This is a genomic window from Lutibaculum baratangense AMV1 (genome assembly GCF_000496075.1).
GTDB classification, from domain to species: Bacteria; Pseudomonadota; Alphaproteobacteria; order Rhizobiales; family Tepidamorphaceae; genus Lutibaculum; species Lutibaculum baratangense.
The window spans coordinates 1-55,905 of the sequence record NZ_AWXZ01000038.1 but is presented as its reverse complement, the minus strand read 5'-3'; the positions used below and the strand labels follow the sequence as shown (position 1 = coordinate 55,905).

General features: G+C 67.1%; 56 protein-coding genes, 1 tRNA gene and 1 other RNA gene (1 of these 58 only partly in view). 33 read left to right on the top strand and 25 right to left on the bottom strand.

Going from position 1 to position 55,905, the window contains the following annotated elements:
• From N177_RS14170 to N177_RS14160, 3 genes are all read left to right on the top strand, one after another.
• Positions 1-1,278: the 3' portion of a PAS domain-containing sensor histidine kinase gene (locus N177_RS14170; RefSeq protein WP_023433052.1), read on the top strand. Its footprint begins 1,770 nt before the window's first position; the window shows 1,278 of its 3,048 coding nt (coding positions 1,771-3,048); its start codon lies beyond the left edge, outside the window; the stop codon is at positions 1,276-1,278.
• Positions 1,279-1,487: 209 nt separating this feature from the next.
• Positions 1,488-2,549, top strand: a complete 1,062-nt coding sequence (locus N177_RS14165; protein WP_023433051.1) for a Fe(3+) ABC transporter substrate-binding protein — start codon at positions 1,488-1,490, stop codon at positions 2,547-2,549.
• A gap of 65 nt (positions 2,550-2,614) precedes the next feature.
• On the top strand, positions 2,615-4,294 hold the full coding sequence (locus N177_RS14160; RefSeq protein ID WP_023433050.1) for an ABC transporter permease: 1,680 nt from the start codon (positions 2,615-2,617) through the stop codon (positions 4,292-4,294).
• A 3-nt stretch (positions 4,295-4,297) separates the two neighbouring features.
• Here the strand turns inward: N177_RS14160 and N177_RS14155 are convergent, their stop codons facing one another.
• The gene (locus N177_RS14155; RefSeq protein ID WP_023433049.1) at positions 4,298-6,256 is read right to left on the bottom strand and encodes an acetoacetate--CoA ligase; all 1,959 of its coding nucleotides are present in this window, start codon (positions 6,254-6,256) and stop codon (positions 4,298-4,300) included.
• A 302-nt stretch (positions 6,257-6,558) separates the two neighbouring features.
• Between N177_RS14155 and N177_RS14150 the strand changes: the two genes are divergently transcribed.
• Positions 6,559-8,490, top strand: coding sequence for an AsmA family protein (locus tag N177_RS14150; RefSeq protein WP_023433047.1), 1,932 nt, complete (start codon positions 6,559-6,561; stop codon positions 8,488-8,490).
• Here the strand turns inward: N177_RS14150 and N177_RS14145 are convergent.
• From N177_RS14145 to N177_RS14125, 5 genes are all read right to left on the bottom strand, one after another.
• Positions 8,487-9,308, bottom strand: a complete 822-nt coding sequence (locus N177_RS14145) for an ABC transporter permease (protein WP_023433046.1) — start codon at positions 9,306-9,308, stop codon at positions 8,487-8,489. The genes N177_RS14150 and N177_RS14145 overlap by 4 nt on opposite strands.
• A complete protein-coding gene (locus N177_RS14140; protein ID WP_023433045.1) occupies positions 9,305-10,219 on the bottom strand; it encodes an ABC transporter permease subunit in 915 nt (304 codons plus the stop codon). The genes N177_RS14145 and N177_RS14140 overlap by 4 nt, the downstream gene beginning before the upstream one ends.
• Before the next feature lie 9 nt (positions 10,220-10,228).
• Complete coding sequence (locus N177_RS14135; RefSeq protein ID WP_023433044.1) at positions 10,229-11,374, bottom strand: ABC transporter ATP-binding protein; 1,146 nt, start codon at positions 11,372-11,374, stop codon at positions 10,229-10,231.
• Positions 11,375-11,459: 85 nt separating this feature from the next.
• Positions 11,460-12,548 (bottom strand): polyamine ABC transporter substrate-binding protein, encoded by a 1,089-nt coding sequence (locus tag N177_RS14130; protein ID WP_200863412.1) that lies wholly within the window; start codon positions 12,546-12,548, stop codon positions 11,460-11,462.
• A 105-nt stretch (positions 12,549-12,653) separates the two neighbouring features.
• Entirely contained in the window at positions 12,654-14,039 is a 1,386-nt protein-coding gene (locus N177_RS14125; RefSeq protein ID WP_023433042.1) for a glutamine synthetase family protein, read from the bottom strand.
• A gap of 74 nt (positions 14,040-14,113) precedes the next feature.
• Here N177_RS14125 and N177_RS14120 point away from each other — a divergent pair, with 74 nt between their 5' ends.
• From N177_RS14120 to N177_RS14090, 8 genes are all read left to right on the top strand, one after another.
• Positions 14,114-14,830: a GntR family transcriptional regulator gene (locus N177_RS14120; protein WP_023433041.1), complete on the top strand. Its 717-nt coding sequence runs from the start codon at positions 14,114-14,116 to the stop codon at positions 14,828-14,830.
• 71 nt (positions 14,831-14,901) lie between these two features.
• Positions 14,902-16,296 (top strand): glutamine synthetase family protein, encoded by a 1,395-nt coding sequence (locus N177_RS14115; protein ID WP_040485865.1) that lies wholly within the window; start codon positions 14,902-14,904, stop codon positions 16,294-16,296.
• A gap of 79 nt (positions 16,297-16,375) precedes the next feature.
• Positions 16,376-16,996, top strand: coding sequence for a LysE family translocator (locus N177_RS14110; protein WP_023433039.1), 621 nt, complete (start codon positions 16,376-16,378; stop codon positions 16,994-16,996).
• Between the two features lie 34 nt (positions 16,997-17,030).
• Positions 17,031-18,419 (top strand): aspartate aminotransferase family protein, encoded by a 1,389-nt coding sequence (locus tag N177_RS14105; protein WP_023433038.1) that lies wholly within the window; start codon positions 17,031-17,033, stop codon positions 18,417-18,419.
• A 16-nt stretch (positions 18,420-18,435) separates the two neighbouring features.
• Positions 18,436-19,725: an NAD(P)/FAD-dependent oxidoreductase gene (locus N177_RS14100; RefSeq protein ID WP_051402405.1), complete on the top strand. Its 1,290-nt coding sequence runs from the start codon at positions 18,436-18,438 to the stop codon at positions 19,723-19,725.
• 64 nt (positions 19,726-19,789) lie between these two features.
• Positions 19,790-20,053, top strand: a complete 264-nt coding sequence (locus tag N177_RS14095; protein ID WP_040485864.1) for an antitoxin — start codon at positions 19,790-19,792, stop codon at positions 20,051-20,053.
• Positions 20,050-20,187, top strand: a complete 138-nt coding sequence (locus N177_RS21705) for a hypothetical protein (protein WP_023433035.1) — start codon at positions 20,050-20,052, stop codon at positions 20,185-20,187. Before N177_RS14095 ends, N177_RS21705 begins: the two co-directional genes overlap by 4 nt.
• A gap of 30 nt (positions 20,188-20,217) precedes the next feature.
• Entirely contained in the window at positions 20,218-21,120 is a 903-nt protein-coding gene (locus N177_RS14090; RefSeq protein ID WP_023433034.1) for a homocysteine S-methyltransferase family protein, read from the top strand.
• 16 nt (positions 21,121-21,136) lie between these two features.
• Here the strand turns inward: N177_RS14090 and N177_RS14085 are convergent, their stop codons facing one another.
• The 10 genes from N177_RS14085 to tkt form a co-directional block, all read right to left on the bottom strand.
• Complete coding sequence (locus N177_RS14085; protein WP_023433033.1) at positions 21,137-22,168, bottom strand: peptidoglycan -binding protein; 1,032 nt, start codon at positions 22,166-22,168, stop codon at positions 21,137-21,139.
• Between the two features lie 12 nt (positions 22,169-22,180).
• Positions 22,181-23,206, bottom strand: a complete 1,026-nt coding sequence (locus N177_RS14080; protein ID WP_040485883.1) for a MotA/TolQ/ExbB proton channel family protein — start codon at positions 23,204-23,206, stop codon at positions 22,181-22,183.
• 91 nt (positions 23,207-23,297) lie between these two features.
• A complete protein-coding gene (locus tag N177_RS14075; RefSeq protein WP_023433031.1) occupies positions 23,298-24,104 on the bottom strand; it encodes an inositol monophosphatase family protein in 807 nt (268 codons plus the stop codon).
• Between the two features lie 18 nt (positions 24,105-24,122).
• Complete coding sequence (efp, locus tag N177_RS14070) at positions 24,123-24,686, bottom strand: elongation factor P (protein ID WP_023433030.1); 564 nt, start codon at positions 24,684-24,686, stop codon at positions 24,123-24,125.
• A gap of 136 nt (positions 24,687-24,822) precedes the next feature.
• The gene (locus tag N177_RS14065; RefSeq protein WP_023433029.1) at positions 24,823-25,758 is read right to left on the bottom strand and encodes a tetratricopeptide repeat protein; all 936 of its coding nucleotides are present in this window, start codon (positions 25,756-25,758) and stop codon (positions 24,823-24,825) included.
• Positions 25,755-26,387 carry a thiamine phosphate synthase gene (locus N177_RS14060; protein WP_023433028.1) on the bottom strand — a complete coding sequence of 211 codons (633 nt, stop codon included), beginning with the start codon at positions 26,385-26,387 and terminating at the stop codon, positions 25,755-25,757. Before N177_RS14060 ends, N177_RS14065 begins: the two co-directional genes overlap by 4 nt.
• A gap of 135 nt (positions 26,388-26,522) precedes the next feature.
• Positions 26,523-27,554, bottom strand: a complete 1,032-nt coding sequence (locus N177_RS14055; RefSeq protein WP_040485881.1) for a class I fructose-bisphosphate aldolase — start codon at positions 27,552-27,554, stop codon at positions 26,523-26,525.
• 88 nt (positions 27,555-27,642) lie between these two features.
• The gene (locus N177_RS14050) at positions 27,643-28,839 is read right to left on the bottom strand and encodes a phosphoglycerate kinase (protein ID WP_023433026.1); all 1,197 of its coding nucleotides are present in this window, start codon (positions 28,837-28,839) and stop codon (positions 27,643-27,645) included.
• A gap of 15 nt (positions 28,840-28,854) precedes the next feature.
• Positions 28,855-29,865 (bottom strand): type I glyceraldehyde-3-phosphate dehydrogenase, encoded by a 1,011-nt coding sequence (gap, locus tag N177_RS14045; RefSeq protein WP_023433025.1) that lies wholly within the window; start codon positions 29,863-29,865, stop codon positions 28,855-28,857.
• Between the two features lie 55 nt (positions 29,866-29,920).
• Complete coding sequence (tkt, locus tag N177_RS14040; RefSeq protein WP_051402398.1) at positions 29,921-31,936, bottom strand: transketolase; 2,016 nt, start codon at positions 31,934-31,936, stop codon at positions 29,921-29,923.
• 336 nt (positions 31,937-32,272) lie between these two features.
• On the opposite strand from tkt, the gene N177_RS14035 reads away from it, so the two are divergent.
• From N177_RS14035 to N177_RS14015, 6 genes are all read left to right on the top strand, one after another.
• Positions 32,273-32,551 carry a DUF4164 family protein gene (locus N177_RS14035; protein ID WP_023433022.1) on the top strand — a complete coding sequence of 93 codons (279 nt, stop codon included), beginning with the start codon at positions 32,273-32,275 and terminating at the stop codon, positions 32,549-32,551.
• A gap of 3 nt (positions 32,552-32,554) precedes the next feature.
• Positions 32,555-32,926, top strand: coding sequence for a cell division protein ZapA (locus tag N177_RS14030; RefSeq protein WP_023433021.1), 372 nt, complete (start codon positions 32,555-32,557; stop codon positions 32,924-32,926).
• Between the two features lie 51 nt (positions 32,927-32,977).
• Positions 32,978-33,136, top strand: a non-coding RNA gene (gene ssrS, locus N177_RS21100) — 6S RNA.
• A 27-nt stretch (positions 33,137-33,163) separates the two neighbouring features.
• Positions 33,164-33,769 carry a 5-formyltetrahydrofolate cyclo-ligase gene (locus N177_RS14025; protein ID WP_023433020.1) on the top strand — a complete coding sequence of 202 codons (606 nt, stop codon included), beginning with the start codon at positions 33,164-33,166 and terminating at the stop codon, positions 33,767-33,769.
• Positions 33,747-34,571, top strand: coding sequence for a TIGR00282 family metallophosphoesterase (locus N177_RS14020; RefSeq protein ID WP_023433019.1), 825 nt, complete (start codon positions 33,747-33,749; stop codon positions 34,569-34,571). The genes N177_RS14025 and N177_RS14020 overlap by 23 nt, the downstream gene beginning before the upstream one ends.
• 137 nt (positions 34,572-34,708) lie before the next feature.
• The gene (locus tag N177_RS14015; protein ID WP_040485879.1) at positions 34,709-35,458 is read left to right on the top strand and encodes a YebC/PmpR family DNA-binding transcriptional regulator; all 750 of its coding nucleotides are present in this window, start codon (positions 34,709-34,711) and stop codon (positions 35,456-35,458) included.
• A gap of 46 nt (positions 35,459-35,504) precedes the next feature.
• On the opposite strand, the gene N177_RS14010 is transcribed toward N177_RS14015, so the two are convergent.
• A complete protein-coding gene (locus N177_RS14010; RefSeq protein WP_023433017.1) occupies positions 35,505-36,407 on the bottom strand; it encodes a CHAD domain-containing protein in 903 nt (300 codons plus the stop codon).
• A gap of 229 nt (positions 36,408-36,636) precedes the next feature.
• Here N177_RS14010 and N177_RS14005 point away from each other — a divergent pair.
• Positions 36,637-36,713: transfer RNA gene (locus tag N177_RS14005), tRNA-Met, on the top strand.
• Positions 36,714-36,885: 172 nt separating this feature from the next.
• On the opposite strand, the gene N177_RS21440 is transcribed toward N177_RS14005, so the two are convergent.
• The 4 genes from N177_RS21440 to N177_RS13990 form a co-directional block, all read right to left on the bottom strand.
• Positions 36,886-37,119: a hypothetical protein gene (locus N177_RS21440; RefSeq protein WP_152527934.1), complete on the bottom strand. Its 234-nt coding sequence runs from the start codon at positions 37,117-37,119 to the stop codon at positions 36,886-36,888.
• A gap of 1 nt (position 37,120) precedes the next feature.
• A complete protein-coding gene (locus tag N177_RS14000) occupies positions 37,121-37,777 on the bottom strand; it encodes a ParA family protein (RefSeq protein ID WP_040485863.1) in 657 nt (218 codons plus the stop codon).
• A 51-nt stretch (positions 37,778-37,828) separates the two neighbouring features.
• Entirely contained in the window at positions 37,829-38,293 is a 465-nt protein-coding gene (locus tag N177_RS21435) for a hypothetical protein (RefSeq protein WP_152527933.1), read from the bottom strand.
• Between the two features lie 543 nt (positions 38,294-38,836).
• Positions 38,837-40,804: a type IV secretory system conjugative DNA transfer family protein gene (locus tag N177_RS13990; protein WP_040485862.1), complete on the bottom strand. Its 1,968-nt coding sequence runs from the start codon at positions 40,802-40,804 to the stop codon at positions 38,837-38,839.
• Between the two features lie 536 nt (positions 40,805-41,340).
• On the opposite strand from N177_RS13990, the gene N177_RS13985 reads away from it, so the two are divergent.
• Positions 41,341-42,249, top strand: coding sequence for an ArdC family protein (locus N177_RS13985; protein ID WP_023433013.1), 909 nt, complete (start codon positions 41,341-41,343; stop codon positions 42,247-42,249).
• 11 nt (positions 42,250-42,260) lie between these two features.
• Here the strand turns inward: N177_RS13985 and N177_RS13980 are convergent, their stop codons facing one another.
• A complete protein-coding gene (locus N177_RS13980) occupies positions 42,261-43,457 on the bottom strand; it encodes a DUF3644 domain-containing protein (RefSeq protein ID WP_023433012.1) in 1,197 nt (398 codons plus the stop codon).
• Positions 43,458-44,029: 572 nt separating this feature from the next.
• On the opposite strand from N177_RS13980, the gene N177_RS13975 reads away from it, so the two are divergent.
• The 8 genes from N177_RS13975 (at position 44,030) to N177_RS13940 (ending at position 48,468) form a co-directional block, all read left to right on the top strand.
• Complete coding sequence (locus N177_RS13975; RefSeq protein ID WP_040485861.1) at positions 44,030-44,335, top strand: hypothetical protein; 306 nt, start codon at positions 44,030-44,032, stop codon at positions 44,333-44,335.
• Between the two features lie 3 nt (positions 44,336-44,338).
• On the top strand, positions 44,339-44,569 hold the full coding sequence (locus tag N177_RS13970; protein ID WP_023433010.1) for a hypothetical protein: 231 nt from the start codon (positions 44,339-44,341) through the stop codon (positions 44,567-44,569).
• A complete protein-coding gene (locus N177_RS13965) occupies positions 44,566-44,928 on the top strand; it encodes a DUF2958 domain-containing protein (protein ID WP_023433009.1) in 363 nt (120 codons plus the stop codon). The genes N177_RS13970 and N177_RS13965 overlap by 4 nt, the downstream gene beginning before the upstream one ends.
• Before the next feature lie 65 nt (positions 44,929-44,993).
• A complete protein-coding gene (locus N177_RS13960) occupies positions 44,994-46,871 on the top strand; it encodes a ParB/RepB/Spo0J family partition protein (RefSeq protein ID WP_023433008.1) in 1,878 nt (625 codons plus the stop codon).
• Between the two features lie 80 nt (positions 46,872-46,951).
• On the top strand, positions 46,952-47,140 hold the full coding sequence (locus N177_RS13955; RefSeq protein ID WP_023433007.1) for a hypothetical protein: 189 nt from the start codon (positions 46,952-46,954) through the stop codon (positions 47,138-47,140).
• A 19-nt stretch (positions 47,141-47,159) separates the two neighbouring features.
• Positions 47,160-47,345, top strand: a complete 186-nt coding sequence (locus N177_RS13950) for a hypothetical protein (protein WP_023433006.1) — start codon at positions 47,160-47,162, stop codon at positions 47,343-47,345.
• Between the two features lie 467 nt (positions 47,346-47,812).
• Positions 47,813-48,106, top strand: coding sequence for a DUF736 domain-containing protein (locus N177_RS13945; RefSeq protein WP_023433005.1), 294 nt, complete (start codon positions 47,813-47,815; stop codon positions 48,104-48,106).
• Between the two features lie 68 nt (positions 48,107-48,174).
• The gene (locus N177_RS13940; protein ID WP_023433004.1) at positions 48,175-48,468 is read left to right on the top strand and encodes a hypothetical protein; all 294 of its coding nucleotides are present in this window, start codon (positions 48,175-48,177) and stop codon (positions 48,466-48,468) included.
• 36 nt (positions 48,469-48,504) lie between these two features.
• Here N177_RS13940 and N177_RS13935 read toward each other — a convergent pair whose 3' ends face one another.
• A complete protein-coding gene (locus tag N177_RS13935) occupies positions 48,505-49,062 on the bottom strand; it encodes a hypothetical protein (protein ID WP_152527932.1) in 558 nt (185 codons plus the stop codon).
• A 239-nt stretch (positions 49,063-49,301) separates the two neighbouring features.
• Here N177_RS13935 and N177_RS13930 point away from each other — a divergent pair, with 239 nt between their 5' ends.
• From N177_RS13930 to N177_RS13915, 4 genes are all read left to right on the top strand, one after another.
• Positions 49,302-49,667 (top strand): hypothetical protein, encoded by a 366-nt coding sequence (locus tag N177_RS13930; RefSeq protein ID WP_023433002.1) that lies wholly within the window; start codon positions 49,302-49,304, stop codon positions 49,665-49,667.
• A gap of 596 nt (positions 49,668-50,263) precedes the next feature.
• Positions 50,264-50,494 (top strand): hypothetical protein, encoded by a 231-nt coding sequence (locus N177_RS13925; protein ID WP_023433001.1) that lies wholly within the window; start codon positions 50,264-50,266, stop codon positions 50,492-50,494.
• Positions 50,495-51,062: 568 nt separating this feature from the next.
• On the top strand, positions 51,063-51,629 hold the full coding sequence (locus N177_RS13920) for a plasmid mobilization protein (RefSeq protein WP_040485860.1): 567 nt from the start codon (positions 51,063-51,065) through the stop codon (positions 51,627-51,629).
• A gap of 82 nt (positions 51,630-51,711) precedes the next feature.
• Complete coding sequence (locus N177_RS13915) at positions 51,712-53,292, top strand: relaxase/mobilization nuclease domain-containing protein (RefSeq protein ID WP_200863410.1); 1,581 nt, start codon at positions 51,712-51,714, stop codon at positions 53,290-53,292.
• A 49-nt stretch (positions 53,293-53,341) separates the two neighbouring features.
• Here the strand turns inward: N177_RS13915 and N177_RS21430 are convergent, their stop codons facing one another.
• Positions 53,342-53,680, bottom strand: coding sequence for a hypothetical protein (locus N177_RS21430; protein WP_152527931.1), 339 nt, complete (start codon positions 53,678-53,680; stop codon positions 53,342-53,344).
• Positions 53,681-53,695: 15 nt separating this feature from the next.
• A complete protein-coding gene (locus tag N177_RS13910) occupies positions 53,696-55,279 on the bottom strand; it encodes a type IV secretory system conjugative DNA transfer family protein (protein WP_023432998.1) in 1,584 nt (527 codons plus the stop codon).
• A gap of 329 nt (positions 55,280-55,608) precedes the next feature.
• Here N177_RS13910 and N177_RS21960 point away from each other — a divergent pair.
• A partial coding sequence (locus N177_RS21960; protein WP_210163434.1) for a hypothetical protein occupies positions 55,609-55,905 on the top strand: 297 nt, incomplete at its 3' end.

The window sequence follows — 55,905 nt, the reverse complement described above, 5'->3', positions numbered from 1 at the left end:
ATCCTCGCCGGCCGTTCGGCGGAAGAGGCGGGCTCCGCCACCGTCCGCGCGCGCCGCCGCGACGGGACGATGCTGGATGTCGAGGCGCGTCTCTCGCGCGTCGACTGGGTGGACGGGCCGGCCATGCTCGTCTCCGTCCGCGCCGGCGAGCAGACGACGCCGCTCAAGGCCGAGATCGCGAAGCTGCGCAGCGTTCTCGAGCTCGCGGCAGACGGGATGCTGACGCTCGACAGAGGCTGGCGCGTCGCCGGGATGAACCGGGCGGCCGAGGACCTCGTCGGCGAACCAGAGACCGGCCTGACCGGGCGCCCCTTCCTCTCGCTCGTCGCGGCCGAAAGCCGCGCTGTCGCCGAAGACTATCTCGAGGCTCTCTTCGGCAGCAGGCCGGTGCTCGAGGAGGGCATCGAGATCGTCATCGAGGCGGAGACGGGCCCCGTGCCCGTGCATGTCCGTGGCGCTCTCGTGGAGGATGGCCGCTTCCCCCAGGTCTGCGTCATCCTGCGCGACCTCCGGCGGTGGAAGACGGCCGAGGCCGAGGCGCTGACGGCGCGCCGCCGCGCCGAACAGGCGAACGAGAAGAAGTCGGACTTCCTGGCGAAGATGAGCCACGAGATCCGCACCCCGCTCAACGCCATCATCGGCTTCGCCGAGGTGATGCTCGAGGAGCGGTTCGGCGCCCTGGAGAACGAGCGCTACCGCGACTATCTGAGCGACATCCGCGAGAGCGGCGAGCACATCATGAGCCTCATCAACGACCTCCTCGACCTCTCGAAGGTCGAGGCGGGGCGGATGGACCTCGCATTCACGGGGGTCAGGCTGGGCGAGATCGTGGAGCAGACGGTCGCCATCATGCAGCCGCAGGCGAACCGCCAGCGGGTGATCATCCGGACGAGCCTCGCCATGGACGTCCCGCAGGTCGTGGCGGACGCCAGGAGCCTGCGGCAGGTGATGATGAACCTCCTGTCGAACGGCATCAAGTTCACGCCTCCCGGAGGCCAGGTGATCGTCTCCTCCGTCGTCACGCCGGCCGGCGAGGTGGCGCTCCGCGTGCGCGACACGGGCGTGGGCATGACCGCCGAGGAGACGGAGCTGGCGCTCGAGCCGTTCCGCCAGGTCGGCGCGCGCAGCGAGAGCACCGTCAAGGGCTCGGGCCTCGGGCTGCCGCTGACGAAGGCGCTCGTCGAGGCGAACCGCGCGCGGTTCAGGATCGCGAGCGAGCCCGGGGAGGGCACCCTCGTCGAGATCACGTTTCCGAAGGCGCGCATAGTCGGCGCCTGACATCCCGTCGCGCAGCCCCGCGCGGACCAGCCTCAAGGCACTGCGGCGACATCGGAATCGGTCGTCCCGGCGATCGGCCTGCGCTGGATCTTTGAATGTTTCTAATGCGTTATTGCGGCGATTTCCAATCTTGACTTTTGTTTGCTGCTTATCCCATCGTGCCGGCGAACACGACGCGCACGACACCGCGTGAGAACAGGGAGAGCAGCATGCAACTGACGCAAACGCGCCGGCTCGGACAGGCGACGCGCGCCATCCTCGGGGGGCTTGTCCTCGCGGTCGGCTCCGCCGGGGCCGCCTCGGCGCAGGGCGAGGTCAACGTCTACACGACGCGCGAGCCGGGCCTGATCCAGCCGCTCCTCGACCGCTACACGGAGGAGACGGGCACCGAGGTCAACGTGCTCTTCGGCGGCGACGAGCTCGTCGAGCGCATCCAGGCCGAGGGCCGCAACACGCCGGCCGACCTTCTCATCACCGTCGACATCGGCACGCTGAAGCGGGCGAAGGACATGGGCATCACCCAGCCGATGGAGTCGGAGGAGGTTGCCCAGAACGTCCCCGAGAAGTACCGCGATCCCGAAGGACACTGGACCGCCCTCTCGCTCCGGGCGCGCGTCGTCTACGCGTCCCGCGAGCGCGTGGAGCAGGACGAGATCACCTATGACGAGCTGGCGGACCCGAAGTGGAAGGGGCGCATCTGCACCCGCACCGGCCAGCATCCCTACAATATCGGCCTCTTCGCCTCCGTCATCGCGCATGAGGGCGAGGACGCCGCGCGCGAGTGGCTCGAGGGCGTGAAGGAGAACCTCGCGCGCAAGCCCACCGGCAACGACCGCGCGGGAGCCAAGGGCATCTTCGCCGGCGAGTGCGACCTGGCGCTGGCCAACACCTATTACATGGGCCTGATGCAGACCAATCAGGACGAGCCCGAGCAGCAGGAATGGGCGAAGTCGATCAAGGTCCTCTTCCCGAAGTCCGACGACCGCGGCACGCATGTCAACGTGTCGGGCGCCGTCCTCGTGGCGAACGCGCCGCATGCCGAGGAGGCCCGCAAGCTCCTCGCCTTCCTGACCTCCGACGAGGCGCAGCAGCTCTACGCGGAAACGAACCACGAGTACCCGGTGAAGGAGGGCGTCGAGGTCTCCGAGACCGTCGGCTCGTGGGGCGAGCTCGAGGCCGACGACCTGCCGCTGGTCGAGATCGGTGAGCTGCGCGCGCGGGCGAGCGAGCTCGTCGACGAGGTCGGCTTCGACGAGGGCCCTAGCTCCTGACCGCATCGGCGAATATCGGGGACGCGACGGCGGAGGAATCTCCGCCGTCTGCGCTTGGGCGGGCCGTGCTCACGTGGCGGCGCAGGGGGAGGGGCGAGAAGATCGCCGTCGTCCTCTGCTCCCTCGTCGCCATCGTGGCGCTGATGCCGCTCATCTCGATCACGGTCATCGCCCTGCGCGGCGATTGGACGGTGTGGCCGCATCTCGTCCGCACGGTCCTCATCGACTCGACCCGCGTCACGGGGCTCCTGATGCTCGGCGTGGGCCTCACGACCGCCGTGATCGGCCTGGCGACGGCGTGGCTCGTGACGATGCACGACTTCCCCGGCCGGCGGCTCTTCGACTGGATGCTGCTCCTGCCGCTCGCGGTGCCGACCTACGTGGCCGCCTACACCTATGTCGAGATCCTCGACTATCTCGGCCCCGTGCAGAGCATGATCCGCTCGCTCTTCGGCTTCACCTCCTCGCGCGACTACTGGTTCCCGGAGATACGCTCGCTCGGCGGCGCCATCGCCCTGATGTCGCTCGTGCTCTACCCCTATGTCTACCTCGCGGCCCGGGCGAGCTTCCTGATGCAGTCGGCCTCCGTGCTCGACGTCAGCCGGGCGCTGGGGCGCGGACCGGTGGCGACCTTCTGGCACGTCGCGCTGCCTCTCGCGCGCCCGTCCGCCGTCGTCGGGGTGACGCTCGCGCTGATGGAGTGCCTGAACGACATCGGCGCGATGCAGTTTCTCGGCGTCCGCACCCTCACCGTGTCCGTCTACGCGACCTGGACGAACCGCGCCAATCTCGGCGGCGCCGCCCAGATCGCCTGCGCGATGCTGCTCGTCGTCTTCGTCCTCCTGGTGATCGAGCGCCACGGCCGGCGCGCCCAGCGTTTCCACGATCACGGCACGCGCGCCCGTCCCGCGCGCATCCTGCCGCTGCGTGGCGGCAAGGCGGCTCTGGCGGCGCTCGCCTGCGCGCTGCCGGTCTTCCTCGGCTTCGTCGCGCCCGCCCTCTATCTCGCCGACGCGGCCATCGCCGAGCTGCCCCGCACGAACCTCACAGCCTATGCGGACTTCGCGCGCAACAGCTTCGTCCTGTCGGTGATCGCGGCCTTCGTGGCGGTGGTCACGGCGGTCACCGTCACCTACGCCGTCCGCCTCACCGGCTCGGGCACGGTGAGGCTCGCCGGCCGTCTCGCCGGCATCGGCTACGCCGTGCCGGGCACGGTGCTCGCCGTCGGCATCCTCGTGCCGCTCGCCGCCTTCGACAACGCGGTCGACGGGGCCATGCGCACGACCTTCGGCATCGCGACCGGGCTTCTCCTGACAGGCTCGGGGGCAGCCCTCGTCTACGCCTACACGACGAGGTTCTTCGCGGTGTCGCACGGCGCCATAGAGGCCGGTCTCGGCCGCATCTCGCCGCATCTCGACATGGCGGCGCGCTCGCTCGGCCGCACCCCGCTCGCGACGCTGCGGGAGGTGCACCTGCCCCTGATGCGGCCGGCCCTGGCGACGGCGGGGCTCCTCGTCTTCGTCGATTCGATGAAGGAGCTGCCGGCCACGCTCCTGCTGCGCCCGTTCAACTTCGAGACGCTGGCGACGACCGTCTACAGCTATGCGTCGATGGAGATGGTCGACAAGGGCGCTCTCGGCGCCCTCGTCATCGTCGGGGTCGGCGTGGTGCCGGTGATCCTGCTCGCCAGGACCTCGCGCACCACCCGGCAGGTGACGGCGGAGGGCCTGGCTCCCGCGCCTTGAGCGTCAGCTCCGCAGCGCCTCGAGGTCGCGGTAGAGATCGAGCGCCTGCGGGTTCGCCAGCGCCTCCTGGTTCTTCACCTCGCGGCCGTGCACGACGTCTCGCACGGCGAGCTCGGTGATCTTGCCCGACTTCGTGCGCGGGATGTCGTCGACGGCGACGATCCTGGCGGGCACGTGGCGCGGGCTCGCGCCGGTGCGGATCTTCTGCTTGATCGCGTCGACCAATGCCTCGTCGAGGCTGGCGCCCTCCGCGAGCCGGACGAAGAGCACGATGCGCACGTCGCCCTGCCACTCCTGGCCTATGGCGATCGACTCGAGGATCTCGGGCAGCTGCTCGACCTGGGCATAGATTTCCGCCGTGCCGATGCGGACGCCGCCGGGGTTGAGCGTCGCATCGGAGCGGCCGTGGATGACGATGCCGCCATGCCCGGTCCATTCCGCGAAGTCGCCGTGGCACCACACGTTCTCGAAGCGCTCGAAATAGGCCCCGCGATACTTGGCGCCGTCGGGATCGTTCCAGAACATGATCGGCATCGTCGGGAAGGGCTTCGTGCAGACGAGCTCGCCCTTCACGCCGGGCGGGCACGGCTTGCCGCTCTCGTCCCAGACGTCCACCGCCATGCCGAGGCCGGGTCCCTGGATCTCGCCGCGCCAGACGGGCTCGATCGGGTTGCCGAGGACGAAGCACGAGACGAGATCGGTGCCGCCGGAGATCGACGCGAGCTGCACGTCGGGCTTCACCGAGGCGTAGACGTAGTCGTAGCCTTCGGGTGCGAGCGGCGAGCCCGTCGAGGCGATGAGCCTCAGCGCCTCCAGGTCGTGCGTCTTCGCCGGCTCGAGGGCCGCCTTCCGGGCGGCGTCGATGAACTTGGCCGACGTTCCGAAGAGGCTGATGCGCTCCGCCTCCGCATAGTCGAACAGCACCTTCGGCTCCGGGTGCATCGGCGAGCCGTCATAGAGCACGAGCGTCGCCTCGGAGGCCGGGGCCGAGACGAGCCAGTTCCACATCATCCAGCCGAGCGTGGTGAAGTAGAAGACGCGGTCGCCAGGCCTCACGTCGCAGTGCAGCCGGTGCTCCTTCAGGTGCTGCAGGAGCGCGCCGCCTTGGCCATGCACGATGCACTTCGGCACGCCCGTCGTGCCGCTCGAGAACAGGATGTAGAGAGGGTGCGTGAAGGGCAGCCGCGTGTAGCCGACCTCGCGCGCTTCGAACGGCGAGAGTGCGGTGGAGAGGGGCAGGGCGCCGGGCAGCGTCTCCGCGACGGCCTCGGCCTCGCCGAGATACGGCACGACGATCACCTGTTCCACGCTCGGCAACTGCCGCACGATCGACTGCAGCCTGTCGCGAATGTCGATTCGCTTGCCGGCATACCAGTAGCCGTCGCAGACGATCAGGATCTTCGGCTCGATCTGGCCGAAGCGATCGAGGACGCCCCGCTCTCCGAAATCGGGTGAGCAGGACGACCACACGGCCCCGATCGAGGAGGCGGCGTAGAAGGCGGCGACCGCCTCCGGCATGTTCGGCAGGATCGCCGCCACCCGGTCGCCCGGCTCCACGCCGTGGGCGCGGTACGACTGCTGCAGCCGCGACACGAGGGCCGAGAGATCGTCCCAGCTCATCCTCCGCTCGGCCTTGTCCTCCCCACGGAACACGATCGCCTCGTGAGCGCCCGTCCGCCGCAGCATGTTCTCCGCATAGTTGAGGCTCGCCTCGGGGAAGAACGAGGCCCCCGGCATCCGCTCGGGATGCGCGAGGATGGCCTGGCCCTTCTCGCCCTTCACCTCGCAGAAGTCCCACAGCAGCGACCAGAAGTCGGCGGGGTTCGCCACGGAATAGCCGTGGAGGGCCCTGTAATCTCCGATGTCCTCCCCGGCGTGTGCGGAGACGAGGTCCATGAAGCGTGAGATGGCGGCCTGGCTGGCGAGCCCGACGGGCGGAGTCCAGAGAGGCGTCTCGGTCATGAAGGGGCTCTCCTTGCGGTATGTCCCCTTCTGCCACACGTCGAACTCGGCCGCCAAGCGCGCTTCATTTGACGCGGGTGAGGGTGGCGCTGTACCAGACTGGGAATGGAGCGCCCATACGCCTTGCGTTCGTCGGCCGCGACGCGCCGGAGGCGGCCGGTGAGTTCTGTGCCCGGGCGCCGCGGAGCCGCGCGACGGCGTGGCGTGCTCGTCATCGACGTCCCGCTGAACGGGCGTGCTGCCCGTGATACCGGGTGCTCCCCGGTGAGCACCCTCCCGATGCCGCTATGAGGTGGGGCCGGATGGCGCTGTTGAGAAGGCTGATCTTCGCCTCGTTCGGAGCGGCGTTCGTGCTCGCCGTCCTGCTGGCCGTCGTCAGCGTCCTCGTCTCGCCGGAGGCCGTGCGTGCGCGGGTCGTCGGCCAGGCCGCTGAACTGACGGGCCTCGAGACGGTGGTGCGGGGCAGGACGCGGCTCAGCCTGTTTCCCCATCTGCGTTTCGAGCTCGACGACGTCGCCTTCCTGGGGAAGGGAGGCGGCCAGCCGATCGCCACCGCGGACCGCCTGGTCGGCGAGTTCGACGCGTGGAAGCTGCTGACGGGCCGCCTCTCCCTCGACACCTTCACGCTGGTGCGGCCGCGTGTCGCTCTGGTGCGTGCGGAAGACGGCACCGGCAACTGGGAAGCAGGTGCCGGAGGTCTCCTGGGAAGGGCCGCTCGGGGCTCCGAGGAGGCGGCGGAGGCCTCGCGTGGCGCGCGCATCGGCAGGTTGCGGATCGAGGACGGCAGGCTCGCCTATCACGACGAAGGGAGCGGCCTCCGGGAGGAGATGTCCGCCCTCAGCGGCAAGATCGTGTGGCCCCGTCTCGGTCGTGCCCTCGAGAGCCGGTTGTCCGGGGTCTGGCGGGGCGAGATCTTCAACGGAGAGTTCTCCGTCGCCGAGCCGCTGCGCCTGCTGCGCAAGGATCCTTCGGACATCGGCGTCAGGCTCGACGGTGCCGGCACGAAGCTCGTCTTTGACGGCCAGGCGAGCCTCGTGGGCGATCTGCTCCTGGACGGCACGGTCGACCTGACCTCCGCGTCGCTGCGCAATGCGCTCAAGCTCATGGGAAGGAGCCCCGATCCGGGACCGGGTCTGAACGAGATCGCGCTGCGCGGTCGGCTTCATCTCATCGGGGGCTCCGCATCGCTCTCGGATGCGGAGGTCATGCTCGACGGCAATCGCGGGGAGGGGACGCTCGAGCTCGCCCTCGGGTCCGACCTGCCCATGGTGCGCGGCACGCTCGCCTACGAGACGGTCGACCTGAACGAGTATCGGCGGGGAGACGTCGCGTCCCTTGACGGTGACCGCGAAACCGCCTTCGCGCTCCACGCCGACCTCATACCCGACTTCGTGGACGCACTCGCTTTCGATGTCCGCATATCGGCGGCGCGGGTGCTGCTCGGCGAGACGGCGCTCGGGCGGACGGCAGCCACGCTCACCTCCCGCCGGCAGGCCCTGATGCTCGGCGTCGGAGAGACGGAGGTGTTCGGAGGCATCGGCGCCGGGACATTGAACCTGACGACGATCGGCGGCGATCCGAAATGGGACTTTGTCATCGCGCTCGACGACATGGAGGTGCAGCCGCTTCTCCTGTCCCTCGGTGCTTTCGACGCGCTCCGCGGGCGCGGCAGCTTTCGGTTCAACGGCAATGCCGAGGGAGCGACGGCCGGCGAAATCCTCCAGTCGCTTCGGGGCCGCGGGGCTTTGAAGCTCGTGGACGGCAGCGTCAGTCTCTTCGATGCCGGCGACCTCGCCGAAGCCCTGCGGTCCGGTCGGGCCGACGCGCTCGTGCGGGCGGGGGACGGCACGACGAGCTTCCGGGCGCTCTCGATTCCCTTCACCGTCTCCCATGGCGTCGTCTCGACCGAGGAGTTGCGTCTCGACGCGGGAGAGGTGGAGTTGGAAGGCGCCGGCGTCATGTCGCTACCTCAGGCGACGCTCGACGCGCGCGCGGTCGCGAGGCTACTCGAGGCAGAGGCTGACGACGCCGCGATCGCCGAGCTCCCTCTGGTCATTCGCGGCAAGGTCTCCTCGCCGCGGATCTACCCGTCTGCGGACTGGCTCCTCGAGCAGGTCGTGCCGCGGGCCGCAGCCGACCCGATCGCCTTCGATGCAGGGGCGCTCAGGGGCCGTGTCGGCGGTGTGGCGTCCGGAGAGCGCCTGCCCCTGCGCCTGCGCGCCGTCCCGCGCTAGCGGTTGGCCGCGGCCATGCGTTCGGCCCGCTGCCGCTCGGCCTCCTGGCGCTTCGTGATGACCGAGGCGACGAGCACCCCCACCGCCACCACGCCGACGAGGATCGTGCAGACCGCGTTGATCTCCGGCGTGACGCCGAGCCGGACGGCGCTGTAGATGCGCATCGGCAGCGTCGTCGCGCCGGGCCCCGTCGTGAAGCTCGCGATCACGAGATCGTCGAGCGACAGGGTGAAGGCGAGCATCCAGGCCGCGATGATCGCCGGCATGATGATCGGCAGGGTGATGAGGAAGAACGCCTTGGCCGGCGGGCAGCCGAGATCCATGGCCGCCTCCTCGAGCGAGCGGTCGAAGGTGACGAGCCGGGACTGCACGACGACCGCGGCGAAGCACATCGAGAAGGTGATGTGGGCGATCGTGACGGTCCAGAAGCCGCGGTCGAAGTTGATCGCGACGAACAGGAGCAGCAGCGACAGGCCCGTGATGACCTCGGGCATGACGAGCGGCGCGTAGACCATGCCCGAGAACAGCGTGCGGCCGTGGAACCGCCCCTGGCGGACGAGCACGAGCGCGGCGAGCGTGCCGAGGACGGTTGCGACGCTCGCCGAGATGAAGGCGACGCGCAGCGTCACCCAGGCCGCGTCGAGCAGCTGCTGGTTCTGCAGCAGCGCCGAGTACCAGCGCGTCGACCAGCCCGCCCAGACCGCCACGTTGCGGCCGGCGTTGAACGAATAGATCACCAGGAGCACGATCGGCAGATAGAGGAACGAGAAGCCGATCAGCAGCGACACGATGTTGAACCAGGAGGGCCCCCGTCTCACGAGTTCTTCTCCTGCTGGCGCTGCTGCATGTTCTGGAAGATCATGATCGGGATCACCAGGATCAGGAGCAGGATCACCGCCACGGCGGAGGAGAGCGGCCAGTCGCGGTTGTTGAAGAACTCCGCCCACAGCGTGCGCCCGATCATCAGCGTCTGGGAGCCGCCGAGGAGGTCCGGGATCACGAACTCGCCGACCGCGGGGATGAAGACGAGGAAGCACCCCGCGACGATGCCCGGCAGCGAGAGCGGCACCGTGATCACCCAGAAGGTCTTCGGCGGCGGGCAGCCGAGGTCGTTGGCCGCCTCGAGCAGGCTCTCGTCCATGCGCTCGAGCGAGGCGTAGAGCGGCAGGACCATGAAGGGCAGGTAGGAATAGACGATGCCGATATAGACGGCGATATTCGTCGACAGGATCGTCAGCGGCGCGTCGATGATGCCGGTGGACATGAGGAAGTTGTTGAGCAGCCCCTCGCGCGACAGGATGCCGATCCAAGCGTAGACGCGGATCAGGAAGCTCGTCCAGAACGGCAGGATCACGAGCATCAGGAGCGTCGGCCGCCAGGCCCGCGGCGAGCGCGCCATGCCGTAGGCGATCGGGTAGCCGATCATCAGGACGAGCAGCGTCGAGATCCCCGCGATCTGCAGGCTCGACAGGTAGGACAGCACGTAGAGGCGGTCGGAAAAGAGGAAGGCGTAGTTCTCGAAGGAGAGCTGGCGCACGCTGTCCATCAGCCCCGAGATGCCGCCGACGAGGTCGAAGGTCGGCATGTAGGGCGGTATCGCCAGCGTCACCTGCGACAGCGAGATCTTGAAGACGATCAGGAACGGCAGGAGGAAGAAGACGAGCAGCCAGGCGTAGGGCAGGAGCCGCACGATGAGGCGGCCGGCACGACTGGTGGAGAACCCGTTCATCGCCGCCTCCTACCGCGTCAGCACGACGCCCGCGTCCCGCGGCCACGAGAGCCAGACGCGGTCGTCCCAGGTGATCGGCCGCTCGACGAGCCGCGTCAGGTTCGTCACGGACGACTTCACGATCTCGCCGGAGTCGAGCTTCACGTGGTAGATCGAGATGTCGCCGAGATAGGCGACGTCCCACACCTCGCCGGGCACGCAGTTGACGCTCGTGTCTTCGGGCTGGTCGAGCGAGATGCGCATCTTCTCCGGGCGGATCGACAGCCAGGCCGTCTCGCCAGGCTCCGCCCGGTGGTCGCCCGCGGTCGCGACGATCCTCGTCGCCCACTTGTCGCTCGTCAGTTCGAACCGGTCGTCCTCGGCCGTCACCACCGTCGCCTCGAGGAAGTTCACGTCGCCGATGAAGCCCGCCACGTAGCGCGAGCCCGGCGTCTCGTAGATCACGGCCGGGGTCGAGACCTGCACGAGCCGCCCCTCGTTCATGACGGCGATGCGGTCGGAGACGGTCATCGCCTCCTCCTGGTCGTGCGTCACGATCACGAAGGTGAGGCCGAGCTCCATCTGCAGGTCCATGAGCTCGAACTGCGTCTCGCCCCTCAGCTTCTTGTCGAGGGCGCCGAGCGGCTCGTCGAGCAGGAGCACCTTGGGCCGCTTGGCGAGCGAGCGGGCAAGCGCGACGCGCTGGCGCTGGCCGCCCGAGAGCTGGTCCGGCCTGCGCCTGGCAAAGGCCTCGAGCTTCACGAGCTTCAGCATCTCCGCCACGCGGTCGGCGATCTCGCCCTTCGGCATCCTGTCCTGCTTCAGGCCGAAGGCGATGTTCTTCTCCACGCTCATGTGCGGAAACAGCGCGTAGGACTGGAACATCATGTTCACCGGCCGGCGGTGCGGCGGCACGTCGGTGATGTCGTGCCCGTCGAGGAAGACGCGGCCCTCGCTCGGCTTCTCGAAGCCCGCGAGCATGCGCAGGAGGGTCGTCTTGCCGCAGCCGGAGGGGCCGAGCAGCGCGAAGAACTCGCGCTCGTAGATGTCGAGGCTCAGATCGTCGACGGCCGTGAACTCGCCGAAGCGCTTGGTGATGTTGTCGAAGCGTATGAACGCCTTCGCATCCGGGTCTTCCCAGGGTGCGAAACTGCGCTTGACCGGTCCCGTCGCCATCCGTCAGCCCCCGTCTGGCCCCAGCGTCGAAAGTGGGAAGCCCGGGAAGCCTCCGCCTCCCGGGCCGTCAGATTGTGAAGGGGGTTCAGGTGCCCGACTTCACCTGCGTCCAGGCGCGCGTGAGCACGCGCTGCGAGCGCGGGTCGTAGGGGCTCACGGTGTAGAGCCGCTCGAGCGCCTCGTCGTCGGGATAGATCGCCGGGTCGTTCAGGATCTCCTCGTCGATGAACTCCTGTGCGCCTTCGCTGCCGCTCGCGTAGAAGATGTAGTTGGTGTTCTTCGCGGCGACCTCCGGCTTCATCATGAAGTTGATGAAGGCATGCGCCGCCTCCGGATGCGGCGCGTCCTTCGGAATGGCGAAGCTGTCGAACCACATCAGCGCGCCTTCCTTCGGGATCGAGTACTCGACCGTCACGCCGCTCCCGGCCTCCTCGGCGCGATCGCGCGCCTGCAGCACGTCGCCCGACCAGCCGACGGCCATGCAGATGTCGCCGTTCGCGAGGGCGTTGATGTACTCCGAGGAGTGGAACTTCTGCACGTACGGACGGATCTTCAGCAGGAGCTCCTTGGCGGCCTCGATGTCCTCGTCGCTCTTGGAGTCGGGGTCGCGGCCGAGATAGTTGAGGGCGGCGGGCACCAGCTCGTCGGCGGCGTCGAGAAGATGGATGCCGCAGTCGGCGAATTTCGAGACGATCTCCTCGTCGAAGATCATGTCCCAGGAATCGACGGGCGCGTCAGCCATGCGCTCGTTGATCTTGTCGACGTTGTAGCCGATCCCCGTCGTGCCCCACATGTAGTTGACGGCGTGCTCGTTCTCGGGGTCGAAACGGGCGATGCGTTCGGAGATGCGGTCCCACTGATGCTCGAGGTTCGGCAGCTTCGACTTGTCGAGCTCCTGGAAGACACCCGCCTGGATCTGCCGTGCGAGGAAGGTTCCCGTCGGCACCACCACGTCGTAGTTCGTGCCGCCAGCCAGCAGCTTGGTCTCCAGAATGTCGTTGGAGTCGAAGACGTCGTAGACGACGCGGATGCCGGTTTCTTGGGTGAACTCCTGAAGCACCTCCTCGTCGATATAGTCCGACCAGTTGTAGACGTTCACGACGTTTTCCTGCGCCACGGCACCCGTGGTGCCGATCGCCGCCGTCATGGCTGCGACCAGGGCGAGACGAGAGATCATGCGGTACTCCTTCCGGCTGTTGGCTGGGCTCACTCTGTTCGGTCCTCTCGGGTGGGGCGTCGATGCGCCTCTTGGCGGGCGCTCCGCGTGCAACGCACCAAATCACAGATAGGTCTCGTGCTCCAGACGCGAGATGCGCTCGTCGAAGACGGCCTGCTCGGCCTTCTTCAGCTCCGTGAAGAGGTGGCGGAAGCGCGCCCCGAAGGCGTGGATGATGAAGCTCGAGGCTTCGAAGGCCTCGACGGCCTCTTCCATGTAGTCCGTCAGCTCCGCCCCCTGACCGTCCCCCTCATAGGCGTTGCCTTCCACGGCGGCCGGTGGGTCGAGCTTCTCCTCCATGCCGTGGAGCATGCCCGACAGGACGGCCGCGAGCACGAGGTAGGGGTTGGCGTCGGCCCCGGCGATGCGGTGCTCGAGCCGGTTCGCCTCCGGCTTCGAGATCGGCACGCGAACCGCGACCGAGCGGTTGTTGGATCCCCATGTCACCCGGGTCGGCGCGTAGCTGCCGGGGGCGAGCCTGCGAAAGCCGTTGAACGTGTTGATGAAAAGGGCGAGGCAGTCCGGCATCGTGGCGAGGGTGCCGGCGATCGCGGACCGAAGGGCGCGCTCCCCCTCCTCGCCGCGCCCGAAGACGTTGAGGCCGTCCGCGCCGGTGAGGCTCACATGGACGTGCATGCCGTTGCCCGGCCATTCCTGGAAGGGCTTGGCCATGAACGAGGCTCGCAGGCCGTGCCGTCGTGCGACCCCGCCGATCATGCGCCTGAGGAGCAGCGCGTCGTCGGCTGCCGCCATCGCGTCGGCGCGGTGAACGAGGTTCACCTCGAACTGCCCCGGTCCCGCTTCCGAGATGATCGTGTCGATGGGTATGTTCTGAGCGGCCGCCGCCTCGCGAAGGCTCGCGAAGAAGTCCTCCTGGGAGGAAAGCTCCGCGATCGAGTACATGCGCTGCCGCTCCGGCCCGCCGCGTCCATGACTGACGGGGAGGGGGCTCGCCTGCGCCTCCGTCTCGAATCCGGGGCGGAGCAGGTAGAACTCGAGCTCGAAGGCCACGACAGGGTTCAGGTTCTTCTCCCGGAAGCGCTCGAGCACCGAGGCGAGACGGTGGCGGGGATCGGCGAAGAACGGCGTGCCGTCGGGCTCGTGCATCGTCATCAGCACCTGCGCCGTCGGCCGGCGTGCCCAGGTGACGGGCAGGAGCGAGCCGGGCACGCCGTAACAATTGCCGTCACGGTCGCCCGTCTCGATGTGCAGCCCCGTCTCCGGGACCTCCCGGCCCCAAACGTCGAGGCCGAACAGGGAAAGCGGCAGTTGCACGCCGCCGTCGAACACCTTCGAAAGCGTGCTCGGAGGCGCCCACTTGCCGCGGATCACCCCGTTCGTGTCCGTCAGCAGCATCTCCACCGTCTCCACGTCTGGCTGGAGCGTCAGGAGCCGTTCGACCTCGCGCTCGGCCGGGATGAGCTGCGGGCTCGTGGAAACTGTCGACATCTCCGGCCGTTGCCTCGTTTTGACGGTTTGTCTAAGCTTCGAATTGTGATCACGCTTCCCGGAGGGCTGTCAACTTGGGCCAGACGGAGCCGGCCGAAGCACTGCGCCAGACCGCGCACGACCGGGTATACCGCGAGCTTCGCGCGCGCCTCATCGGCGGGCGGATGGCGCCGGGGCGCAGCGTGACGCTTCGGGGGCTGGCCGCTGAGCTGGGCGTCAGCCCGATGCCGGTCCGTGAGGCGGTCGGCAGGCTCGTCGCGGAGCGCGCGCTGGAGATGAAGGCGAACCGGCGCGTCTCGGTCCCGGAGATGACGCCTCGGGACATCGCGGAGCTCGTCTTCGCTCGGGAGGCGCTGGAGCCGGAGGCGGCGCGGCGCGCTCTCGCTGGAATCGACCGGAAGGCGGTCGCGCGGCTCCGGCGCACGGACGACGAACTGGAGCAGCACTTGCAGCTCGGAAACGTCGAGGGTTATGTCGCGGCCAACCATGCCTTCCATTTCACGATCTACAGGGCCTGCGGCTCGGCTGTTCTGGTGCCCCTCATCGAGAGCCTCTGGCTGCGCATCGGCCCCTTCATGCGGGTCGTCTACGGTCGGATCGGCACGAACTGGGTCGTGGACCACCACGAGGCGGCCATTCGCGCCATCGAGGGTGGCGATGCGGAGGCGCTGGCGCTCGCCATCCGCGACGACATCCGCGAGGGGATGGGCCTGATGACCGGCGGCTCGCTCCAGGCGGATGCCCCGGAGACCGGGCAGGGGGAGGCGGCATTGACTCGGGGTGGATTGTGATCACAAAATCTCCTCTCACACGAGCAGGCGGAGGATCGGGCGCCCGCGAACGGGGGGCGCCGGGCGGTGGCATGGCAACGAGACGGGTCGAAAAGCGCGCAGTCGAATCGCTGCGTGGAGTGAGGACCGCCGACGAGGCGCGCGCCTGGATGGCGGCACGCCGGGTCGAGGAGGTCGAGTGCCTCGTTCCGGATGTCGCCGGCGTGCCGCGTGGCAAGCTGATGCCGGCCGGCAAGTTCCTCGACGGTGCGGCGATGACCATGCCGGGCTCGATCTTCTTCCAGACCATATCGGGCGACTATCCCGACCTGACGGGGATCGACGTCATCGATCCCGCCGACGGCGATCTCGTCTTCGTGCCCGACTATTCCACGCTGTGCCTTACCCCGTGGGAGCAGGACCCTACGGCGCAGATCATTCATGATGCTGTCCACCGCGACGGGCGGCCGGTCGAGTTGTCGCCGCGCCACGTGCTTCGCCGGGTCATCTCCTTCTTCGAGGAGCAGGGCTGGCATCCGGTGGTGGCTCCGGAGATAGAATTCTACCTCGTCAAGCCGAACACCGACCCCGACTACCCCCTCGAGCCGCCGGTCGGGCGGTCGGGCCGCGCCGAGTTCGGGCGCTCCTCCTACTCGATCACCGCGATGAACGAGTTCGACCCGCTCTTCGACGACATCTACTCCTTCACGGCGGACCAGGGCCTCGAGATCGAGACGCTCATCCACGAGGAGGGCGCGGCGCAGATGGAGATCAACCTGCGCCACGGCGACGCGCTCGACCTCGCCGACCAGGTCTTCATGTTCAAGCGCACGATCCGCGAGGCGGCGCTGCGCCACGACATCTATGCGACCTTCATGGCCAAGCCGATCGCCCGCGAGCCCGGCAGCGCCATGCACATCCACCAGTCGATCGTCGACGCGAAGGGCGAGAACATCTTCTCCGGCCCGGACGGCGAGGCGACGGACACCTTCTACAGCTATATCGCGGGGCTTCAGACGTACCTGCCGGCCGTCATGGCGATGATGGCGCCGCACGTGAATTCCTACCGCCGGCTCCTGCGCTACACGGCCGCGCCGATCAACATCCAGTGGGGGCATGACAACCGGACCGTCGGCATCCGCGTGCCCTATTCCTCGCCGGCAGCGCGGCGGATCGAGAACCGCGTGCCGTCGTCGGACGCCAACCCCTATCTCGCGATCGCGGCGTCGCTCGCCTGCGGCTGGCTCGGCATCAAGGAAGGGTTGAAGCCGACAGAGCCCATCGAGGGGAGTGCCCGGCATCTGCCATACGACCTGCCGCGCGGCCTGCTCGAGGCGGTGGCGCTCTTCGAGGAGTGCGAGCCGCTGGCCGAGCTCTTCGGCGAGGGCTTCGTGAAGGTCTTCTCGCGGATCAAGCAGGAGGAGTTCGAGACCTTCATGCGGGTGATCAGCCCGTGGGAGCGCGAATACCTGCTGATGAACGTGTGAGCTCTCGCGGCTCGGATTTGCATTGGATGCGGCGGCGGGAGCGGCGACGGCCCGTGCCATGGCGGGAGGAGTTGGTGCGATGAGCTTCGAAAGCTGGCTCGCCTTCGTGGCGGCCTCGACGGTTCTGATGCTGATACCGGGTCCGACGGTGATGATGCTCGTCGGCTACGGCCTCGCGCGCGGCCGCCGCTCCGTCCTGTTCGCCATGCCCGGGGTGGCGCTCGGCAACCTCGTGTGCATTCTCGGCGCCCTGCTCGGGCTCGGCGCCCTCCTGGCCACGTCCGCAGTGCTCTTCACGATTCTGAAGTGGGTCGGCGCGGCCTACCTCCTGTGGCTCGGCATCAAGCTGTGGCGGGAGCGTCCCGGGGGCTTCGAGGCCGAGGCGGTCGACGCGCATGACGGCCGGCGCATGTTCGTCCACGCCTTCGCCGTCACCGCGCTCAACCCGAAGACGATCGCCTTCTTCCTGGCGTTCCTGCCGCAGTTCATCGACCGCGGCGCGCCGTTTGCGCCGCAGGTCGTCGTGCTCGCCGCGACGTTCGTGGCCATGTCTGCCGTCTTCGACACGACCTACGGCCTCGCGGCCGGCTCGGCACGCGAGCTCGTCGGCCGGCGCGGCCTGAGGCGGCTCGCCAACCGGATCGGCGGCACCGCCCTCATCGGCGCTAGCGTCGCCACCGTGACGCTGCGCCACAACTGACTTCACCCGACGCTTTCCCGGAGTAGGTAGGTAGATGCTAGAGACCCTCCGCCGCCAGTCCACCGCCGATTACCAGCGCGCGGACGCCGCGCACCATCTGCATCCCTTCACCGACTATAAGTCGCTTAAGGCCGAGGGCAGCCGCGTCATGGTGCGCGGCGAGGGCGTCTGGCTGTGGGACTTCGACGGCAAGAAATATCTCGACGGCATGGCCGGGCTCTGGTGCTCGCAGATCGGCCACGGCCGCCGCGAGATCGCCGACGCGGTGCACCGGCAGATGTGCGAGCTAGAGTTCTACAACACCTTCTTCAAGACGACGCATCCCGGCGCGGTCGAGCTCGCCGAGCAGCTCGCCATGATGACGCCCGAGGGGCTGAACCACGTCTTCTTCACGGGGTCGGGCTCGGAGGCGAACGACACGGTCTACCGCCTCGTGCGCCACTACTGGGCGCTGATGGGCCGGCCCGAGAAGAAGGTCATCATCGGCCGCCGCCTCGGCTATCACGGCTCGACCGTCGCGGCCTCCGCGATGGGCGGCATGGGCGGCATGCACACACAGGGCGGCATGCTGCCCGATGTCCACCACATCGAGCCGCCCTACTGGTTCGACCTCGGCGGCGATATGTCGAAGGAGGAGTTCGGCAAGAAGGCCGCAATCTGGCTCGCCGAGGCGATCGCGGAGATTGGCGAGGAGAACGTCGCGGCCTTCATCGCCGAGCCGATCCAGGGCGCCGGCGGTGTGATCATCCCGCCCGACACCTACTGGCCCGAGGTCAAGAAGATCCTCGCCGGCAAGGACATCCTCTTCGTCGCCGACGAGGTCATCTCGGGCTTCGGCCGCACCGGCGAGTGGTTCGCTTCCGACCATTACGGCCTGAAGCCCGACCTCATGCCTATCGCGAAGGGGCTCTCCTCCGGCTACCTGCCGATCGGCGGCGTGATGGTCTCCGACAAGGTCGCCGACGTCGTCGCCGAGGGCGGCGAGTTCTTCCATGGCTTCACCTATTCCGCCCACCCCGCCTCCTGCGCCGCGGCGCTCGCGAACCTGAAGATCATGCGCGAGGAGCGTGTGGTCGAGCGCGTGAAGGAGGATATCGGTCCCTATCTCCAGGAGCGTTGGCGGGCGCTCGGCGAGCATCCCCTCGTCGGCGAGGCGCGGATGCTGGGCCTCGTCGGCGCGCTCGAGCTCGTGCCCGCGAAGCCCGGCCGCAGCGAGCGCTTCGCCAACACCGGCGAGGTCGGCACGCTGTGCCGTGACATCTCCTTCGGCAACGGCCTCATCATGCGGGCGGTGCGCGACGGCATGATCATCGCGCCGCCGCTCGTCATCTCCCACGACGAGGTCGACCAACTCGTCGCGCTCGCCCGGAAGACGCTCGACGACACGCTCGCCGAGCTGAGGCGCCGCGGCCTGATGGGCTGAGGGCGGCCCGCCGATGATGTCGTCCGACACAGCCGACCATCCCGCAGGCTCCTACTACGCCGCGACGATGGGGGAGGCGCCGGCCTTCCCCGTGCTCGACGACGACGCCCGGGCCGACGTCGCGATCCTCGGCGGCGGCTATACCGGCCTGTCGGCGGCGCTGCACCTGGCGGAGAAGGGCCTCGACGTCGTTCTCCTCGAGCAGAACCGGGTGGGGTGGGGCGCATCCGGCCGCAACGGCGGGCAGATCCACACCGGCCAGCGGCGCGACGTCGACTGGCTCGAGGCCCGCTTCGGCTACGACCGCGCGCGCAGGCTCTGGGAGATGGCGGAATCGGCCGTCTACCTGGTCCGCGACCTGATAGGCCGGCACGGCATCGACTGCGACCTTCGCGAGGGCCTCTTCCACGTGATGCACAAGGGCCGCTACGTGGAGGATGCCCGCCGCCACGTCGAGGTGATGCGCGACCACTACAATTACGAGCGGCTCGAATGGTGGGAGCGCGAGCGGCTGGCGGAGGCCTTGTCGACGCCGGTCTATTTCGGCGGCTGGCGGGACGCGTGCGGCGGCCACCTCCACCCGCTCCGCTTCGCGCAGGGCCTCGCCCGTGCCGCGGCGAAGGCCGGGGCGCGGCTCTGCGAGAACACGAAGGTCACAGCCATCCCCCCGGACGGCGCCCCCCGCCTCGTCACGGAGCGGGGCACCGTGACGGCCGACACGATCCTCGTCGCGGGCAACGGATATCTCGCCGGCCTCGATCCCGATCTCGAGGCGCGGGTCATGCCGATCAACAACTTCGTCCTGGCGACCGAGCAGATCGGGGCCGGTCGCCCCGGCGGGCTCATCCCGGGCGGCGAGGCGATCTCCGACTCGCGCTTCGTCGTGCACTACTGGCGCCCGACGGCGGACGGGCGGCTCCTCTTCGGCGGCGGCGAGACCTACACGCACCGGCCGCCGAGCGACGTCGCATCCTTCGTGAAGAAGCACATGCTGAAAATCTACCCGCAGCTCAAGGACGTGAAGGTCACCCATGCCTGGGGCGGCACGCTCGCCGTCACCGTCAACCGGCTGCCCTATCTCAGGCGCCTGAGGACGGGCGTCTACGCCTCGTGCGGCTATTCGGGGCAGGGCGTCACGATCGCCCCCTATGCGGGCAAGATCATCGCCGAGGCGATCGCCGACAGGCCGGCGGAGTTCGACGAGATGGCCCGCTTCCCCTGTCCCCCGTTTCCGGGCGGCAAATGGCTGCGCGCCCCGAGCCTCGCCGCCGCGATGAGCTGGTTCGCGCTCAGGGACAGGCTCTAGCGCCGCTTGCCGGGCGTTCCGAGGGGCGCATATACGCCGCGTATCTACAGTCGGAGTGCCGGCGATGAGCGAGAGCGGGACGGCGAAGCTCTTCATCCACGGGGGAAGCCAGGCGGTGCGCCTGCCGAAGGAGTTCCGCCTGCCGGGCCGCGAAGTCCGCGTGATCCGGGTCGGACGCGGCGTGCTGCTCGAGCCGGTCGCGCCTACGGCTGACGATGTGCGCGCCGTGTTCGCCCGGATCGACAGCCTGGGCGGCGAGTTTCTGCCCGAGGGGCGGCCTCAGCAGCCGCCGATGCCGCCCGACGACGAAACCTCCTTCGACCGATGATCTCCCTCGACACCAATGTCGTCATTGCGGCTGTGAAGGAAAAACCACGGGATGTGCGGCCTCTCGTGACCGCCGACCCCCGCGAGTTCGAGCGGGTGCCGGGGCTCCGGCTCGAGAACTGGCTCGCCGCCTGAACGTTGTCGGCGACGAAGGCGGAGAGGCACATGACGAAGGCACTCACCATTCTCGACGGCGGCATGGGCCGGCAGCTCCTGGCGCAGGGCGCGCCCTTCGCGCTGCCGGAATGGTCGGCGCTGGCGCTGATCGAGGCGCCGCAGCACGTCCTCGCGGCGCACGAGGCCTTCGTGGCGGCGGGCGCGGACGTGATCACGACGAACTCCTACGCGCTCGTGCCGCCGTGCCTCGGCGAGGCGCGCTTCCGGACGGATGCGGAGCGGCTGGCCGATCTCGCCGCCCGCCTCGCAGCCATGGCGAGGGAGGCGGCGTCGCGCCCGGTCAGGGTGGCGGGTTCGCTGCCGCCGCTCTTCGGCTCCTACAGGCCCGACCTCTTCCGGGCCGACGAGGCGACCGCGCTCTACGCCCCGCTCGTGCGCGGGCTCGATCCTCATGTCGATCTCTGGCTCGGCGAGACGCTGAGCTCCATTGCCGAGGCCGAGGCCGTCGCGGCGGCGGTCGAGCACGACGATCGGCCGTTGTGGCTGTCCTTCACGCTGTCGGACGAGGCCGAAAGCGGCGTCGCGTCTGCCTTGAGGTCGGGCGAGCCGGTGAGCGAGGCCGTCACCCGCGCGGCCGGCCTCGGCGCGGCCGCCGTCCTCTTCAACTGCAGCCGCGCGGAAGTGATGGCGGGGGCGGTTGCCGCCGCGTCGAAGGCCTTCCAGGCGGAAGGGGCGGCGCCGGAGATCGGCGTCTACGCGAACGCCTTCGCGCCGGAAGGCGACATGGCGGAGGACGAGGACGTGGTGACGGGGATGCGGGAGGATCTGGGTCCCACCGCCTATCTCGGCTTCGTGCGCGAGTGGATCGGCTGCGGCGCGACGATCGCCGGCGGCTGCTGCGGCATCGGGCCGGAGCACATCGAGGTGATGCGGCGCGAGTTCTCCGCCTGAGGATGCCCGGAGGCCCTCAGCGTTCCGTGAGCTTCAGCTCGATCCGCCGGTTCGCGCGGTAGGCTTCCTCCGTGTCCCCCTCCTGCAGGGGATAGTTGTCGGCGAAGCCCGCGGCGACGAGATGGTCGGGCGAGACGCCGGCGTCGATGAGGTAGCGCACGACGGAGATCGCGCGGGCAGCCGAGAGCTCCCAGTTCGACTGGAAGCGCGGCGAGTTGATGGGCCGGGCGTCGGTGTGGCCGTCGACCCGGATCACCCAGGCGATCTCGTCGGGGATCTCGCCCTCGAGCTGGCGGATCGCCTCGGCGAGCTTGGCGAGCTCTTGCTGCCCGGCCGGATTGATGAGCTCCGACCCGGACGGGAAGAGAACCTCCGACTGGAAGACGAACCGGTCGCCCACGACGCGGATGTCGGAGCGCTGGCTCAGGATCTCGCGCAGCCGTCCGAAGAAGTCCGAGCGGTAGCGCGACAGTTCCTGCACCCGCTGGGCGAGCGCGATGTTCAGCCGCCGGCCGAGGTCGGCGATCCGCGCCTTGCTCTGCTGGTCTTCCTGCTCGGAGGCGTCGAGCGCCGATTCGAGCGCCGAGATCTGCCGCCTGAGCGCGGAGATCTGCTGGTTCAGGAGCTCGACCTGCGCGAGGGCGCGCTGCGACACCTCGCGCTCTTCCGTCAGCTCATCCTGAAGGGCGGAGACGCGCCCGCCGGAGGTCTCGGCATCCTCGGCGCTCGACGAGAGGAGGCCCTGCAGCCGGTCGCGCTCGGCCTCGGCGGCGAGAAGGTTGTCCTGAAGGCTTGCGAGCTGGTCGTCGAGGGACCGGCTCGTCGCCCGCTCGAGCGCCAGGAGCTCGGTCAGCTCCGCGATCTGCGAATTGAGGCGGTTCAGCACCGTGTCCCGACCGGAGATCTCCTGGCTCAGGAAGAACTGCGCGATCATGAAGAGCGAGAGAAGGAAGATGATGACGAGCAGAAGCGTCGCCATCGCGTCGACGAAGCCTGGCCAGTAATTCGTGCCGCCGCCGATCCGGCGGGCCCGCGACAGGGGAGCCATGGCCCTAGATCCTCAAACCTTCTCGCGTTCCTGCTTCTGGTCCGTCAGCCGGGTGAGCAGGTCGCGGATCTCGTTCTGGCGGTCGGCCTGCGACTCCACCCACTCGCGGATCAGCTTCTGCTCCGATCGCATGTGCTGGACGAGGCCCTGGATGCCTTCGGCGAGGTCGGCCATCGCGGCGGTGGCGGCGCGGTTCGATCCGCCCTCCGAGAGCGCGTGGTTGATGTGTTCGAGGCTCGTGCGGATCTCGGCGAGGCCGGGTGCGGGCGCTGCCGCCTCGAGCGCCTCGATCTGCTTCGTCTCGACGGGCCTGATCTCGCCCGACAGGTCGGTGACGGAGGACAGCCAGTCCTCGAGCTCGTTGTAGAAGCGGTTCTGCGCGCGGCCGGCCTGCAGGTCGAGGAAGCCGAGGACGAGCGAGCCGGCGAGGCCGAAGAGCGAGGACGAGAACGCCGTGCCCATGCCCGTCAGCGGGGCCTGCAGGCCCGTCTTCAGGTCCTCGAAGATGACGGCGGCGTCGGCCGCGCCGACATTCAGCGACTGGATCGTGCTCGCGACCGAGCTCACCGTCTGCAGGAGGCCCCAGAACGTGCCGAGGAGGCCCAGGAAGACGAGAAGGCCCGTCATGTAGCGCAGGAGCTCGCGCGACTCGTCGAGACGCATCGCGATCGAATCGAGGATCGAGCGCAGGGTCTGCGACGAGATCGACATGCGGCCGACGCGGTCGCGCAGGAGCGCTGCCATCGGGGCGAGCAGGATCGGCGGTTGGCTGACCTCGAGGCCCGGGTCGGCGAGGCGGAAGTCGTTGACCCAGGCGACCTCGCGGAACAGCCGGAAGACCTGGTTGATCGACATGGCGATGCCGACCGCGAGGACGAACAGGATGAGCGCGTTCAGGCCGGGGTTCGACTGGAACGCGACGTAGATCTGCTCCCACAGAATGGCCGCGAGGAACGCACCCAGAATGAGGAACACCAGCATCGGCCACAGGAACTGGCGCGGGCTGGAAAGCTTGTGTGGGTCCTGCTTGCGGGCCATCGTCTGCCTGAAATCCGGGTGCGAAGGCGGCCCGCCGCCGGGCCCGTTCGTCGCGTCCAAACTAACCGTGCGGCGGGTTCATGTCCAAAGCTTAGGCCGAAGCCGGCGCTTTCGCGGCGTTCAGCGCCTGGGCGAGCTGCGGGTGGAGCTCCGGGTTCGACGCGAGCACGTTGCCCGTCTTCACGGGCGAGCCGCTGCCGGAGATGTCGGTGGCGTAGCCGCCGGCCTCCGTCACGATAAGCATGCCCGCCGCGAAGTCCCAGTAGCTGAGGCCGCGCTCGAAGAAGGCGTCGAACCGCCCGGCCGCGACCCAGGCGAGGTCGAGGGCAGCTGACCCTGTGCGCCTCACGCCGGCCGTGTGCGTCATCATCGGCGTCACGTCGGCGACGAACTGGCCGCGGTGGCCGCGCCCCTGATGCGGAATGCCGCAGGTGACGACGGACTGGCCGAGCTCGCGGCGCTGCGCCACGCGGATCCGCCGGTCGTTCAGGAAGGCGCCGGAGCCGCGCTCGGCGGTGAAGAGCTCGTCCATGACGGGATTGTAGATGACGCCCGCGACGATCTCGCCCTGCCGCTCGAGGGCGATGGAGATCGCGAAGATCGGGATCGAGTGCAGGAAGTTCGTCGTGCCGTCGAGCGGGTCGACGATCCAGCGGTGGAGCGGGTCGGTGCCGGGCGAGTCGCCCGACTCCTCCATCAGGAAGCCGTAGCCCGGCCGCACGCGCTCGAGCTCCTTGCGCAGCGCCGTCTCGGCCTTGAGGTCGGCCTGCGAGACGAAGTCGCCGGGCCCCTTCATGGAAACCTGGAGGTTCGCCACCTCGCCGAAATCGCGCGCAAGGCCGCGGCCGGCCTTCAGCGCGGCGCCGACCATGACGTTCATGAGTGCGGAACGGGGCATGATGCTCTTTTTTTCGTGTCAGTCCGCGCGGCGGACGTAGGTGAGTTCCTCGGTGTCGACCACCACGCGCTCACCCGATTCGACGAACGGCGGAACGAGGATGCGCACGCCGTTCTCGAGCACGGCGGGCTTGTAGGAGGATGCGGCCGTCTGACCCTTCACGACCGGGTCCGCCTCGGCGACGCCGAGCGTCACCTGCTGCGGAAGGCTGATGCCGATCGGCCTGCCTTCGTACATCTCGACCGTGACGACCATGCCATCCTGCAGGAAGGCGGCGCGCTCGCCGACCCAGTCCCTCGCGAGCTCGAGCTGCTCGTAGGTGTCGGAATCCATGAAGACGAGGTTCTCGCCCTCGGCGTAGAGGAACTGGAAGTCCTTCTGGTCGAGGCGCACGCGCTCGACGGTCTCGGAGGCGCGGAACCGCTCGTTGAGCTTCGTCCCGTTGATCAGGTTCTTGAGCTCGACCTGGTTGAACGCGCCGCCCTTGCCGGGCTTCACGGCCTGCGTCTTCACCGCGACCCACAGCCCGCCGTCGTGCTCGATCACGTTGCCTGGCCGGATTTCGTTACCGTTGATCTTCATCTTTGCAATTCTGTCTCTGAGGGCGTTCGTCGAAGGTGCCGCCGGTGGCCGCCTCCGCCGGCGGGCCGCGCCGCGCGGGCGCGCCCGATCCACGGTGGGATTTGCAGGCCAAACGCCTCGAGGTCAAGCCGCCCGGTCAGAAGCCGACGCCGGCGAGCCCGCCGATCAGGCCGTTGAACCAGTTGCCGGCCCGCTCCTGTGCGTCGCGACGGACCTCGTCGTCGAGCGAGGCCGCGAAGGCGTCGAGCCAGGGATCGCTCGCCCCGTTGTCGCGGGCGAGGTAGTGCCACTTCACGGCTTCGACCGGATCGCGCTCGACGCCGCGCCCTTCCGCGTAGAGGCGGGCGAGCCGGTTCTGCGCGACGGGGTTGCCGCGCTCGGCGGCGCTCCTGAAGATCGCCGCGGCGCGCTCCTCGTCGGCGGGGACGCCCTCACCGCGAAAAAGCATGAGTCCGTACTCGACTTCCGCGATCGGCAGGTTCTGCTCGGCGGCGCGCTGCATAAGTTCGGCGGCCTTCGCGAGGTCGCGCCCGACCCCGGATCCGGCTGCATAAAGCTGCGCAAGATTGTATTCCGACTCGGGATGCTTGCGCTCGGCCGCGAATTCGAACAGTTCCGCGGCCTTCTTGACGTCGTGCGGCCTCACGTCGCCTTCGAGGTAGAGCAGGGCGAGGTTGTAATGCGCCTCCACATGCCCCTTCGCGGCGGCGGCTTCGAACCAGCCGGCGCCCTTCTTCTTGTCCTTCGTCGTGCCTTCGCCCCGAACGAGCGCAAGACCCAGGGCGAACTGCGCCTCACGGTTGCCCGCCACGGCGGCCTGGCTGTACCACCAGACGGCCTGGCTCCTGTCCCGCGGGATGCCGAGGCCGCGCCAGTAGAGCTCGCCGAGCAGGGTCTGCGCGGCCGCATTGCCCTTCTGCGCGCTCTCGAGCGCCTCGCGGAAGGCGGTGAGATACTGGCCGCGCTGGTAGGCGGCATAGGGCACGTCCGCCACCTTCTCGGCCATCGCGGGTGCGGCGAGAAGCGCGCCCGCTCCGGCCGCGGCGAACACGGTCTTGAGCCACGGATTCATGCAGCGGAGACGCGCTGCCCGGGCATGAGGGCCCGAGCGCGCTCGAGCGCTGCCTCCGGCCCCTTCGCATCGGCCCATACGAGATCGCGCAGGGCGATAAAGTCGGCCTTGGCTCTCACGAGCCGGTCGACGTCGCCCCAGTCCTCCGCCGCCATGGCCACACACGGCACCTCGAAGAGCTCGATCCACCACTCGACGAGGGAGGGCGCAGCCCCGACATCCTCCGGGCCGAGGCGGCCGAGGAAGACATAGTCGGGCGATGTCTCGCCGATGGTCATCGCCGCGTGCCGCATCGTGCAGTCGCCGGCGCCGACGATCAGGTCGGGCTTGAGCGCCTTCCCGGCCGCCGCGACCGCCTTCGCGTCGCCGCTGACATGCACCCCGTCCACCCCGAGCTCTCGCACGAGATCGGCGCGGCTGCGAAGAAGAAGCGGAGCGCCCGCCTCGTGGGCGAGCGGTCGCAACACCTCGGCTGCCGTGCGCCAGGCCTGCGTATCTTCGGTGTCGAGGTCGAGTATGACGGCCGCCACGTCCGCGCTCTTCAGGGCCGCCGCCAGGCGGGGCGCGAAGGTCTGCGGGTCGAACTGTCGAGGCGTGACGAGCACCAGCCGCGTCGCCGCGTCATTCATCGGCTATCACTTCCGTAATGGGATGCGTGTTCAACGTGCCACATCTAATCACGGAATGGGGCAAAAGGTTGAAATCCGGTCAACGAAGCTCGCGTCGCCTGCCGACCGGATCCTCTGCACATCGCCGTCCCGAACTCACGCAGCCTGCTGCTCGAGCTCGCTGCTGTAGCCGCCCTTCGCCGCGAGGCCGTTCATCTTGGCGCGATGGGTGAACGCCTTCCGTGCGGCGTCGACGTTCTCCGCCTTGCCGCCCCACGCCTTCAGTGCGGCTGCCTGCAGAGCCCGGCCGTATGAGAAGGTCAGCTTCCAGGGGAGGGGGCCGGCGGCGTTCATCAGCGACAGATGGTGCGTCGCCTGCTCGTCGGACTGGCCGCCGGAGAGGAAGGCGATGCCCGGCACGGCGGGCGGGACGCAGGCCTTGAGGACCTTCAGCGTCTTCTCGGCAACCTCCTCCGGGCTCGCCTGCGCGGAGGCATTCTTGCCGGCAATGACCATGTTCGGCTTGAGGATCATGCCTTCGAGGTCGACCTTCGCGTAGTAGAGCTCCTGGAAGACCTCCTTCAGCGTGAACTCGGTCACTGCGTAGCAGCGGTCGATGTCGTGAGAGGCCACCGGACCGTCCATGAGGACCTCCGGCTCGACGATCGGCACGATGCCGTTGACCTGGCAGAGCGCCGCGTAGCGGGCCAGCGCGTGCGCATTGGCATGGATGGCGCCGAAGCTCGGCAGCCCGTCGGCGATATCGACGACGGCGCGCCACTTCGCGAAGCGGGCGCCGAGCTCGTGGTATTCCTTCAGGCGGCCGCCGAGGCCGTCGAGGCCTTCGGTCACCTTCTCGCCGGGGAACAGCGCCATGTCCTTCGCGCCGGCATCGACCTTGATGCCGGGGATGGCGCCGGCTTTCCTGATCATCTCGACGAGGGGCGTGCCGTCGGCCGCCTTCTGGCGGATCGTCTCGTCGAACAGGATCACGCCGGAGATGTAGTTCGACATCGCCTCGTCGGCGCCGAACAGCATCTCGCGATAGTCGCGCCGCGCGGTTTCCGTCGACTCCAGGCTGATCGAGTCGAAACGCTTCTTGATGGTGCCGGTGCTCTCGTCGGCGGCCAGAATGCCCTTGCCGTCCGCCACCATGGCCTGTGCAATGTCGGAGAGCTTCTCGCTCATCGCCTGATCCTCGCTCGTTTCCTGAAGTTCGTCCGTGCCGTCGCCGAACCAGGCAGACGGCGGCATGTCAAACGCGTCTCTACCGGCCTCATTTTCTCAGAATGGCGACGCCCGGCAAGCTCTTGCCCTCGAGCCATTCCAGGAAGGCCCCGCCGGCCGTCGACACGAAGGTGAAGTCGTCGCTGACGCCCGCGGCGTTCAGGGCGGCAACCGTGTCGCCGCCGCCAGCGACCGCCACGAGGTCTCCCGCCTTGGCGAGCGCCGCCACGCGCCGCGCCACGGCGACGGTGCCGGCGTCGAAGGGGGTGAGTTCGAACGCGCCGAAGGGACCATTCCAGACGACCGTCTTCACGCCGGCGAGCCGCTTCTCCAGCGCGTCGATCGTGCCGGGGCCGATGTCGAGGATCATCTCCTCGCCGGATACCTCGTCGAGCCGGCACACGCGGTGAGGTGCGTTCGCCTCGAATGCCCCGGCCGCCACGACATCCACCGGCAGCACGATCTCGCAGCCGCGTTCGCTGGCTTTCGCCTCGATCTCCCGCGCCGTGTCGAGCCGGTCGGCCTCGTGCAGCGACTTGCCGATCGGGTGGCCGTTGGCCGCGAGGAAGGTGTTCGCCATGCCGCCGCCGATGACGAGCGCGTCGACCTTCTCCACGAGGTTTCCGAGGAGGTCGATCTTCGTCGACACCTTGGCTCCCCCGACGATCGCCATCACCGGCCGCTCCGGCCGCTCGAGCGCCCTCTCGAGCGCCTCGATCTCCGCCGCCATAGTGACACCCGCCGCCGACGGGAGGAGATGCGCTATCCCCTCCGTCGAGGAGTGCGCGCGATGGGCCGCGGAGAACGCGTCGTTCACGAAACAGTCGCCGAGGCTCGCGAGTGTCCGAGCGAAGGCTTCGTCGTTCTTCTCCTCGCCCGGATGGAAGCGCGTGTTGTCGCACAGCATGACGTCGCGCGGCTGGAGGAGCCGCGCCGCGCGCACCGCCTCGTCGTCCGTCCAGTCGGTGCGGACGAACTTCACCGGCTGGCCCACCGCGCTCTCGAGCGCGGGCAGGACGACCTCCAGCGACATGTCGCCGACGAACTTGCCCTTCGGTCTGCCGAAATGAGACAGCACCACCACCGAGGCCCCGCGCGCGACGAGGGCCTTGATCGTGTCGGCGGCGCGCTCGACTCGGGTCGCGTCCGTCACGTGCCCGCCGGAGACGGGCACGTTGAGGTCGGCGCGCAGGACCACGCGCCGCCCCTCCACTTCGAGATCGTCGATGGTGCGGAACGTGTCCATGGGGGCAAGGCCTCTCTAGCCGAGCTTGCCCATGGCGACCGCCGTGTCGGCCATCCGGTTCGAGAAGCCCCACTCGTTGTCGTACCAGGACATGACCCGCACGAGGTTGCCCTCCATGACCTTCGTCTGCGGTCCGGCGAAGCTCGAGGAGGCCGGGTCGTGGTTGAGGTCCGAGGAGACGAGCGGATCCTCGATATAGGCGAGGATGCCCTTGAGCTGGTTCGACTGCGCGGCGCCCTTCACCACGTCGTTGACCTCCTCGACCGTCGTGGCGCGCTTGGCCACGAACTTGAAGTCGATCACAGAGACGTTCGGGGTCGGCACGCGGATCGAGACGCCGTCAAGCTTGCCGTTCAGTTCGGGCAGCACGAGGCCCACCGCCTTCGCCGCACCTGTAGAGGTGGGGATCATCGACATGGCCGCGGCGCGGGCGCGGTAGAGGTCCTTGTGCAGGGTGTCGAGCACGGGCTGATCGCCGGTGTAGGAGTGAATCGTCGTCATGAAGCCCTTCTCGATGCCGATCGCATCGTTGAGGACCTTGGCGACCGGCGCGAGGCAGTTCGTCGTGCACGAGGCGTTCGAGACGACCTTGTGCTCGGCCTTGAGGTCGTCATGGTTGACCCCGTAGACGACGGTGATGTCGGCGCCGGTGGCCGGAGCAGAGACGAGGACGCGCTTGGCACCCGCCTCGAGGTGCAGCGCCGCCTTCTCCTTGGCGGTGAAGATGCCGGTGCACTCGAGCGCCACGTCGACCCCGAGCTCGCCCCACGGGAGCTCCCTGGGATCCTTGATCGAGGTCACCTTGATCGGCCCGCGGCCGGCGTCCATCGTGTCGCCGGACACTGTCACCTCGTGGGGGAAGCGGCCGTGCACGCTGTCGTAGCGCAGCAGGTGGGCGTTCGTCTCGATGGGGCCCAGATCGTTGACGGCCACGACCTCGATGTCGTTGCGCCCGGACTCAACGATGGCCCTGAGCACGAGCCGGCCGATCCGCCCGAAGCCGTTGATCGCTACCTTAACCGCCATGATACCTGTTCTCCCTGCGACGATGCGTGATGAACGCGGACACCGGTCCCGCGTTTCATTCCTCTTCCGAGCGCTTCTCCGACAGTCGCGCCTCGACAGCCTCCACGACCGCCTGCGCCGTGATGCCGAACTTCTCGTAGAGCGTCTGGTAGGGCGCGCTCTGCCCGAAATCCGTCATGCCGATGAAGATGCCGTCCTCGCCGATCAGCCGGCGCCAACCCATCTCCACGGCGGCCTCGATGCCCACACGCACTTCGCAACCTTCGGTCAGCGACCTCTGATATTCCTTCGACTGCGCGAAGAACAGCTCGAAAGAGGGTACGGAGACCACTCGTGTCGCGATTCCCCGCTTCTGGAGCTCGTTCGCGGCGTCGACGCCGATCTCGACCTCGGAGCCCGAGGCGAAGATCGTCACCCGCGCGTCCCCCGCCGCCGGCGCGATCTCGTAGGCGCCGCGAGCGCAGAGATTCTGCTCCTCGTAGGTCGTCCGAAGCGTCCGCAGGTTCTGGCGGGTCAGCGCGATCGCGCTGGGCCTGTCCTTCGTCTCGAGCGCGAGCTGCCAGCATTCCGCCGTCTCGGTCGCGTCCGCGGGACGGAAGACCTGAAGGTTCGGCATGGCCCGCAGGGCGGCGAGGTGCTCGACCGGCTGATGCGTCGGCCCGTCTTCGCCGAGGCCGATCGAATCGTGGGTGAGGACGTAGATCACCCGGCGCGCCATGATCGCGGAGAGGCGGATGGCGGGCCGGCAGTAGTCCGAGAACACGAGGAACGTGCCGCTGTAGGGGATGACGCCGCCATGCAGCGCCATGCCGTTCATCGCGGCGGCCATGCCGTGCTCGCGGATGCCGTAGTGGACGAAGCGGCCGCCATAGTTCCCGGCGTCGTATACCTCGAGCCCCTTCGTCTTCGTGTTGTTCGAGCCGGTGAGGTCGGCCGAGCCGCCGATCGTCTCGGGCAGCACGGGGTTGATCGCCTCGAGCACGTCCTGCGACGCCTTGCGGGTCGCGACCTTCGGCTTCGTCTCGGCGAGAAGGCGCTTGTGCTCGGCGATGGCGGGCGCGAGGGCCACCGTCACGTCGCCGCGGATCCGCCGCTCGAACTCCGCGCGAGCCTCGCGATCGAGCTCGGCGAGGTTCTTCTCCCACGCCCGGCGGGCCTGGCCGGAGCGCAGCCCGGCGATGCGCCAGGCGTCGCGGATGTCGGTCGGGATCTCGAAGGGCTCGTGGGGCCAGCCCAGCGCCTCGCGCGTCGCGGCGATCTCCTCGGCGCCGAGCGCCGCGCCGTGGGCGCCGGACGTCCCCTGCTTCTTCGGTGCGCCGTAGCCGATGATCGTCCGGCATGCGATCAGCGACGGCCGGTCGCTGCGCTTGGCCGCCTCGAGCGCGTCGAGGATCGCGTCGGGATCGTGCCCGTCGACGCGGACCGTGTCCCAGCCCGCCGCCTCGAAACGGGCGATCTGGTCGCCGCTCTCCGACAGGCTGATCGGGCCGTCGATCGAGATCTCGTTGTCGTCGAAGAGGACGATCAGCCGGTTGAGCTTCAGGTGCCCGGCGAGCGAGATCGCCTCGTGGCTGATCCCCTCCATCAGGTCGCCGTCCGACGCGATCACGTAGGTGTGGTGGTCGACGATGTCGTCGCCGAAGGTCGCGTTGAGCGACCGCTCGGCCATCGCCATGCCGACCGCCGTGGCGAGGCCCTGCCCGAGCGGACCCGTCGTCGTCTCGACGCCGGGGGTGTGGTTGACCTCCGGATGGCCGGGCGTCTTCGAGCCCCACTGGCGGAAGTTCCTGATCTCCTCGATCGGCATGCCCTCGTAGCCGAGGAGATGCAGGAGCGCGTAGAGGAGCATCGAGCCGTGGCCGGCCGACAGGACGAAGCGGTCCCGGTCTGGCCAATGCGGCTCCTTGGGGTCGAACTTCATCACCTTGGTGAAAAGGACGGTCGCCATGTCGGCCGCACCCATGGGCATGCCGGGGTGGCCGGAGCCGGCCGCCTCCACCGCGTCCATCGCAAGGGCGCGGATGGCGTTCGCCATCGAGGTGTGGTCGACCCGTTCGATTGTGGATGTCATCGCTTTGAAGAGTTTCGCTCTGCCGCGGCGCGACACGTGCCCGTCGAGCCCGCGTCGACGTCCCAGACCCATAAGGAAACCGTGCCGGCCAGCGCCTGAAATAGGTCTGCCGTTCGAGCGGGCAGATCAATATCACCTCGCCGACCCGAGTCAATCTCGGGAAGCCGCAAGTTCCGGCCCGCAAGGAGGTTGACCGATCTTCGCGGCGACGTCTAACGTCACCGCCTAATTCACTGAGGCGGTGGCGATTCCCAGCCGCGGTGGCGCGGCCGGTTTCGTGAGGCCCGCAGCAGCGGCGGTGGCGCGGCCGACGGGGGCGGGCCGGTCGGAGGCAGGGTGACGAAGCAACCGAACGGGGCGGAGCGCGCGCAGGAGCGGCTTGACCGGGCCCTCGACCTGCTCGAAGCCCGGGTCGCCCGGGAGCTGTCGGCGCGGACATCGCTGGACGAACTCCAGCAGGAGATCGAAACGCTTACCGCCGACCGCTCGAGACTTGCCCAGCAGCTCGACAAGGCACAGGCGCACGCGGCGCGGCTCGATGCGGCCGCAGGCCACGCCGAGGAGCGCGTCGGCTCCGCGATCGGCACCATCAAGGGCCTTCTGGGAGAGCGATAGGCGATGCCGCAGGTGAACGTCACCATCGCCGGCCGCAGCTACCGGATGGGCTGTGACGAGGGCCAGGAGGAGGCGCTCGTCGCGCTGGCCGAGGGGCTCGACGCGAGGCTCGATCAGTTCCGCCGCCAGTTCGGCGAGATCGGCGACATGCGGCTGATGATCATGACGGCGCTCGCGCTCGCAGACGAGCTCGACGAGGTCAAGAGACGGCTCGCCGCCGCCGAACGCGAAACGCTCCGCCTGGAGGCGGGGAACGACGAGGCGGTCCGCCGCGCGGAGGAGCTCGAAGGGCGATATTCCGCCGTCATCGAGGCCGCCGCGACGCGGGTCGAGCGGCTGACGCGGGCCTTGTCCACCGGCGAGATGGAGCGATAGCGTGCGCGCCTCTGGCGGAAGGCCCCGAACCCTCCTACATTGCGTATCCAGTCGGGGCTGCGCGGTGCGACAGGAGACACGCATCCCCGGGGCCTTATCGATCCTAAAGGGAGCTGTACCTTCCCTTGTCCGTGGACTTGGGGAAACGGCGCCCACCTACGTATGTAGGTTCCCGGGATCGAAACCTCCATCGGCCGCCGCGGCTCCGACCCTTCCTCCTGTGAAGACGTGCCTGACATGAACGATGCGAGTGGGAAGGCGCATCTGCGCCGGCTGGCGGCCGCGCGCCGCGATCGACTGACGGCAGTCGAGCGGCAGCGAAAGGCGGCAGCGCTCGCAGAGGCCGCGCCGACGATCCATCGGCTCGCCCGTGGCGGTGTCGTCTCCTGCTTCTCGAGCTTCGGCAACGAACTCGACACCGCGCCGCTGATCGCCGCACTCGACCGTCTCGGCTGCCGTCTCGCGCTGCCGGTGGTCGGCCGCAAGGGCCACCCCCTGACGTTCCGGCCGTGGCGGCCCGGCGACGAGATGAAGCCGGGGCCGTTCGGCATCCTCCAGCCACTGCCCGAGAGGGGGCGGGTGGAGCCGTCCCTCTTCCTCGCGCCGCTTCTTCTCTTCGACCGGGAAGGCTATCGCCTCGGCTATGGCGGCGGGTTCTACGACCGCACGCTCCAGGAGGCGCGGTCCAGGCGCAAGATCCTCGCCATCGGGCTCGCCTTCGCCGAGCAGGAGTTCCCGCGCGTGCCCCGCGAGAGCTACGACCAGCGCCTCGACGGCGTGCTCACCGACGAGGGCATCGTCAGGTGCCAGGGAGGCGGCATTGCGCATTCTCTTCCTTGGTGACGTCGTCGGGCGCAGCGGCCGCAGGGCCGTGCTCGACACCCTGCCGCGGCTGATCGCCGATCTCGAGCCCGACTTCGTGGCCGTGAACGGGGAGAACGCGGCCGGAGGATTCGGCATCAACGAGCAGATCTTCGACGATCTCCTCGACGCCGGTGCCGACGTCGTGACCACGGGGAATCACGTGTGGGACCAGCGCGAGACGCTCGTCTTCATCGGCCGGCGGCCGGAGCTTCTGCGGCCGCTGAACTTCCCCCCCGGCACACCCGGGGCGGGCGCCGGCCTGTTCGAGGCGCGGAACGGCCTGCGCGTTCTCGTCGTGAACGTGATGGGGCGGGTCTTCATGCAGGCGCTCGACGATCCCTTCGCCGCCCTCGAGCGGGAGCTGAGCGCCTGTCCTCTCGGCGCCGGCGCCGATGCGGTGATCGTCGACGTCCATGCGGAGGCGACGAGCGAGAAGCAGGCGGTCGGGCACTTCCTCGACGGCCGCGCGAGCCTCGTCGTCGGCACCCATACGCACGTGCCGACCGCCGACCACCAGGTGCTGCCGGGCGGCACCGCCTACCTGACCGACCTCGGCATGTGCGGCGACTACGATTCCGTCATCGGTATGGAGAAGGAGGAGCCGCTCAGGCGGTTCACGACGGCCCTGCCGTCGGGGCGCTTCGAGCCGGCATCGGGGGAGGCGACCGTCACGGGCGCCGTCGTCGACCTCGGACCCTCCGGCCTCGCCGAGTCGATCTGGCCGCTCAGGGTGGGCGGACGTCTGTCGCAGGCCATGCCGCCGCGCCGGGGCGAGGCGTGACAGCCGGCCCGCCCCCATCCTGCACTTGCGGCGGTGGATTTTCGGGCGACGAAACCCTATAAGCGACGCCCATCAGGCTAGAGCCCCGCAGGACGGATTTCGATCGGCTCCTCGCGAGGGGCCGCAAGGTGATCGCCATGGCAGGACATTCACAGTTCAAGAACATCATGTACCGGAAGGGAGCCCAGGACGCGAAGCGTTCGAAGCTCTTCTCCAAGCTCGCGAAGGAGATCACGGTCGCCGCGAAGATGGGCGGCGGTGATCCGGCCGGCAATCCGCGCCTGCGCCTCGCGATCCAGAACGCCAGGGCGCAGTCCATGCCCAAGGACAACATAGAGCGCGCCATCAAGAAGGCCGAAGGCGGCGACGCCGAGAGCTACGAGGCGATTCGCTACGAGGGCTATGCGCCCGGCGGCGTCGCCGTCATCGTCGAGGCGCTGACCGACAACCGCAACCGCACCGCCAGCGCCGTTCGCTCCTATTTCTCGAAGTCCGGCGGCGCCTTGGGCGAGACGGGCTCGGTCGCCTTCATGTTCGATCATGTCGGCGAGATCGTCTATCCCGCCTCCGCCGGCGATGCGGAGGCCGTCCTGGAGGCTGCGATCGAGGCCGGTGCGGAGGACGTGCAGTCGGACGAGGAGCGCCACCTCGTCACCTGCGCGTTCGAGGACATCGGGGACGTCTCCAAGGCGCTCGAGGAGAGCCTCGGCGAGGCGGAGAGCGTGAAGGCCACGTGGCGGCCGCAGAATTCCGCCCCTGTCGACGAGGACAAGGCCCAGTCGATCATGAAGTTGATCGGGACGCTCGAGGACGACGACGACGTCCAGAACGTCTATGCGAACTTCGAGGTGTCCGACGAGGTGCTGCAGCGACTGACGGCGGCCTGACGCGATCCGGATCGAGGGGCGGACGGAGAGTGTCGTCGGCCGCCCGTCAACTCCGCCTCGCCGCCTGCCAGAGGCCCTCGAGACGGGCCGCGCGCCTCTTGGGGGGGTCGTTGAAGAGCAGCGCGGCCGCGTGTTCCGACCGCTCCACGAGCTTCGACCTGACGCCGTGGGCGCGGTCGATCCACGCCTGGCGCGCCTCGAGCTCCGCCCATGCTCCCGCGTCGCTTTCCAGGGCGCCCTGAAGCATCACGACGTCGTTGTGCTGGCCGAGATGCTCGCGCAGCGCCTGCAACTCGCTCACCTCCGCCTTGAGGACGGGATGCCAGATAAGCGCCACGAGGTCGAGCTGGTAGCGCCAGTTGATCACCCGCTTGCGCGCCTCGTGGAGATCCTCCGGCTCGTGGGTGTCGAAGCCGTGGGCGAGGGCGTCCCGCGCCTCGCGGTAGCTGCGCCCGAGGCCCTCCACGTAGGGGTGCGGATCGTGCTGCGGCAGGTCCAGGCTCCGCACGAGATGCGGCAGCGGCTCGAGCAGCGCCCTTGCCTGCCGGAGAGCGCTCTGGACGCGGGCGGGATCGGCCTCGTCGTGCGTCGTGGCGGACGAGGCGGCCATGCGCCGCAAAGGCTCCCTTTCGTCCGCGGCCACGCCCGTTTCACCGATCAGGACCTCCACCGCTTCGGAGAGGGCGTGAACGTCGCGAAGGCTCGACAGCTCGCGCGAGGCATCGCGCAGATGCGTGTTCAGGCGCTTGTAGTCGTCCTTCTCGACAAGATGCCTGATCATGCGGGAGAGGCTGCGCAGCGCCTTGAACTCCTTGCGCACGTCGTGCACCGCCGTCTCGAGGTCCTCATCCGCCGAGTCGAGGAGCCGCTGCGCCTTCTCCAGGCGCTTCGTCAGAACCTTCTTCAGCCCTTTCCCGAGCGGGCCGTCGATCTTCAGTCGGGGTGCCATGCGGTTCCTTTCCTGCAGGGAGCCGGCCGACGCATGGCCGTTGGCCTGGCGATGAGCGATGCACAGAAGTCGGTGACAGGGCGATGTCGAAGATATGTCGATTTCGATGCCTGTTATGCACAGGAGGGGTTTGCATTTCGTGATCGGCGTTGCTACATACCGCTCGTCGCCGCCGGTGAGACGTTCCTTCGGCTTCGGCGCGTACGACCGGTGGTTCCGGCGTCATTGACGCGGGGTGGAGCAGCCCGGTAGCTCGTCAGGCTCATAACCTGAAGGTCGTAGGTTCAAATCCTACCCCCGCAACCAAAATACCTGAAGAAAATCAATGCTTCAGCACAAAGCCCCGAGCCGCAAGGCCGGGGCTTTCTCGCGTTCGGGGACAAAATGGGGACAGTTGGCCCCAAGTACCCACACCACGCCCCCACAATTCTCAACATCGGCGCATGCTCGAATGCGAGCATGCTCGCATGCCGTGCGGCTAGCGTGCTGTCGCGCGGTAGTGCTCCCACATCGCGCAGAACAATTCGCTCAGCTCCATATCCTGCTCCGCCGCATAGGCACGATACGCCCGCCTGATCTCGGGGGCGATCTTCAGCTGAAGCGGTACCTTCTCGCTTGCAGTGGGCTTGTGCAGGTTTCCAACCGGCTCAGGTTTCGCCGGTGGCGGCGGGAGCGCAGCTCGTTTGGTCGGCTTCTCAAGCTTTACCTTCACCTCACGCAACCTCCCTGCGCGAGACGAGGGTGGTCAAGCGGTCCGCAATGTCTTGCGCGACCGCCTCAGCTTTCTCGTTCAGCGTTCTGTGAGCGCTCTCTGACGCGGCAAGCCCTCCGTTCATGGCGCGTTGATATCCAATTCTGTCGGGTAGCTCATGCTGCGCTACGTCGTATCCCGCCTGGACGACGAAGCGCCGCGCATCTTCGATGGCGTTCGCGCTCTCTCCGATGCGTGCCAGCACAAAAACCAGCTTGTCGCTCGGAATACCCTTCCGGACGAGTTCGTGGGCAAGCACGACCCCTGGCCGCAGATCATCGAGCGACAGGCCGGTCGGGATGACCACAAGATCGCAGACGGGCGCGATGTCCAGCGTCATCGCCGTCGCGTGCGGTGCTCCGTCGATGATCACGAGATCGAAGCGCTCCGCATCAGCGAGTGCTGGTTCAAGTCGGCCGAAACTCTCGACACGGATCAGCGGGGCGATGCCGTTCTTCTGACGAATGCGCCCCCACTCGACGCAAGTGCCCTGTGAAACGTCGAGGTCAGCAATCTTCACGTCCCAGCCTTGCTGCGCGAATTCGCGCGCCACGAGGCGAGTCAACGTGCTCTTGCCAACGCCGCCTTTCTGGGAAACGACCCCAATGATGTGTGCCACAAAATGACCTCCCATTACGCATGCCAGCATGCTCGCGTGCTGGCATGCCCTTTAATCAACAGGGAATAATTCCACCTGCTCGGCTTGCCCCACGATGTGGGTCAGCCGCTTGCGGAATGCCTTGTTCTCGGTCTTTCCGATCAAGGCCCGTGCGGTAATCGCATGATAATTCTTGAATTCCTCGCTGGCCTTCCATGTCTCATGGGGATTGAGGATGTAGACATTTGCAGTGCCCATCTTGGCTATCGCCAGAGCGCCCTGTTCCGAAAGGTATTTAACCTTCTTGTAGATCGTCTTTCGATGGAGCCAGAGCTCTTCCTCCAGGATTGCCATGCTGCATGCGAGAACATTGTCGTGCCCTGCGTTTTCCACGAGGAAAACCCAGACGCGTGCAGCTGTCGGGTCTCCCTCCAATAATCGCTTGATCCGGTTCCAGCCCGGTTTGTAGATCTTCGTGAAATGCGGCTTCTTTTCGGAAGCATCGCGGTTCGAGGTATAGTCGACTGCCAATTCCATGGGTTTGTCCCAGTTTTTATTGTTTGGAGCTAATTTACATCTGATTGTCCGATAAGTGGAAATAAAAACTTCGGAGAGGGAAATAAAAATCCATGCTGGGAATCCAAATGCCACGTATATGTGGCCTCTAAGGAGCCACATATATGTGGCCTCTAGGAGGTCACATTACATCCGCAGATTTCCTCGTTTTTCTGATTTTCCTTTCTTAGTCTTACATATGCTCTGGACTTATCCACAGGCCAGAGCCGCGAGCAGCAGCCCCAACACTGCAAGCGACGCGGCGACGCGGCGATGTGGTCCTGTGGGTAAGTCCCACCTTTGTTGACGTTGAAGCGGATTGCCATGCATCCCCGTTCAAGCCAGACACACGTCCGCCGCATCCATTTCACTTGGACGGCTCTTGGCAGCGCCCGGTCCCAAAAGGGGTTCTGAAAGGGGTGTTGCAAGGCGAGCGTGACGAAGACTGATTGACGCGCCTCATGGCTGTGAGGCCGTAGATAAGGGGTTTTGAAAGGGGCATGGCGCGCTGGGAGCCCCCTGAGTTCATTCGTCGAAGCCGGGAGGGGTAGGTGGGCGCTTGGGGCTCTCCGATGCACCAGAGGGCGGCTCAGGCGGTTTGGCGGGCAGGTCATCGGGCTTGGTCTCCGCCTCTGGCGGGGTGTCGCCCTTACGTGCCCGCATCCGCGCCTGAAGCGCGGCAAGCTCCGCCTGATACTCGGGGTCGTCCTTCAGGTCGGCGTCGTCCTCGTCCGGCTCGAACTCCGGCGTCAGGGCGGGGCGCGGGGCGCGGATCACCTCCGCGCCGAATTCCGCCTGCCGCTGTTTCACCCATTCCTTGAGCTTCTCATTGGTTGCATAGGGCGGATACATGTTTGCCCGGATCGACAAGCCGTCCTGGAAGATCACGCAATCCTCGCGATACTCCGGTCCCATCAGCTGTTGGGGCGAGGCCACCCAATCCTCACCGCCCCAAATGTCCTTGCGTCTGCCCAGCCGCTCGGCCACATGCTCTGCCGTTCGGGTGTCGTTGGGCCGGAGATAGATCTGGCTGCGGCAGTTGGCGACGAGGCTGCGCCACTTCGGGTACACCTCTTCGAGCTGAGCGAGGTCCTGCGCAAAAAGCCAAAGCCGGATACGGTAGCTGCGCGTGATGGCCACCGCGTCCTCGATGATCCGCATGTAGCCCAGCTGCGGCATCTCGTCGAAGACGAACATCATTGGCCAGTCGAGATACCCGGCGGGCAGGCTGTCATCCTCGGCATTGACCGCGTCGATCATCTTGCGCACCCGGATCGCTTCGCTCAGGTGCTGACCCAGAATCACCCGCAGCACAGAGCGCATGGAGGCCATCTTCTCAGGCGGCACGATCAGATAGATCGTGGCCGCGCTGCCGCGCGTCACCCCGCCATCCTCACGCTGATACCAGCCCGGCGCGCGGCCGGTCTTGGCGGCGAAGGTCACGGCGATATTGTCGCGCACGAGGATGTCCTCGACCGCCCAGCCCGGCGTGGTCGAGGAGGTGACATCGGCCACGTCGTCCGACCGCCAGGCCAAGAGCTGCGTTCGCAGCGTCGACATGATCGAATTGCGCAACGTTTCCGGCTGTGACTCCAGAATATTGCCCAGCTCCTGGAGGCGCTCGTCCTCGGAGCCTTGCAGGTCCGCGACCATATCGTCGAACTCCGCCTTGCTCGGGGCTAGCATCCGGCAGACCGCGCGCATGTGGCGCATACCTTCGGGCCTTTTGCGCACGACATAAAAGATCATGCCCGTAAGCAGGTCGCGCGCGGCTTCATCCCAATAAGGTTCCTTGCTCTGGGGAATGACCAGCAGTTCGGCCAGAAGCCGTGCCTCGTCCCAGCCCGTTACCCGGTCGAGCGGGTTGTAGCAGTCGGAATCGGCCTTGCCCGGCGCCCATTTGAACACCTGCCCGTAGAGGCTGCGCCGCCAGGCCGTGTGTTCGTAGTTCTCGCCCTTGGGGTCTAGCACCACGGTCGGCCCCTCGTAATCCAGCAGCACCGGCAGGATCAGCCGCTGGCCCTTGCCGGCGCCCGTGGGCGCCACCGTCAGCAGATGTCCTTCTCCTCGGAAATAGAGCGGAAACTCAAGGTCCGGGCGGTCCGGCACCGGCTGCTTGGCGATTTGCAGCGCGTCCATCGGGAAGGTCGCGTTGCTTGAGATGACGATGCCAGCTTCGGCGATCTGATCGAAGGTGGCCCAGCGCTGCGCCTGGCCGACGTTGCGTAGCTTCTCGCGAGAGTCGGGCGTCAGGAAATGCATGGACTGGCGGAGGATCTTCCGCGCTTCCTCGACATCGCCCTCGTTCAACTTGTAATGCAGGATCTCCCGAAACGCCTGGTCGATGGCGGGGTCGGTTACGAGGATCATGTACGCCTCGGCCCATTCCGGCCCGATCCCTTCCAACCAGCGATCAAACTGGCGCTTCCGCTCAATCTCGCGCGGCGACGGTTCCTTCTCCCCTCCACCCCCGAACAGCTTCTTCCACACCATCGCTCCTCCCGCGCCGAATGCTCCCCTGACAGCGAAGCTGCCTGACGCCACGCTACCACCAAATTGCCAATGAATCCGCCGGAAATGCTTGGCCTGACGTGGCTTTGACCTTGATTCTACGCATGGTGTCAGGCGTCGGATTTTGGGCGGTTCCATAAGCCCTCGATGCCACCACCCTTTGGGCATTTTCCAGACGGCCCCGCTTTCGCCAGGCGGGGTTGTTCTGTTTTCTGGGGAACGTCGAAGGTGTCGTTTGGGCTCCTCTCGCCCTTGTCCGATTCCGCGCTCCACGGGCCGTCCTCATTCGTGGCTGACCTGGCAGGGACGCCGTTCGGCGCAATGGCGGTCGGTCAGTTTCTTCCCCTGCGGCTAAGGCCGCATTCCTCGCGAGCGCTGCGCGACCCAAGAAACAGTCCGCCCGCCGTCTTCCGGTTCCCTCCAGCCCTGTCGGGTGCGCCGCCCGTCTTGCCCCTGCCTCTCCGGTCGCCATCGGACGGCCGCGATGGGCGCGGCCTCCCAGACAAGGAGAGGACCCCATGACTACCGAACGCATCGACGTCTACACCCAGGTCACCAACAACATCATCGCCGCCATCGAGGCGGGAGCGGGCGACTGGCAGATGCCCTGGCACCGCAGCAGCGAGGGCCTGAACCGCCCCGTCAACATCGACACCAGCAAAGCCTATCGCGGCATCAACGTCGTCAGCCTCTGGGCCGCCGGACAAGCCCGCGGCTTCAGCACGGGCACCTGGGGCACCTATCGCCAGTGGCAGAACAAGGGCTGTCAGGTCCGCAAGGGCGAGAAGTCGAGCCTGGTGGTCTTCTACCGCGAGTTCGACGTGGAGGAGCAGAACGACGACGGCACGACCGAGCACGGCAAGCGCCTCATGGCCCGCGCGAGCTGGGTCTTCAACGCCGACCAGGTGGACGGCTACGAGGCGCCCGCGCTGCCCGAGCCCAAGGACCCCGTGCAGGTCATCGCCACCGCAGACCGCTTTGTCGCAGGAACGGGTGCTACCATCCGCCATGGCGGTACGCGCGCTTTCTACCGTCCGTCGGACGACACCATCCAGATGCCCGAGCGCGAGCGCTTCCTCGGCACCGAGACCAGCACGGCGACCGAAAGCTATTACGGGACCTTGCTGCACGAATTGGTGCACTTCAGTGGGGCACCGAACCGTTGTGACCGCCAATTCGGCAAACGCTTCGGCGACGACGCCTACGCCATGGAGGAACTCGTGGCCGAACTAGGCGCGGCCTTCCTCTGCGCCGACCTGGGCGTGACGCTTACCCCGCGTCCCGACCACGCCGCCTACATCGACAGCTGGCTCAAGGTCCTCAAGGCCGACAAGAAGGCCATCTTCACCGCCGCCAGCGCTGCCGCCAAGGCAACCGACTTCCTCGCCGGGCTGCAAGCCAACGACATCACCGAGGCCGCCGCTTAGGCGGCCTCACTTCACTTGTACTTTTCGCCCTGTTCCTGGCAGTGGGCGCGAACGCGCTCGATCCACTTAACGTACCACACCCACGTATTTCGATAGTCGCCGTCGCGCCCGTACCCATGCGCCGGATTCTTCGCATCCAGCTCCTTCCAAAGCGCAGTATGCGCTTGCTGATTGAACTTGGGGAAACCCTCGGCCTGAACCATTTCCCAGACCTGCTTCGCCGTATACCGGCGCTTGTCCACCTCCTTGAGCAGGACGCGATTGATCTCTCGGCCTTCGTCGGAATCTCCCTTCACGAATTCGACGGCGATATCCGCGCTTGAGGCGCGGTTCCCCGCGATCGGTACGAAGGCGACGCGGTAGCGATAGGCCGGGTCCGCGTATTCCGCTTCGCTCAGTCCGTGTTCGAACGCGTCGATGAAGGTTTCGATGTGGCCCGGCAGACTCGTGCCCTTCTTAAGCGCCGCGCGTTGATCCGCCGCGAAGGTGACGAATTGCAATGCAATGGGGAGCCGCCGTTCCAATCCGTACTGCGACCCGAACAGGCTTTTGATCGCCTCGTTGAAATTCAGGCAGCACGCCTGCAACTTTGCGCTCACGGCGTCGTCGATCCGGTTCGTAGACCGATGCTCGATCTCATGTCGCAGCTCCAAGACGAAATCGAGGTTTTTTACTGCGCCGCTCGGAATTGGGCAGCGAGCGTGCCGCAGGCACTTCCCCAGCTCCCAATAGCAATCCGCCCCCCGCTTTGTTTTCTTGATTGTCCCGTCGGCATTCCGATAGCGATGGTCGATCCCTTCGCGCCGAAACCAAGCGTGCAGAAGATAGGTCCAGGCGATAATACTCGTCACGATGAACAGCTCGGCCCGAAAGGTTAGGCCCGCGCCGTTGAAGGTATGCACGGCAGCGATCATCGCTTCCCGCGCCTTGATCAGCAATTCGTCCCCACGCAGGCTGAGGCCCGTTTCCGCATCGACGTCCGGCCAGTTGATCAGGAACTCATCAAGTTCGTCCGCAGAAGCGGTTTTTATTGCCTTGAACTTCGCGCCTGTGCGGATTTCAGCGATACGCGCATGATTGATCGAGCGCGTCGGGCGCGTGAAGTAAGCAAGAATGTCCTGGTCATTGTATCCACCGCGACCCAGCATCGCCTTGATCAGGGCGATTTCCCACTTCTCAAGCGTGTTCCCTCGTTTTCTCGCCGGCATGGATCTCCTGACGACTACATGACTTCATGGCAAGCAGTTCAGCTTCTGAAACTGTATCGGGATTTTCCGGCGGGGAAAGCCTTCCCCTGCCTGCGACCGTCAATGACGTTCTCCGTCACCCCTTCGAGCGGGGAAGCCCCCGCAACGCCCCCAGAGCCGCCGCACAGAAACCCGCGCTGACGCTGCCCGATGCGGCGGCAGCGGACGGCCCGTTGGGCCGGAGGTGATCCTGTAATCGCGCCTGGGCGCGATACCCTCTGTTTCCAGCTTGTGCCGACTGCACCGGCCAAGCCGACATCGTGCAAGTTTCTCACCATACGCACATCCCAAGGTCGCCGTCCGGCCTGCCCGCTCCATTCGGCCGGCTGACGCCGCCCTCCCGTGTTGGCCGGATGCCCCCTTTCGGGGCGGCTCCCCCGGGAGCCCGGCGCAGTCGGCGCGACGCCGCCAGCACGACTGCGGTCCTCATGCTCACTGGTTCTCCTGTCGTCGCTCGCCGCTGGGCAGAGGGTAATGCGCGGGGCGTGGGTGTCCTTCGCAGTCTCGAACAACTCGACGGAGGACAGGACGACATGACCCGATTTCCCCAACTCAAACGGCTGGAGCGCGCCGAGACCCATTTGCAGGGTGTCAGCGCCCTGGCCAATGGCCATGGCGTGGAAGCGCTGTGGTTTGATGAAGCCCGCCGCAGCGACCCGCGCGCGGTGCCCGATGCGCTCTATGTGAACATGGGCGACAGCTATGCGCCGACCATCGTCTATGACGTGGCCAGCGGCGAGTATCTGTTCACCAGCTGGGGCGATGTGGTGGAGGCGGCAGACGCCGCCCGCGAGGCCGAAGCGGCAAGCGCCGCCGAGGCCGAAACGGTGGAGGGCTGACCCATGGCCAGCCTCACCAACATCACCGCCGAACATCGCAGCGCCTTCGAGGCGCTGACCAGCGGCGCGTTTTCCAACTTCGCCCTGTTCTCCTGCTTCGCGGATGGCCAGCCCGCCGCCGCCATCTGTGCGGTGACCGAGCAGGCAGGCGAATACCTCATCCGCCCGCTGTTCGTGTCGGTGACCGACACGATGCGCCTGACCGACCATGACGGACGGGAGGCCGCGCAATGATACCGCTTCTCACGGATTGCCAGCATGCGCGCATGCTGGCCAACGGTCGCGCCAATGCCGAGCGCATGGCCGAGGACGGCAACACCCAGGACTTCTGGCCGGTGGTGAAGCTGTTCTGCCCGTGGGGAGCCGCCACGTGGCTTCTGACGGAGATCGACCCCGAGGACGAGGATATCGCCTTCGGCCTGTGTGACCTCGGCTTCGGATGCCCTGAATTGGGCAGCGTGCGCCTCTCGGAGCTTGTCGCCATCCGTGGCCCCGCTGGGCTGACCATCGAACGCGACCTCCACTTCAAGCCAACCAAGAGCCTGACGGCCTACGCCGCCGAGGCGAATGAACACGGGCGCATCAGCGCCTGAAAACCCACGCCCGCCCCACCGCTGGGGCGGGCACGAAATCCAGAAATGACGAAAGGACGAACCCCATGACCATCGAAACCATCGCCTTCTCGAAACTCGCCCCGACCGAGGGCGCCAATCCCCGCCGCAGCATGGACGCCGCCGCCATCGAGGGGCTTGCCGCCTCGATCAAGGCGGACGGCCTGTTGCAAAACCTTGTGGTGCGCAAGGACGGGCGCAAGTTCCGCATCGTCTCGGGCGAACGGCGCTGGCGCGCGCTTGCCCTGTTGGTGGAGCGCGGCGACATCGGGAAGGACTATCCCGTGCCCGTCGAGGTGCGCGCCGATCTGACCGAGGCCGACGCTTTGCGTCTGGCCACCGTCGAGAACATCCAGCGCGAGCAGCTGTCCCCCATGGACGAGGCCGAAGCCTTCGCCCTTCTGTTGGGGCGGGGCGCGCGCCTCGAAGACGTGGCCGCCAAGGCGGGCGTGTCGGTGCTGACCGTCAAGCGCCGCGTGGCGCTGGCGAGCCTCACCGACGAAGTGAAGGCGCGTGTGCGGGACGGGGAGATTTCCCTTGCCGCCGCCGAGGCGCTGACGCTGGGCAATGCCGAGCAGCAGCGCGCCGCCATTGCGCGGCTGGACAGCGGCTATCGTTACGATGCCGACGACATCCGCGACTGGCTGACGGGCGAGAAGCCCGCCCTGTCCTTGGCGATCTTTCCGCTCGAACGCTACGAGGGCACGACCACGTCCGACCTGTTCGCCGACGAGGACGCGACCGTCTTCGACGATGCCGAGCAGTTCCTGCGGCTCCAGACCGAGGCCGTGGAGGCGCTGGCCGCGCAGCACCGCGCGGCAGGTGCCGCCTTCGTTGACATCCTCACCGAAAACTACGCCGCATGGTGGCAGTATCGGGAAGCCGATACCGAGGCGGGCGAGGCAGGCGGAGTGGTGATCCACTTCAAGCCGTCAGGCCGTGTCGAGGTGCGGGAAGGGCTCGCGCGCCGCGAGGTGCGACCGAGCGTGGCGGAAGAGACTGCCGACCATCCCGCCGCGCCCAAGGAGAAGCCCGAATATACGGGCGCAGTCATCCGCATGGTCGCCGCCCACAAGTCGCTCGCCGTCATGGCGGGGCTTCTGGCCAACCCTCGCAGGGCGCGGGAGGTGGCCGTGGTGACGATGCTGAACGCTTGTGACTGGACGGCGCGGGCGCGTCTCGATGCCCATCCCGCTTTGGGCTATTTCGCTGGCGAAGACGGCAAGCCCGAGACCTACGCCAAGGTGGAAGGGGCGGCGCAGGCGGTGATGGAGGCGCTCGACATCGCCGCGACGCTCACCAGCCGCTATCCCGCGCCCGACCGTGGGGCATGGGAGACGCTCTTGCGCCCACAGAAGGAACCGCTCGCGCTCTACGAGGCCGTGACCGCCCTCGACGATGCCGCGCTCGATGCGCTGCATCTTCTGTTGACCACGCTGACTTTCGGTCAAGGCAACATGGACGCGCGCGATGATGGGGCGAGCCTGTTCAACCGCGTGGCCAGCGATCTCGGGGTGTCGATGCGGGATCATTGGTGCCCCGACGAGGCGTTCCTCACCCGCCGCCGCAAGGATCAGTTGGAGGCCATCGCCAAGGAGACGGGTGCTGTGACCCGCCTCGGGGCACTGAAGGACTACACCAAGACGCAGCTGGCCGCTGCCCTTGCCCGTCACTTCGAGCGTTGCGCCGCCGATGACAAGCTGATCGCCGCCGATCTGAAAGCCCGCGCCAATGTGTGGCTGCCCGAGGCCATGCGCTTCGATGGGGTTGGGGCGGAGGACGGCATGTCGGAACAGGGCGACGACAGGACCGAGGCCGAGGACGTGACCGAGGTCGAGGCCGACATCAAGGTCGATGACAAGATTGGCGACGGTTTACCCACGCCCGCCGTCGCCGAGGACGTGCAGCCCGCCCACGCGGCCTGACCCGTCCAGCGAAGCCCGCCCGCCACGGGCGGGCTTCGTCCTTTCCTCATGTCGTCAATTCCTCATCCAACAGGTGTCCCATGCCCACCATCCTTGGCGCGCTCGCGCTTTTTGTCCTCGCCGCCTACATCGCCCACGTCACGGGCAATCCCGAGAACTTCCTCTGGACGATCGTCGCCGTGCCCTTCGTCATTCCCGTCACGGCCATCGTGCTCTGGATCATCGGCAAGCTGCTGGCGGCGTTCCGTGGCCCGCCGCCGTCACCCTGACGGTCGGGGAGCCATCGCCATGCCGATCATCGTGACCCCCGCGCTCATCATCCTCGCCGCCTTCGTCAGCACCCGAACCGGCAGCGCCGACGCCTTCATCGCGGTGCTGGTCGTCGCGCCGCTGGCAGCCCTGGGGCTGATTTATGTCCTGCTCGTGGTCGGTTGGATTTTCCGTGCGATCCGAAGCGGGTCGAGCCCCCGCTGACCGAAGATCCCGTGTGCCGCATCGAGGGCGGTGCGGCCAACAGCCGACCCACAACGCCGCCTCGCTCCCATCAGGGGGCGGGGCGGTTTCCTGTTGCGCAAGTGATGCGATCTGGCCGGAGGCCGTGAGCGGACGGAGGCCGATTGGCCGCGTGTCAGGTGAAGGGGGCCGAGGTCGCCAGCGCGTCTCGGCTCTGTTTGGCGCGGATCAGCCGCCCGCTCGCGTCCTTTCCTCTCATGGCCACATCTGAGCCCGTCGCCCGTCCCCGCAACGGCGCACGGTCAGTTTCTTCCCCTGACCTGCGGTCATTCCTCGCGGGCGCTGCGCTTCAAGAAACAGCCCGCTTGCCGTCTGCCGCTTCGCTTCGCCCTGCGGGTGCGGGACCGGCCTTTGACGGTCTCTCTCATGGGCCATGGAAAGGTCGCGATGGGCGCGACCGCCAGAACCAAACACAGGAGACTTTCATCATGGCAACCATCGGCACCTTCACCAAGACCGACAGCGGCTTCACCGGCACCATCCAGACCCTCGGCGTCAAGGCCACCAAGGTCGCGATCACCAGCGTCGAGAAAACCGCAGACGCCGCCCCCGACTTCCGCGTCAAGGCGGGCGCTGTCGAGATCGGCGCGGCCTGGCACCGCACCTCCAAGGGCGGCAACGAGTACATCTCGGTCAAGCTGGACGACCCGAGCTTCGCCGCCCCGATCTACGCCAACCTGGTCGAGCAGGACAAAGGCTTCGCCCTCATCTGGAGCCGCTGACGACCCCGCCGCCCGCCGACGAGGCGGGCGGCGTCGCCTTCCACCATTGCACCAAAAGGACTTTGACCATGACGACCACGATTGACACGACCCTGACCTTCGACGACTGGCGCGACGCCTACCGTCCGATCCGCAACGCCCTGCGCCCCGCCGCGCCGTTCGACGGGCTGATGTTCGAGACCTTCGGCCCTGAACTCGACGCCGTCGCCGCCGCTGACCCGGCTTGCGTCTGGACCATCGTCGAAGGCGAGGACGAGAGCCTCTGGCTTCTTTCCGGCTGTCACTTCGTCAACCGGCTGGGCTATTGCATCACCGAGCACCCGTGGAGCGGCATCGACCAACTGGAAATCCGCCTCGATTGAGGCGGATATTCCACGCACATCCACTTCGGTCGGGCGCTACGGCGCCCGTGCCGATGGTAGAATCCGCACCACCTCTTCCAGCTCGTCCCGCCATACCAGCACGGGCATCGACTGCGCCCCGTAGTGCCGCGCGAGATGTAAACGATGCATGCCGCCGGCGATGACGATCTCGCCCTTCCATGGACGGATCAACGGCGGCGTGACCGCCAGCCCCAGCGCCCAGCGATAGGCGATGACGGCGGTCTTCGACCAATATCGTTTGGACCACGGGTCTTCATCGCGCCCGCTTCCGTGCTGGAGCGCACCGTGCAGTTCGCCCACCGGCACCTCGACTACCGTCAGGGTCGCAGCGTCGATGGTGTCCGGCTTCTCGCCGTCGAGCGCCAGGTAGAACCGTGACGGGTCGAAATCCCAGACCGGCTTGAACGTGGCAGACCTGTTCGCGGCGTCCTTCGCCCAGCCCTCGGCCTCGCGGCGCGTCGTCCACAACGCCACTTCGAACTCTTCGTCGAGCCGCCCGGCATCAACCTCCATCGCCACCGTGGTTGGCAGTCCGCGCCCGATCAGGCGGTTCAGGTTCTCGACGTTGGTCATCCTCTGCATCCGATTCCGGCCGCGCTGAAGGCAGCAGCCCGTCCACCATAGCATCTCCCGGTCCGTTGCCCGCCCTTCGGAGAGTCCGCTTCCCTGGCGGACGACGCCTTGCCGTCCATGACCTGCCCGCGCCAGCGGGCGAGCCCGCCCGTGTTGGTCAGGACGGCGGCGGCTGATGCCGTCCGCCCTTTCGGTCGCGTCCATCAGGACGAGCAACCAAAGACCGAAAGGAGATCACCATGGGACTGGATATGTACGCCTTCACCACCGCCGAGCCCGTCGCGGCCGCAGTGGATTTCACCACCGAGAACGCCACCGAACTCGCCTATTGGCGCAAACACCCCAACCTTCACGGGTGGATGGAACAGCTCTACCGCGCCAAGGGCGGCACCGACGCCGACTTCAACTGCGTGAACGTGGCGCTGACCGCCGAGGACTTCGACCGGCTGGAGCGCGACCTCCGCAATCAGGCTCTGCCGCACACCGAGGGGTTCTTCTTCGGCACCTCGCGGCCCGATGAGATTGAGCGCGACTTCGACTTCATCGCAAAGGCGCGGGCGGCCATCGCCGAAGGGCGGACCGTCTTCTACACATCGTGGTGGTAGCCTCTGCGAAAACGGAAGCCGCCCCCCAGGAAGGGCGGCTTCCTTCACGCCACTTCGGCTGCCACGGCACCCCAAGGACGCTGCCGACGCGTCTGGACGACGGTATTGCCTGCGCGGGGGCGGACAATCTGCACAGATTGGAGACCGGTCCCTGCGCGTTCATATCCGTCCGTGAGTGCCAGGGTCTTGCCGCACGATGCGTTCGTGCAGGCGCGCGGGCTCCCCGTCAGTCGGCACTGGTCTTATGGCCCTGTGCAGGACCCCGCTAACTGACACACCCCCGATCAGCATGCGAGCATGTCGGCAGTCTGGCATGCAGAGTGTGGCCTGTCCCCCTTCCGGGGGCACACGACCATCGCGGGCCTTCCAACTGGGCAAACTGGCGTCGGCGGCGTCCGCCGCAACGGCGCTGCCCGAGTTTCTTCCCCGGCGCCGATGGCGCCTTCCTCGCGGGCGCTGCGCGCATCAAGAAACACGGTCCTCGCCGTCTGCCGCTGCGCTTCGCCCTTCGGGTGCGGCTGGCCGCCTTTGCCGACGCCTCACGTTGCCCATGGAAGGCCGCGGTCGCGGCCCCGACAACGGAAGGAGGCAAAGCCATGAACACCCTGCACACCATCGACACCGACTACGAGCTGACCTGGGACGAATTCGTCATCACCGTGGAAGACCTGCACCTCATCGAGACCGGCGCCGACCTGGCCGAGGACGACTACGCCACAGTGCTCGCCGCCTTCGAGCGCGGCCTCAGCCCCAACGGCTGCGTCATCAGCCTCCTCGATGCCCGCCGTCCGGTCGACCAGCGCGAGCACTGGTTCCTCGCCGCCTGAGGCAAGGTCGCTCCGCTCGCCCCGCCCGCGTGATCCGCCGGGCGGGGTTTTTCGCGTTCGCGTGGGGACCCGCGCGGCGGCCGGAAGAGGGCGCTGTTGCGCCTCTCCCCCGGTCCGCTGGCGCGGCGCAGGGCATGGCTGCGCTGGCGCTTGCCGCCCTGTTGATGTCTGCGTCCGCCTGTTGAGCGTTGCGGGGCCGCGTTGATTCTGTTAGGTTCTTGTTGCATATCACTGGCCCTAGTGGACTGTGATTCCTCTGCGAATCCAATTTATGCTTCTGTCCGACCCCAAAAGTGGGTAAGCGAAAGCGTGCCACAGGGAGGAGGCAAGATGGATGTTGGTCTACAAAAATGCCTGACGGGCGGTCTGCGACCGGCCCATCCGGACGCCCCCTTCGGGGCCGCCCGACAGCATGTTTTGCATCCCAACACTGACCGCATTCGACCCCGTGACCGGGTCTCAAGCGGTGCCGTCTTGCCTCGCCATTCGGCCCCGCGGCCTCAAGGCTGGGACTCTGATCAACCCCTGTCCTCCCGGTATCGGGGCCGCTAGGCGGAGGGCGGGCGCGATGGCTGGACGGAAACCGAAAGCGCCAAAGGACCGTCGCAGCGTCGTCGCCCGCATTCGTCTGACCCCCGACGAGCAGCGCGCCATCCAGAAGCGCGCCGTCGAAGCTGGGGTGACCTTCGCCACCTATGTCCGGGACACCGCCCTTGGGCGCAGACCGCGCGCCAAGCCCGCCACCACCGCCGCCCTCGATGACGCCCTCTATGAGCTGGGGCGGATCGCCAACAACCTCGCCCAGCTCCAGGCCGCCACCGGGGACGACACCTATGGCCCCTGGGTGACCTATGTCGGCAAGGACATGATCGAGCGCCTGGCCGAGCGGAACGACCTGGCCGGGGTGTTGAGGCGCAACCTCGACGCCATCAACGGCGTCGGCCATCTGATCAACGGGATCGCCCGCCGCGCCAACATGGGCCGCGAGATCGAGGGCGGGGAGCGCGACGAGGCGCTCACCCTTCTGAAGGACATGCTGGAGCCCCTGCGCAAGGCCATCGTCCGGACGGCGAAGGGGCTGCCCGCCGAGGAGTCGCCCCCCGAGCCGGGGCCGGAGGGCGACTATGCGCTTTAAGGTGCCCGCGCGTCAGCCCGAGAGCTTCAAGGGATCGGCGCTCTACCTCGCCGGACGGATCAAGGGCCTCAGCCCCGACCGGGTGGAATTCGTCGAGACGCGCAACATCCACACCGACGACCCGCGCGCGGCGGCGGCGCTTATGGAGGCCACCGCGTCGAAGTCGGTGCGGTGCAAGCAGCCCGCCTATCACTTCATGATCACCTTCGATCCGAAGGACGCCGAGGCGGGGAAGGTGACGCCGGAGCTGAAGCGGCAGATCGCCCAACAGGTCATCGAGCGCATGGGGCTCGAAGAGCACCAGCTCCTCGTCTACAGCCACCGCGACACCGACCACCCCCACCTGCATTTCCTCGTCAACCGGGTGCATCCCGAGAAGCACGTCGCCTATGACCGCCATCAGGACGGCAAGCGGCTCACCGGCATCGTCAAGGAGCTGGCGCAAGAGCACGGGCTCAATATCCTCCGGAACCGAGAGTACGAGCGCCAGCTCGGGCGGGACGTGGTGGAGGACTACGGCCCCGCCGTCTCTGATACCGAGTACTGGCAGGCCAAGCGGGAGGAGCGCGAAGCGCAGCTGCCCTTCGGCAAGGACGCCGTCGGCGATCTGCGTCGCCGCCTGAAGGACGACTTCTACCGTGCCCAGACATGGGCTGATCTGAACTACCGGCTTGCCCAGAAGGGCATCACCCTGGAGCGGAAGGGGCAGGGTCTCATCCTTACCGATGGGGAGCGTTACGCGAAGCTCTCCGAGATGGGCAAGGGGCTGCGCTTCCAGACGCTGGAGAAGCGCTTTGGCCAGCGCTTCGACGACTTTATGGCCGACCGCGCCGCAGAGGTGGCCCGCGATGCCCGTGAGCGCGGCCTCGACACCACCGACCTCGACCCGGCGTCGCGGCGGACGGTTGAGGCCATGATGGAAGGTGATGTCGATCACTCCCCCGAGGGGACGGCGGTCCGCCGTGCCGACGAAGCCGACATGGACTATCGCTACTGGCAGCAGGTGGAGGCGGCCTATCGCTCTCGGCAGGGCGCGGTGCGCTACGCCCACCAGCGCGAGCGCGCGCTCGAGAACCAGGAGAAGCGCGACCGGGGCTGGCTTGCCCGGCGTGAGCGCAGTTTCATGGAAGGGCTGGGAAAGGTCTACAAGGACGCCGACAAGGCGCGCAGCCTCTGGGAAGCGCTGGAGGGCAAGCTCGGCGTGAAGGAGGCCGAGGACGCCATCAAGGTCAATCCATTCCTCCTGGGATCGGTGAAGGGCATCCGCACCGGCAACATTCGCACGCCGGAGCGCGAGCAGGCGCGGCGGACTTTCAAGTACCTCATGGAGCGGCGGCAGAAATTTCGGGACGCCCGGCTCCGCCTCGACCACACGCGCAGCGAGATCGAGCTCGCCCGCCGCAAGACCAAGGCCGTGCAGCGGGAATACGAGTTGATCCAGCAGGTGGCCGGGACGCCGAAGAAATTGAAGGAGCGGCTTCTGGAGCGCATCCGCGCCCGCGCCCGCGCGCTGGAACGGCTTTCCGAGCGGGCCTTCGCCCGTGCCCGCGTCGCCGACCATCGCAAGCAGCAGTTAGAGAAGGCGTGGCGGCAGCATCAGGAGCGCAAGCGCGAGCTGGCGCGGAAGAAGGAGCTGTCGCGGGAGTTGGGTTTCGAGCTCTGACGGGGACGCCGCGCCGGTTTGCCCCCGCGCGGCGTTTCCATCGTCAGGTCTATTCCGGTTTGATCACATCGCCCGAAAAGGAGGGGACCGACCGCTCGGCATCGTGCCAGCCGATTTCGAAGGTCACCGCATGGCGCCCGTCGAGGGCGATCAACGTGCCTCGGCACTGTCGTCGTGTGCCGTCGCTCGGCACGGCTTCGACAAGGTCAGCCAAGGATGCCACCAGCACATTGCCCGACGCCTCGTAGCCGGTGCGCACATAGTACGCTGTTAGCGGCGCATCACACGAAGGCAGCTCAGGTGAGGTTGCGATGTCGGCGGTTTCCGCCCTTGCCGATCCCAAGGTGAGGCATGCGGCCAGAGCTATCGTGGTGAGAATGCTTTTCATGGAAATACCCTTTCATCATTGAACGTCATCGTGCTCGCCATCGTCGAGAGGGCGCGCCATGGGCGGCGGGCTGTACAGCCCGGCAAATGCCTTCTCGGCGAAGTAGCGGATTTTCTCAGCGAGGATCGGTTTGCAGCCCTGGACGAAGACCAGCATCTGATCTTCCTTCAAGGCCATGATCTGCGCGGGCGACAGAAGCGGCTGGCCCGTCTCGCCGACGGTTTCCCCGTAGGTGGAGGACATCCACAGCCACGGCATCTTACCGGAACGAACCCCCGATTTGATGCGGACGGTGCGCTGTCCGAGCATGTCCGACAGGACCTGCGCCGTCGCCACGTCCTGCACGTTGAACGCCTGCCGCACCGCGCAGTTGGCGATCATCGAGTTCCATTTCCGATAGGTCTTCTGAAGCTGATCGAGGTCCTGCACGAACAGCCACAGGGAAGCCCCATATCCGGCCAGGTAGCCGATCCCGTCTTCGATGGGTCGCATGTACCCGAGCGCGGGCAGCTCATCGAGCAGGAACAGTACGGGCCGACGCGGCGTGCGCCGGTCGCGGGTCATCGCGGCCGTGGCAAGGCCCACCAACAGACGCAACACCGGCTTGTACACCGAGGTGTATTCCGGAGGGATCACCACGTAGAGCGAGACCGTGTCCCGCTTCAGATGCTCCATCTGGAACGTGGACCGGCTGGTAACCGCCTGAATGAGCGGGCTCTCGAAGGCTTCCATCCGGCTTTGCGCCGTCGAAATCACGCCCGAGCGTTCCTTGTCCTCCTTCTGGGAAAACCCTTCCGCGATCCGTTTGATCGCCGGGTGCCCGGACCCGCTCATGCTGGAGAGCACGGTGGTAAAGCTCTCCTTGGACCGCATCAGAAGACAACGCACCCGGTACAGGGTGCGCTCATAAGGTTGTCGGTCATGCAGGACGTGCAGCAACAGCCCCGTAATCAGGACGCGCGCCTCGCGCTCCCAGTGGTTCTCGTCCTGACCGTCGGGGGAAACGATCATCTCCGCGATCATCCGAGCGTCGTCTACCTCCAAGGGGGTACCGACGCGGATGAAGTCGAGCGGGTTGTAGCAGTCGGACTGCATGCCCTCCTCGAAGGGGGCGAAGGCGATGACGCGCCCGAACGACTTCCGGTGCTCGCCCGTGATGGCGAGGTTCTCGCCCTTGATGTCCGTCACGAACACGGAGCCCCGGTGATCGAGGAGGTTCGGGATGACGGCGCCGACGCCTTTGCCCGACCGTGTCGGCGCGAAGGTGAGCAGGTGACCCGGCTTGTCGAAGCGAAGGAAGCACCCAGCAAACCGGCCTATGATCGGGCCGCGGGCGAACAGACCGGCCGCCTTCATCTCCCTCAGCGTGGCGAAGCACGCAGCGCCGAAGGCTGACGGTGTTGCGGCGAACAGCCTTTTCAGGCCGGTGAGGGTGAGGATCGAAGCGACCGTGCCGATGCCGACAAGCAGCCAATACACGGGTCCGCCTTCGAGAAGGTAGTCGATGAGCAGGCTCAATCCGACGAGGACGATGAACCAGAACGGCACGGTGACGAGCAGCACCCGCGCCAAAAGCGCATAACGCGTGAGAAATTCCATGACGGAAATCTCCAATCGATAAACATCTAGAACCGAAATCTTATGTATTGTAGAAAAAACGGACGACTGACGACTGCAAAATATATAAAATTGATGCTATACTGAAATATGTTGCCAGCTTCCATGTCCGATCTCCGATTGACATGTCTAGAACCAAACGGAGCTGGCAACGCACTCATTTATGAAAAGCGGCATAAGTATTGACGTTTCATCGCCTGACATCGACGTAAAGGGCATTCAGCGCTGTCGGTCACGGTGAAAATTTGTGTCAGGAATACCATTTGGTGCGCCGTTCATAAAAAAGAAGCCCAACAACTGGGACGGACGAAATGCCCACAGTAAAGCATGATCTCGTACTAACGAAGCGCTATGATCCGCGTCGCGTATTCAATCGCGCTCTCCTCCTTCTGTTCGGGATACCTGTCTTTCTGGTTGGCTTTTTGCTCACCAGCTTGGACGTGCTGGGCCAAGACAAGTGGATCGTGACGCCTAGCCGGGGTGGGGCAGAGGGCGCCCGCGCGCAAGCGCAGATGACCGCGATCCACGGCGCACAGACGCAGCAGCAGGAAGCCATAGATGCGCTCCAAGCGACCATCGACACAAGCCTGACAGGGGTCATTGGTCAG

Excerpts from the sequence above, each read along its gene's own strand:
- N177_RS14165 (WP_023433051.1), top strand. The coding sequence starts at position 1,488 with ATGCAACTGACGCAAACGCGCCGGCTCGGACAGGCGACGCGCGCCATC.
- N177_RS14155 (WP_023433049.1), bottom strand. The coding sequence starts at position 6,256 with ATGACCGAGACGCCTCTCTGGACTCCGCCCGTCGGGCTCGCCAGCCAG.
- N177_RS14150 (WP_023433047.1), top strand. The coding sequence starts at position 6,559 with ATGGCGCTGTTGAGAAGGCTGATCTTCGCCTCGTTCGGAGCGGCGTTC.
- N177_RS14140 (WP_023433045.1), bottom strand. The coding sequence starts at position 10,219 with ATGAACGGGTTCTCCACCAGTCGTGCCGGCCGCCTCATCGTGCGGCTC.
- N177_RS14135 (WP_023433044.1), bottom strand. The coding sequence starts at position 11,374 with ATGGCGACGGGACCGGTCAAGCGCAGTTTCGCACCCTGGGAAGACCCG.
- N177_RS14125 (WP_023433042.1), bottom strand. The coding sequence starts at position 14,039 with ATGTCGACAGTTTCCACGAGCCCGCAGCTCATCCCGGCCGAGCGCGAG.
- N177_RS14115 (WP_040485865.1), top strand. The coding sequence starts at position 14,902 with ATGGCAACGAGACGGGTCGAAAAGCGCGCAGTCGAATCGCTGCGTGGA.
- N177_RS14110 (WP_023433039.1), top strand. The coding sequence starts at position 16,376 with ATGAGCTTCGAAAGCTGGCTCGCCTTCGTGGCGGCCTCGACGGTTCTG.
- N177_RS14105 (WP_023433038.1), top strand. The coding sequence starts at position 17,031 with ATGCTAGAGACCCTCCGCCGCCAGTCCACCGCCGATTACCAGCGCGCG.
- N177_RS14100 (WP_051402405.1), top strand. The coding sequence starts at position 18,436 with ATGTCGTCCGACACAGCCGACCATCCCGCAGGCTCCTACTACGCCGCG.
- N177_RS14095 (WP_040485864.1), top strand. The coding sequence starts at position 19,790 with ATGAGCGAGAGCGGGACGGCGAAGCTCTTCATCCACGGGGGAAGCCAG.
- N177_RS21705 (WP_023433035.1), top strand. The coding sequence starts at position 20,050 with ATGATCTCCCTCGACACCAATGTCGTCATTGCGGCTGTGAAGGAAAAA.
- N177_RS14090 (WP_023433034.1), top strand. The coding sequence starts at position 20,218 with ATGACGAAGGCACTCACCATTCTCGACGGCGGCATGGGCCGGCAGCTC.
- N177_RS14085 (WP_023433033.1), bottom strand. The coding sequence starts at position 22,168 with ATGGCTCCCCTGTCGCGGGCCCGCCGGATCGGCGGCGGCACGAATTAC.
- N177_RS14080 (WP_040485883.1), bottom strand. The coding sequence starts at position 23,206 with ATGGCCCGCAAGCAGGACCCACACAAGCTTTCCAGCCCGCGCCAGTTC.
- N177_RS14075 (WP_023433031.1), bottom strand. The coding sequence starts at position 24,104 with ATGCCCCGTTCCGCACTCATGAACGTCATGGTCGGCGCCGCGCTGAAG.
- efp (WP_023433030.1), bottom strand. The coding sequence starts at position 24,686 with ATGAAGATCAACGGTAACGAAATCCGGCCAGGCAACGTGATCGAGCAC.
- N177_RS14065 (WP_023433029.1), bottom strand. The coding sequence starts at position 25,758 with ATGAATCCGTGGCTCAAGACCGTGTTCGCCGCGGCCGGAGCGGGCGCG.
- N177_RS14060 (WP_023433028.1), bottom strand. The coding sequence starts at position 26,387 with ATGAATGACGCGGCGACGCGGCTGGTGCTCGTCACGCCTCGACAGTTC.
- N177_RS14055 (WP_040485881.1), bottom strand. The coding sequence starts at position 27,554 with ATGAGCGAGAAGCTCTCCGACATTGCACAGGCCATGGTGGCGGACGGC.
- N177_RS14050 (WP_023433026.1), bottom strand. The coding sequence starts at position 28,839 with ATGGACACGTTCCGCACCATCGACGATCTCGAAGTGGAGGGGCGGCGC.
- gap (WP_023433025.1), bottom strand. The coding sequence starts at position 29,865 with ATGGCGGTTAAGGTAGCGATCAACGGCTTCGGGCGGATCGGCCGGCTC.
- tkt (WP_051402398.1), bottom strand. The coding sequence starts at position 31,936 with ATGACATCCACAATCGAACGGGTCGACCACACCTCGATGGCGAACGCC.
- N177_RS14030 (WP_023433021.1), top strand. The coding sequence starts at position 32,555 with ATGCCGCAGGTGAACGTCACCATCGCCGGCCGCAGCTACCGGATGGGC.
- N177_RS14025 (WP_023433020.1), top strand. The coding sequence starts at position 33,164 with ATGAACGATGCGAGTGGGAAGGCGCATCTGCGCCGGCTGGCGGCCGCG.
- N177_RS14015 (WP_040485879.1), top strand. The coding sequence starts at position 34,709 with ATGGCAGGACATTCACAGTTCAAGAACATCATGTACCGGAAGGGAGCC.
- N177_RS14010 (WP_023433017.1), bottom strand. The coding sequence starts at position 36,407 with ATGGCACCCCGACTGAAGATCGACGGCCCGCTCGGGAAAGGGCTGAAG.
- N177_RS21435 (WP_152527933.1), bottom strand. The coding sequence starts at position 38,293 with ATGGAATTGGCAGTCGACTATACCTCGAACCGCGATGCTTCCGAAAAG.
- N177_RS13990 (WP_040485862.1), bottom strand. The coding sequence starts at position 40,804 with ATGGTGTGGAAGAAGCTGTTCGGGGGTGGAGGGGAGAAGGAACCGTCG.
- N177_RS13985 (WP_023433013.1), top strand. The coding sequence starts at position 41,341 with ATGACTACCGAACGCATCGACGTCTACACCCAGGTCACCAACAACATC.
- N177_RS13980 (WP_023433012.1), bottom strand. The coding sequence starts at position 43,457 with ATGCCGGCGAGAAAACGAGGGAACACGCTTGAGAAGTGGGAAATCGCC.
- N177_RS13975 (WP_040485861.1), top strand. The coding sequence starts at position 44,030 with ATGACCCGATTTCCCCAACTCAAACGGCTGGAGCGCGCCGAGACCCAT.
- N177_RS13970 (WP_023433010.1), top strand. The coding sequence starts at position 44,339 with ATGGCCAGCCTCACCAACATCACCGCCGAACATCGCAGCGCCTTCGAG.
- N177_RS13965 (WP_023433009.1), top strand. The coding sequence starts at position 44,566 with ATGATACCGCTTCTCACGGATTGCCAGCATGCGCGCATGCTGGCCAAC.
- N177_RS13960 (WP_023433008.1), top strand. The coding sequence starts at position 44,994 with ATGACCATCGAAACCATCGCCTTCTCGAAACTCGCCCCGACCGAGGGC.
- N177_RS13955 (WP_023433007.1), top strand. The coding sequence starts at position 46,952 with ATGCCCACCATCCTTGGCGCGCTCGCGCTTTTTGTCCTCGCCGCCTAC.
- N177_RS13950 (WP_023433006.1), top strand. The coding sequence starts at position 47,160 with ATGCCGATCATCGTGACCCCCGCGCTCATCATCCTCGCCGCCTTCGTC.
- N177_RS13945 (WP_023433005.1), top strand. The coding sequence starts at position 47,813 with ATGGCAACCATCGGCACCTTCACCAAGACCGACAGCGGCTTCACCGGC.
- N177_RS13940 (WP_023433004.1), top strand. The coding sequence starts at position 48,175 with ATGACGACCACGATTGACACGACCCTGACCTTCGACGACTGGCGCGAC.
- N177_RS13935 (WP_152527932.1), bottom strand. The coding sequence starts at position 49,062 with ATGACCAACGTCGAGAACCTGAACCGCCTGATCGGGCGCGGACTGCCA.
- N177_RS13930 (WP_023433002.1), top strand. The coding sequence starts at position 49,302 with ATGGGACTGGATATGTACGCCTTCACCACCGCCGAGCCCGTCGCGGCC.
- N177_RS13925 (WP_023433001.1), top strand. The coding sequence starts at position 50,264 with ATGAACACCCTGCACACCATCGACACCGACTACGAGCTGACCTGGGAC.
- N177_RS13920 (WP_040485860.1), top strand. The coding sequence starts at position 51,063 with ATGGCTGGACGGAAACCGAAAGCGCCAAAGGACCGTCGCAGCGTCGTC.
- N177_RS21430 (WP_152527931.1), bottom strand. The coding sequence starts at position 53,680 with ATGAAAAGCATTCTCACCACGATAGCTCTGGCCGCATGCCTCACCTTG.
- N177_RS13910 (WP_023432998.1), bottom strand. The coding sequence starts at position 55,279 with ATGGAATTTCTCACGCGTTATGCGCTTTTGGCGCGGGTGCTGCTCGTC.